The organism is Helicobacter vulpis, assembly GCF_003660395.1.
GTDB classification, from domain to species: domain Bacteria; phylum Campylobacterota; class Campylobacteria; order Campylobacterales; family Helicobacteraceae; genus Helicobacter; species Helicobacter vulpis.
This window is the reverse complement of sequence record NZ_QXQT01000004.1, coordinates 1-56,962: the sequence shown is the minus strand read 5'-3', so window position 1 is coordinate 56,962 and position 56,962 is coordinate 1. Positions and strand designations below refer to the sequence as shown.

Annotated in this window: 56 protein-coding genes, 1 tRNA gene and 2 pseudogenes; 21 read left to right on the top strand and 38 right to left on the bottom strand. The window is 48.3% G+C overall.

Annotation, left to right across the window (positions count from 1 at the left end; translation table 11 throughout):
* Window positions 1-97: 97 nt before the first annotated feature.
* A complete protein-coding gene (locus EAO38_RS02235; protein WP_121020699.1) occupies window positions 98-304 on the bottom strand; it encodes a phage tail tape measure protein in 207 nt (68 codons plus the stop codon).
* Window positions 305-897: 593 nt separating this feature from the next.
* Here EAO38_RS02235 and EAO38_RS09320 point away from each other — a divergent pair.
* From EAO38_RS09320 to EAO38_RS02205, 5 genes are all read left to right on the top strand, one after another.
* Window positions 898-1,023, top strand: coding sequence for a hypothetical protein (locus EAO38_RS09320; protein ID WP_268877809.1), 126 nt, complete (start codon window positions 898-900; stop codon window positions 1,021-1,023).
* 989 nt (window positions 1,024-2,012) lie between these two features.
* Complete coding sequence (locus EAO38_RS02220) at window positions 2,013-2,564, top strand: DUF507 family protein (RefSeq protein ID WP_121020693.1); 552 nt, start codon at window positions 2,013-2,015, stop codon at window positions 2,562-2,564.
* Window positions 2,564-3,682, top strand: coding sequence for a glutamine-hydrolyzing carbamoyl-phosphate synthase small subunit (gene carA / locus EAO38_RS02215; RefSeq protein ID WP_121020785.1), 1,119 nt, complete (start codon window positions 2,564-2,566; stop codon window positions 3,680-3,682). Before EAO38_RS02220 ends, carA begins: the two co-directional genes overlap by 1 nt.
* 16 nt (window positions 3,683-3,698) lie before the next feature.
* Entirely contained in the window at window positions 3,699-5,417 is a 1,719-nt protein-coding gene (locus EAO38_RS02210; protein ID WP_121020691.1) for a DUF262 domain-containing protein, read from the top strand.
* Complete coding sequence (locus EAO38_RS02205; protein ID WP_121020689.1) at window positions 5,417-7,600, top strand: DUF262 domain-containing protein; 2,184 nt, start codon at window positions 5,417-5,419, stop codon at window positions 7,598-7,600. The genes EAO38_RS02210 and EAO38_RS02205 overlap by 1 nt, the downstream gene beginning before the upstream one ends.
* 27 nt (window positions 7,601-7,627) lie before the next feature.
* On the opposite strand, the gene EAO38_RS02200 is transcribed toward EAO38_RS02205, so the two are convergent.
* The 7 genes from EAO38_RS02200 to EAO38_RS02170 form a co-directional block, all read right to left on the bottom strand.
* Entirely contained in the window at window positions 7,628-9,991 is a 2,364-nt protein-coding gene (locus EAO38_RS02200; protein WP_205588322.1) for a hydantoinase B/oxoprolinase family protein, read from the bottom strand.
* A 9-nt stretch (window positions 9,992-10,000) separates the two neighbouring features.
* Window positions 10,001-12,142: a hydantoinase/oxoprolinase family protein gene (locus EAO38_RS02195; protein WP_121020687.1), complete on the bottom strand. Its 2,142-nt coding sequence runs from the start codon at window positions 12,140-12,142 to the stop codon at window positions 10,001-10,003.
* A gap of 9 nt (window positions 12,143-12,151) precedes the next feature.
* The gene (locus EAO38_RS02190; protein WP_121020685.1) at window positions 12,152-12,571 is read right to left on the bottom strand and encodes an acetone carboxylase subunit gamma; all 420 of its coding nucleotides are present in this window, start codon (window positions 12,569-12,571) and stop codon (window positions 12,152-12,154) included.
* Between the two features lie 10 nt (window positions 12,572-12,581).
* A complete protein-coding gene (locus EAO38_RS02185) occupies window positions 12,582-14,492 on the bottom strand; it encodes a hydantoinase/oxoprolinase family protein (protein ID WP_121020683.1) in 1,911 nt (636 codons plus the stop codon).
* A gap of 61 nt (window positions 14,493-14,553) precedes the next feature.
* Window positions 14,554-15,162, bottom strand: a complete 609-nt coding sequence (locus EAO38_RS02180) for a 3-oxoacid CoA-transferase subunit B (protein ID WP_121020681.1) — start codon at window positions 15,160-15,162, stop codon at window positions 14,554-14,556.
* Between the two features lie 8 nt (window positions 15,163-15,170).
* The gene (locus EAO38_RS02175) at window positions 15,171-15,863 is read right to left on the bottom strand and encodes a CoA transferase subunit A (protein ID WP_120955633.1); all 693 of its coding nucleotides are present in this window, start codon (window positions 15,861-15,863) and stop codon (window positions 15,171-15,173) included.
* A gap of 14 nt (window positions 15,864-15,877) precedes the next feature.
* Window positions 15,878-17,062 (bottom strand): thiolase family protein, encoded by a 1,185-nt coding sequence (locus EAO38_RS02170; protein ID WP_121020679.1) that lies wholly within the window; start codon window positions 17,060-17,062, stop codon window positions 15,878-15,880.
* A gap of 209 nt (window positions 17,063-17,271) precedes the next feature.
* Here EAO38_RS02170 and eno point away from each other — a divergent pair, with 209 nt between their 5' ends.
* The 4 genes from eno to EAO38_RS02150 are packed head-to-tail and all read left to right on the top strand — an operon-like array spanning window position 17,272 to window position 21,756.
* Window positions 17,272-18,540, top strand: a complete 1,269-nt coding sequence (eno, locus tag EAO38_RS02165) for a phosphopyruvate hydratase (RefSeq protein ID WP_121020677.1) — start codon at window positions 17,272-17,274, stop codon at window positions 18,538-18,540.
* Complete coding sequence (locus tag EAO38_RS02160; protein WP_121020675.1) at window positions 18,537-19,025, top strand: shikimate kinase; 489 nt, start codon at window positions 18,537-18,539, stop codon at window positions 19,023-19,025. The genes eno and EAO38_RS02160 overlap by 4 nt, the downstream gene beginning before the upstream one ends.
* A gap of 28 nt (window positions 19,026-19,053) precedes the next feature.
* Window positions 19,054-20,541 (top strand): phosphate acetyltransferase, encoded by a 1,488-nt coding sequence (gene pta / locus EAO38_RS02155; protein WP_121020673.1) that lies wholly within the window; start codon window positions 19,054-19,056, stop codon window positions 20,539-20,541.
* A gap of 3 nt (window positions 20,542-20,544) precedes the next feature.
* Window positions 20,545-21,756, top strand: a complete 1,212-nt coding sequence (locus EAO38_RS02150) for an acetate kinase (protein WP_121020672.1) — start codon at window positions 20,545-20,547, stop codon at window positions 21,754-21,756.
* On the opposite strand, the gene EAO38_RS02145 is transcribed toward EAO38_RS02150, so the two are convergent.
* Genes EAO38_RS02145 through rpmE form a run of 9 tightly spaced genes read right to left on the bottom strand, consistent with a single transcriptional unit; the run spans window position 21,753 to window position 27,813 of the window.
* Window positions 21,753-22,124 (bottom strand): hypothetical protein, encoded by a 372-nt coding sequence (locus EAO38_RS02145; protein WP_121020670.1) that lies wholly within the window; start codon window positions 22,122-22,124, stop codon window positions 21,753-21,755. The genes EAO38_RS02150 and EAO38_RS02145 overlap by 4 nt on opposite strands.
* On the bottom strand, window positions 22,117-22,380 hold the full coding sequence (locus EAO38_RS02140) for an AtpZ/AtpI family protein (protein WP_121020668.1): 264 nt from the start codon (window positions 22,378-22,380) through the stop codon (window positions 22,117-22,119). The genes EAO38_RS02145 and EAO38_RS02140 overlap by 8 nt, the downstream gene beginning before the upstream one ends.
* Entirely contained in the window at window positions 22,370-23,686 is a 1,317-nt protein-coding gene (hemL, locus tag EAO38_RS02135) for a glutamate-1-semialdehyde 2,1-aminomutase (RefSeq protein WP_162982656.1), read from the bottom strand. Before hemL ends, EAO38_RS02140 begins: the two co-directional genes overlap by 11 nt.
* Entirely contained in the window at window positions 23,686-24,240 is a 555-nt protein-coding gene (locus tag EAO38_RS02130) for a YceI family protein (RefSeq protein WP_121020666.1), read from the bottom strand. The genes hemL and EAO38_RS02130 overlap by 1 nt, the downstream gene beginning before the upstream one ends.
* Window positions 24,241-24,292: 52 nt before the next feature.
* Entirely contained in the window at window positions 24,293-25,123 is an 831-nt protein-coding gene (locus EAO38_RS02125; RefSeq protein WP_121020663.1) for a hypothetical protein, read from the bottom strand.
* Between the two features lie 3 nt (window positions 25,124-25,126).
* The gene (locus EAO38_RS02120) at window positions 25,127-26,086 is read right to left on the bottom strand and encodes a hypothetical protein (RefSeq protein ID WP_121020661.1); all 960 of its coding nucleotides are present in this window, start codon (window positions 26,084-26,086) and stop codon (window positions 25,127-25,129) included.
* A complete protein-coding gene (locus EAO38_RS02115) occupies window positions 26,086-26,769 on the bottom strand; it encodes a TrmH family RNA methyltransferase (protein ID WP_121020659.1) in 684 nt (227 codons plus the stop codon). The genes EAO38_RS02120 and EAO38_RS02115 overlap by 1 nt, the downstream gene beginning before the upstream one ends.
* Complete coding sequence (gene rsmI, locus EAO38_RS02110) at window positions 26,766-27,608, bottom strand: 16S rRNA (cytidine(1402)-2'-O)-methyltransferase (RefSeq protein ID WP_121020657.1); 843 nt, start codon at window positions 27,606-27,608, stop codon at window positions 26,766-26,768. Before rsmI ends, EAO38_RS02115 begins: the two co-directional genes overlap by 4 nt.
* 1 nt (window position 27,609) lies before the next feature.
* Window positions 27,610-27,813 (bottom strand): 50S ribosomal protein L31, encoded by a 204-nt coding sequence (gene rpmE / locus EAO38_RS02105; RefSeq protein ID WP_121020655.1) that lies wholly within the window; start codon window positions 27,811-27,813, stop codon window positions 27,610-27,612.
* A 159-nt stretch (window positions 27,814-27,972) separates the two neighbouring features.
* Between rpmE and fur the strand changes: the two genes are divergently transcribed.
* Window positions 27,973-28,428 carry a ferric iron uptake transcriptional regulator gene (gene fur / locus EAO38_RS02100; RefSeq protein ID WP_121020653.1) on the top strand — a complete coding sequence of 152 codons (456 nt, stop codon included), beginning with the start codon at window positions 27,973-27,975 and terminating at the stop codon, window positions 28,426-28,428.
* Here fur and pseI read toward each other — a convergent pair.
* Genes pseI through flgH form a run of 5 tightly spaced genes read right to left on the bottom strand, consistent with a single transcriptional unit; the run spans window position 28,425 to window position 32,281 of the window.
* Window positions 28,425-29,432, bottom strand: coding sequence for a pseudaminic acid synthase (gene pseI / locus EAO38_RS02095; RefSeq protein ID WP_121020651.1), 1,008 nt, complete (start codon window positions 29,430-29,432; stop codon window positions 28,425-28,427). The two genes, fur and pseI, sit on opposite strands and share 4 nt — an antisense overlap.
* Window positions 29,433-29,440: 8 nt before the next feature.
* Window positions 29,441-29,968: a UDP-4-amino-4,6-dideoxy-N-acetyl-beta-L-altrosamine N-acetyltransferase gene (pseH, locus tag EAO38_RS02090; protein WP_407927406.1), complete on the bottom strand. Its 528-nt coding sequence runs from the start codon at window positions 29,966-29,968 to the stop codon at window positions 29,441-29,443.
* Window positions 29,969-30,002: 34 nt separating this feature from the next.
* On the bottom strand, window positions 30,003-30,902 hold the full coding sequence (locus tag EAO38_RS02085) for a hypothetical protein (RefSeq protein ID WP_121020647.1): 900 nt from the start codon (window positions 30,900-30,902) through the stop codon (window positions 30,003-30,005).
* A complete protein-coding gene (pseF, locus tag EAO38_RS02080; protein ID WP_121020645.1) occupies window positions 30,880-31,569 on the bottom strand; it encodes a pseudaminic acid cytidylyltransferase in 690 nt (229 codons plus the stop codon). Before pseF ends, EAO38_RS02085 begins: the two co-directional genes overlap by 23 nt.
* Before the next feature lie 7 nt (window positions 31,570-31,576).
* The gene (flgH, locus tag EAO38_RS02075) at window positions 31,577-32,281 is read right to left on the bottom strand and encodes a flagellar basal body L-ring protein FlgH (RefSeq protein ID WP_121020643.1); all 705 of its coding nucleotides are present in this window, start codon (window positions 32,279-32,281) and stop codon (window positions 31,577-31,579) included.
* Between the two features lie 77 nt (window positions 32,282-32,358).
* Between flgH and EAO38_RS02070 the strand changes: the two genes are divergently transcribed.
* Complete coding sequence (locus tag EAO38_RS02070; protein ID WP_121020641.1) at window positions 32,359-33,057, top strand: outer membrane protein; 699 nt, start codon at window positions 32,359-32,361, stop codon at window positions 33,055-33,057.
* On the opposite strand, the gene EAO38_RS02065 is transcribed toward EAO38_RS02070, so the two are convergent.
* Entirely contained in the window at window positions 33,054-33,605 is a 552-nt protein-coding gene (locus EAO38_RS02065; protein WP_121020639.1) for a phospholipase D-like domain-containing protein, read from the bottom strand. The two genes, EAO38_RS02070 and EAO38_RS02065, sit on opposite strands and share 4 nt — an antisense overlap.
* 86 nt (window positions 33,606-33,691) lie before the next feature.
* Between EAO38_RS02065 and EAO38_RS02060 the strand changes: the two genes are divergently transcribed.
* From EAO38_RS02060 to argS, 5 genes are read left to right on the top strand one after another with little or no spacing between them, the layout of a single operon-like run.
* Window positions 33,692-34,240: a hypothetical protein gene (locus EAO38_RS02060; protein WP_121020637.1), complete on the top strand. Its 549-nt coding sequence runs from the start codon at window positions 33,692-33,694 to the stop codon at window positions 34,238-34,240.
* Window positions 34,140-35,423, top strand: a complete 1,284-nt coding sequence (locus tag EAO38_RS02055; RefSeq protein WP_162982655.1) for a ribonuclease E domain-containing protein — start codon at window positions 34,140-34,142, stop codon at window positions 35,421-35,423. Before EAO38_RS02060 ends, EAO38_RS02055 begins: the two co-directional genes overlap by 101 nt.
* Before the next feature lie 3 nt (window positions 35,424-35,426).
* Window positions 35,427-36,047, top strand: a complete 621-nt coding sequence (gmk, locus tag EAO38_RS02050; protein ID WP_121020633.1) for a guanylate kinase — start codon at window positions 35,427-35,429, stop codon at window positions 36,045-36,047.
* A gap of 46 nt (window positions 36,048-36,093) precedes the next feature.
* Window positions 36,094-36,321, top strand: a complete 228-nt coding sequence (gene tatA / locus EAO38_RS02045) for a twin-arginine translocase TatA/TatE family subunit (protein WP_121020631.1) — start codon at window positions 36,094-36,096, stop codon at window positions 36,319-36,321.
* A gap of 3 nt (window positions 36,322-36,324) precedes the next feature.
* On the top strand, window positions 36,325-37,926 hold the full coding sequence (argS, locus tag EAO38_RS02040) for an arginine--tRNA ligase (RefSeq protein WP_121020629.1): 1,602 nt from the start codon (window positions 36,325-36,327) through the stop codon (window positions 37,924-37,926).
* A gap of 203 nt (window positions 37,927-38,129) precedes the next feature.
* Here argS and EAO38_RS02035 read toward each other — a convergent pair.
* The 3 genes from EAO38_RS02035 to glmM form a co-directional block, all read right to left on the bottom strand.
* Window positions 38,130-38,204: transfer RNA gene (locus tag EAO38_RS02035), tRNA-Val, on the bottom strand.
* Between the two features lie 7 nt (window positions 38,205-38,211).
* Window positions 38,212-38,682, bottom strand: coding sequence for a signal peptidase II (gene lspA, locus EAO38_RS02030; RefSeq protein ID WP_121020627.1), 471 nt, complete (start codon window positions 38,680-38,682; stop codon window positions 38,212-38,214).
* The gene (glmM, locus tag EAO38_RS02025) at window positions 38,679-40,013 is read right to left on the bottom strand and encodes a phosphoglucosamine mutase (protein ID WP_104752960.1); all 1,335 of its coding nucleotides are present in this window, start codon (window positions 40,011-40,013) and stop codon (window positions 38,679-38,681) included. Before glmM ends, lspA begins: the two co-directional genes overlap by 4 nt.
* Before the next feature lie 84 nt (window positions 40,014-40,097).
* On the opposite strand from glmM, the gene rpsT reads away from it, so the two are divergent.
* Together rpsT and prfA are read left to right on the top strand one after the other, a co-directional pair.
* A complete protein-coding gene (gene rpsT, locus EAO38_RS02020) occupies window positions 40,098-40,373 on the top strand; it encodes a 30S ribosomal protein S20 (protein WP_104752959.1) in 276 nt (91 codons plus the stop codon).
* Window positions 40,374-40,377: 4 nt separating this feature from the next.
* Window positions 40,378-41,439, top strand: a complete 1,062-nt coding sequence (gene prfA / locus EAO38_RS02015) for a peptide chain release factor 1 (protein WP_121020625.1) — start codon at window positions 40,378-40,380, stop codon at window positions 41,437-41,439.
* Between the two features lie 22 nt (window positions 41,440-41,461).
* Here prfA and flgG read toward each other — a convergent pair.
* The 9 genes and pseudogenes from flgG to gltX form a co-directional block, all read right to left on the bottom strand.
* Window positions 41,462-42,249, bottom strand: a pseudogene (flgG, locus tag EAO38_RS02010) (flagellar basal-body rod protein FlgG).
* Between the two features lie 55 nt (window positions 42,250-42,304).
* Entirely contained in the window at window positions 42,305-44,827 is a 2,523-nt protein-coding gene (locus EAO38_RS02005) for a TonB-dependent receptor family protein (RefSeq protein WP_121020622.1), read from the bottom strand.
* A 210-nt stretch (window positions 44,828-45,037) separates the two neighbouring features.
* Complete coding sequence (gene murA / locus EAO38_RS02000) at window positions 45,038-46,318, bottom strand: UDP-N-acetylglucosamine 1-carboxyvinyltransferase (protein ID WP_121020620.1); 1,281 nt, start codon at window positions 46,316-46,318, stop codon at window positions 45,038-45,040.
* An 8-nt stretch (window positions 46,319-46,326) separates the two neighbouring features.
* Window positions 46,327-46,725: a hypothetical protein gene (locus EAO38_RS01995; RefSeq protein WP_121020618.1), complete on the bottom strand. Its 399-nt coding sequence runs from the start codon at window positions 46,723-46,725 to the stop codon at window positions 46,327-46,329.
* Window positions 46,725-47,549 carry a UTP--glucose-1-phosphate uridylyltransferase GalU gene (galU, locus tag EAO38_RS01990; protein WP_121020616.1) on the bottom strand — a complete coding sequence of 275 codons (825 nt, stop codon included), beginning with the start codon at window positions 47,547-47,549 and terminating at the stop codon, window positions 46,725-46,727. The genes EAO38_RS01995 and galU overlap by 1 nt, the downstream gene beginning before the upstream one ends.
* Window positions 47,542-48,111, bottom strand: a pseudogene (locus EAO38_RS09105) (lytic transglycosylase domain-containing protein); the annotation flags it as partial. The gene galU and the pseudogene EAO38_RS09105, both read right to left, overlap by 8 nt.
* Complete coding sequence (locus EAO38_RS01985; protein ID WP_235852473.1) at window positions 48,069-49,190, bottom strand: hypothetical protein; 1,122 nt, start codon at window positions 49,188-49,190, stop codon at window positions 48,069-48,071. The pseudogene EAO38_RS09105 and the gene EAO38_RS01985, both read right to left, overlap by 43 nt.
* 2 nt (window positions 49,191-49,192) lie before the next feature.
* Window positions 49,193-49,486, bottom strand: coding sequence for a YggT family protein (locus tag EAO38_RS01980; RefSeq protein WP_121020614.1), 294 nt, complete (start codon window positions 49,484-49,486; stop codon window positions 49,193-49,195).
* Window positions 49,476-50,822: a glutamate--tRNA ligase gene (gltX, locus tag EAO38_RS01975; protein ID WP_121020612.1), complete on the bottom strand. Its 1,347-nt coding sequence runs from the start codon at window positions 50,820-50,822 to the stop codon at window positions 49,476-49,478. The genes EAO38_RS01980 and gltX overlap by 11 nt, the downstream gene beginning before the upstream one ends.
* Before the next feature lie 239 nt (window positions 50,823-51,061).
* Between gltX and EAO38_RS01970 the strand changes: the two genes are divergently transcribed.
* The 3 genes from EAO38_RS01970 (at window position 51,062) to EAO38_RS01960 (ending at window position 53,763) form a co-directional block, all read left to right on the top strand.
* Window positions 51,062-52,117 (top strand): HindVP family restriction endonuclease, encoded by a 1,056-nt coding sequence (locus EAO38_RS01970; RefSeq protein ID WP_121020610.1) that lies wholly within the window; start codon window positions 51,062-51,064, stop codon window positions 52,115-52,117.
* The gene (locus EAO38_RS01965; RefSeq protein WP_121020608.1) at window positions 52,114-53,088 is read left to right on the top strand and encodes a DNA cytosine methyltransferase; all 975 of its coding nucleotides are present in this window, start codon (window positions 52,114-52,116) and stop codon (window positions 53,086-53,088) included. Before EAO38_RS01970 ends, EAO38_RS01965 begins: the two co-directional genes overlap by 4 nt.
* A 105-nt stretch (window positions 53,089-53,193) precedes the next feature.
* The gene (locus tag EAO38_RS01960) at window positions 53,194-53,763 is read left to right on the top strand and encodes a hypothetical protein (RefSeq protein WP_121020606.1); all 570 of its coding nucleotides are present in this window, start codon (window positions 53,194-53,196) and stop codon (window positions 53,761-53,763) included.
* Between the two features lie 52 nt (window positions 53,764-53,815).
* Here EAO38_RS01960 and fusA read toward each other — a convergent pair whose 3' ends face one another.
* Genes fusA through rpsL form a run of 3 tightly spaced genes read right to left on the bottom strand, consistent with a single transcriptional unit; the run spans window position 53,816 to window position 56,774 of the window.
* Window positions 53,816-55,894 (bottom strand): elongation factor G, encoded by a 2,079-nt coding sequence (fusA, locus tag EAO38_RS01955; protein ID WP_121020604.1) that lies wholly within the window; start codon window positions 55,892-55,894, stop codon window positions 53,816-53,818.
* Between the two features lie 9 nt (window positions 55,895-55,903).
* Window positions 55,904-56,371, bottom strand: coding sequence for a 30S ribosomal protein S7 (gene rpsG / locus EAO38_RS01950; RefSeq protein WP_121020603.1), 468 nt, complete (start codon window positions 56,369-56,371; stop codon window positions 55,904-55,906).
* A gap of 10 nt (window positions 56,372-56,381) precedes the next feature.
* Complete coding sequence (gene rpsL, locus EAO38_RS01945; protein WP_013468810.1) at window positions 56,382-56,774, bottom strand: 30S ribosomal protein S12; 393 nt, start codon at window positions 56,772-56,774, stop codon at window positions 56,382-56,384.
* Between the last annotated feature and the right edge of the window lie 188 nt (window positions 56,775-56,962).

Below are 56,962 nucleotides of genomic sequence, written 5' to 3'. Positions count from 1 at the left end.
CCATCACTTTAGACATCTACGACTCTAAGGATAATTTCTTAGGGATAAAAAGTTTTAAGGCGTTGGAGGGCGTACCTTCAAAAGGCCCAAATGGTACTTAAATGCTTTGAATGTCGGCCATGCTCTTGCCCGTGTCCTCCGCGCTCATGTCAAAGGCTACGGACACTTTTGTTACCAATTCTGTGAAATCTGCGATGTTCTTAGAGCCCCCAATACCCATTTGCCCCGCGCTCTTTAGCGTCTTGTTCAAGTCCGCCGTGCTAGAGCCCAAAGAAACAGAGAGATCTAGGAGTTTATTTTTCAAATTTTTTGGATTTCTTGGAGGATTTTAACTTTTTCTAAAGAAGAGGTTGAGTACTCTCGGGTTAGGAAAAAGACGAGTATATTTGATGCGTGATAATAACCTTCCAAAAAAGAGAAAGCCTCCCAAACTAGGGAACAGGAAAGCGCGCTCCTCATCTAAGATGCTTTGCAAGCACGGGTTTCTAAGCACAGACGACGGAAATACAGCACTGCGGCTCAAAAACTCAGGCAAATTTACCAAGCCTTGAGCGATGAGAACAGCGAACTATACAAGGCAATCAAGGAAAAACATCTCAACAAAATTACGGCTGAGTCTTTTAAGCAACAGGCATTAGACTTAGAGCAGTGCAACTGTTTGGTGGTGATGAGTGAGCACGATGGGACGCAAGTGATACGCACAAACCGCTGTCACACCGCCCCTGCACGCCTTGCAATGAATTACAAGCTTCTATTTAGAAGCAAGCTCATTTCCACGCCTTGCCCCATATCCTGTGGAGAAACACCGCTTGATTATTCACCTTAACGGTGAAGAATTGTTCTGCGGAAGATTTACACAACGCCATCACCATTATACACAAGGCCTTCAAATACCCTATGGACACAAAGGAGAAAAATGAACTTAAAGATCGCTTTGATCTGCCTGAACTTCTTAGCTGGATTCGGGCTACAGAGATCGTGGGGGATTATACAGACTTTGTTGAGGGGGTTTTTCATTTCTAACCTTTGTGGTAAGTTTATAACTTTGCAAGCCACCAAGATAAACTCATTGGTAGCCGGGCATCATTAATGCCGATTTCTTAAGCCACAAACAAAGTCAAGACAAGACTCGACGGCGAGTTGTTTCTTAGATCTCTGTATATTGATAAAAGGGCTTTATGACCTTATAGATGGTATAACCTTTGTCAATAACATCTAAGACATTGTCGAGTCTAGATGACTTCTGTCGCTTAATAACACCACGCTTGCGTAACATTTTAGTTAGCTTTGATCAAGGCGATCTACGCTTGGTGTAGCGATACCCTTCTCGATGGTATCTCTTATAACGAGCTTTATATTCCATCTTATCCTCTTGTTAGATGTTTGGAAAGTCAAAGAACGCTTGCGACACTAGATATGTTGCAAGGAACCCATCATCGTAATTATATTAATCTTATATTTCATATTAAACATTGAAAGAGTTGGAGGTCAACTCAACAATCTAGCAAGCTAGGCTTCATCGTTTAACTTGCATGTATCAGGCACGCCGCCAGCGTTCACTCTGAGCCAGGATCAAACTCTCCATAAAGTTAAGTTTAAATCCCAAACTGGCTCTTGTGTTGTGGATTTCTCCACGCCACAAAATTAAGTTACTCTATTAGACAAGTTGTGTCAAAACTAGAGTCCTTAAAGCCAAAACAAAACAAAAACAAACTTGGCTACAAGACTCTCTTGCTTGGATGTCAAAGATCGTTGCGCTTGGAGTTTAAGCTCTTTTGAGTGCTTTAACTTTGGCAAAGCTGCATTATAGAGTAAGAAAGCTTAGGGGGGGCGACTTAAGGGGAATGTGAGTATTTTGGAGGCGCAAAAAATCTCAGTACGCTAAAAAAAGCCCCCCTCGTTCTTAAAATAAGAAAGACTTGCATGCATCAATATAGCGGAAGATACGTTACTTTAGTGATTTTTGAGTAAAAATCCATTAGAATCAACACCTAATTTTGAGGATGGCGCAGATGAGATTAAAACCTAACCATGTCGGCTACATGATTTCTAAAATAGCCCAAGATTTAGTGCGCTCACCCTTGCTGGAGTTAAAAGGGACGCTTGAGGAACTCACTCAGATCATCGAGCGCACATTGCAAGAGAATATTGCCCAAGAGGCGCGCCTAGATGAACGCGCCCGCGAACTTTTAGAGGATCATCTAGATGAAATTGAATTTATGCGTATTGATGAGAGGCATTTATTTTGGCAAATCAAAAAAAAATTAGCTATAAAGGCGGAATTTGTGCTGGGTTGGGAGGATCGTTGTAACGCCCTTTCGCACGCGATCTTAGAGGACATCTTGGAGGCCGATCTCATCATGTTCTCTGTCTCTGAAAACCGCATTCGCAATGTGATTTTCAGGTCTATGGACACGTATGCCAAACTCTATGAGAGCATTGAGCTAGAGGTGGCCGAGAAGATCAAACATTACAAACGTAAATTACCCGTAGGTAGCGATGCTTATGAGTTGGTATTCGAACGCATGTATGAAGAAGAATTGCGCCGCAAGGGCTTTTTGTGATGGCATCTATCCTATTTGAAAATGGAGTATTCCTAGAGGCACAAAGTTTTGGGGCTGAGGGGGTTGTTGTTGGGGAAGCGGTTTTTAACACAGCGATGAGCGGGTATGAGGAGATCATCAGCGATCCAAGTTACTACGGACAATTTGTGGTTTTTAGTGCCCCAGAGGTGGGCATCGTGGGTGTGAATAGACAGGATTACGAGTCTTCTAGCTGTTGCTTAGGGGTTTTGGTGCGCCACACCCCCACGCGTTATTCTAATTTTAGAGCCCAAGAGAGTCTAGGGGCGTGGTTACAAGCTAGGGGAGTACTTGGGATTTGCGGGGTGGATACGCGCGCACTGGTGGGGATGTTGCGCGATGAGGGGGCGATGCAGGCAGCCATCTCCAGTACTCCTGTGGAGAAAAGTGTACTGGCAAAAATTTTACACAACGCGCCCCCTTTGCGCGATATAAATGTCATTCCCATGGTTTCTAACAAGGCTACTCCTCCCACTCAAGGACGCTATAATTTTGACATCCTAGATTACCAGCCTTCAGAACGCGCCCAAGCCATTATCGGGGTGCTAGATTTTGGAGTCAAGCGCAGTATCTTACGCCACTTAAGCGCAGTGGGTCTAGGCGTGCGCCTCTATGGACATGAGAGTAAGGCTGGTGCGTTGTTGGAGGATTACAAGCGCGGGGAGATCAAGGGGGTCTTGCTCTCTAATGGGCCGGGCGATCCGCTCAAACTCAAGGAAGCGACTGTCCAGATCGCCCGTCTCGTTGAGGCGCGCGTTCCTTTATGTGGAATTTGTCTAGGCCACCAGCTTTTAAGTTTAGCGCATGGTTACTCCACTTATAAACTCAAATTTGGCCATCATGGGAGCAACCACCCCGTGCTAAACCATGCCACAGGGCGCATTGAGATCAGCGCACAAAACCATAATTATTGCGTGCCAGAGAGCATCACGCGTATTGCCACAATCACGCATACTAATCTCTTTGATGGCACGATTGAGGGCTTGGCCTACCACAATCACCCCATTCTCTCCGTGCAACACCACCCTGAGGCCGGGCCAGGGCCTAGCGATGGGAATTATATTTTCCAAGAATTCGCCCGTCTCGTGCTGGCAAATTAAGCTGTAAAGGATAACTATGCCAACAGGCAATACTGAGAATTTGCGCTCCATTGAACAGCTGGCTAATCTTAATTTTTTCGTCCCCAGTTACCAAAGAGGGTATCGCTGGACAGATCAGGAGGTGGGGGATTTATTGCAAGACATTAAGGATTTTAAGGATAACCCCAAGGGTGCAAAGTTTTATTGCTTGCAACCTGTAGTGGTGCAAAAAGAGGGAGATAGGTTTCGCGTGATCGATGGGCAACAACGCCTAACCACGATCTTTTTGATCATTGAGTTTTTAGAAGGCAGAAGCCACTTTAAAATCGCCTACCAAACCCGCCCGCAGAGCGCGGAGTTTTTAGAAAATATTGCTCATGAAAATCCCGATCAAAAAGATAATATTGATTTTTACCATTTTGTCAAGGCTTACCAAACCATCCAAAAGTTCTTTAAGGAAAAAGAACAAGATAAGCAAGCCTTCCTAAAAACTTTGCTCGATGAGTGTGTGGTGCTTTGGTATGAAACACAGGATGATGAAAATGAGGTTTTTAGACGACTCAATAGTGGTAAAATCCCTTTAATGGAAACAGAAATCATCAAAGCCTTATTTTTAAGTAAGGATTTAGGTGAGGATGTAAATACGCTTATAGAGAGATCACAAGCTTGGTATCATTGCGAAAAGACAACCCGCGCCGAGCAGGATTTCATCTACTGTGTTTTGAGCCCTGTCCATGAAAAAGACATCTTAAAAGATGGATTTTTGCGTGATGACATCCAGAGAATAGAAATTTATTTAAAAGCCATTGTTAAACCAACGGGCAAGGATCGCTATTTGTTGGAACATTTTTACCATATTTACCAAGAAAAAGGTCAAGAGGGCATAGAAGAGGAGTGGGATCGGCTCAAAGATGCTATAGCCACCCTTTCTGGCTTTGCGTCTAAAAACAAACCAGACCGGGAGATTTTCCATCATCTAGGGTTTTTGATATTGGAGGGAGCAGATATTTACGCAATCTATAAAACATGGCTAGAAGATAGCTATAACGATAGGTTTGCTGCATTTTTATTTGCAGAAGCGAAAAGGAGAGCCCGTGCATGTTTGCAAAAAAAGAAAGGCGAGATGAGGGAGATAGAAGATCTGCAATATTCTAGCGATAAGAGGAAATTGCAAACTCTGCTTGTACTCTTTAATTTAGCATACCTCATTGATCAGCAAATGGCGGAGTGTTTTAGATTTAACCGCTTTGTTTTGGAGAGATGGAGTTTAGAACACATTTACGCACAAAACTCCCAAAGCATTGCTAAGAACATTGCTCAAGAGCAAAAAGATGAGGTGGTTGCATGGCTTGAAGAGGTGAAAAAACATATAGAGGATGATTCAGAGCTCAAAAAAGAAATCCAAGGGACTTTAGAGCAACTTAAAAACACTTCTTTAAAAAATTTAGATTTAGAGGTCTTGTTTAAGCGCATTGATCAAAATTTTGAAGATGATGAGAATTTACACCGCATTTCTAACCTCACTCTGCTAGACAGACGCGCCAATAGCCAAATAGGCAATTTAATTTTCAGCCACAAGCGCGCAGAAATCCAAGAACTGCAGAAACAAGATAGATTAATCCCCATCACTACCCAAAGGGTCTTTAACAAAGAGTTTTCTAAGGAAAAAGACAACCCCAATGTCTTCACTAGAGCCGATCAAAAAGACTACTTGGAAGAAATTAAAAAATATCTTCACAAGTATTTGGAGGTCTAATGCAAGTCTTTTCTCTTAAAACATTTTTACAAACTTACAAGGCAGTCAAAGTTCCCATGTTGCAAAGAGACTACGCACAAGGGCGCAAGAGTCAAGAGAGCACCGCCAACGCCTTTTTAGAAGTTCTCTTTAACACCTTGCAAACAGGGCAAGACTTGCACCTAGATTTTATTTATGGCTATAAAGAACAGACTTGTTTTATCCCCATTGATGGGCAACAACGCTTAACCACGCTTTGGCTCTTGTATTTTTATTGCTGCAAGAGAGCCAATCAACTAAATGGGGTGCGCGCCTTGCTTGCCAAATTCACTTACGCTACCCGTCTTGGCTCTAAGGATTTTTGCCAAAACCTTATCAAGAAAGATTTCAAGCTTGATGACCAAACTCCCAGCCAAACCATTAAAAATATGGGAGGAATTATTGTAGGGAAAGACGATTCAGACAACGACCCCACCGTTAAGGCCATGTTGCGCATGCTAGATTTAATCCATGCGCAATATAAAGAATGCCCCAACATCACCCTAGAACACTTGGAGTGCATCACCTTTACTGTCTTTGACATGGAAGACTTTAAATTGGGCGAGGAACTGTACATTAAGATGAACGCCCGAGGCAGACAACTTAGTGCCTACGAAAACCTAAAAGCCTTTATGGAAGCCAAGCAAAATATACCAGCTAGCCTACTAGAAAGTATAGATAATAAATGGAGCGATTATTTTTTTGAGGGGAAGCCTAATAATTTAGACAATCGGGGCTTGTGTTTTTTGCATTACGCCAATGTCTTTTTCAGTTTGGAGAGCAAGAGCACTAGAGAAGACATCAGCGAAGCTATCAACCCCAATAAGCCCATCAATGCGTTTTACGCGCCCTTGCAAGAGTTGCAACACATCCAAACCTTAGATCACGCGATGGATTTGCTAGTAATCCATCATGCCCAGGATTTTTTCAATATCAACGCCGCGTTTTTCCATTTAAGGACAGAAGAAGGCAGGGTGGAGTATGGGATTTTAGAATATAAAAAGATCGCTTACTTCTTTGCTTTGTTGGCTTTAGCCAAGCACTGCCCAAAGCCTAGTCAAAAAGCCTTCCAAGATTATTGGCGGGTGTGTAAGCATTTCATTGAAAACCACCGCTTGGGCGACCCTACAAACCTTAAGAGTTTTGGGCAATTGTTCAGTTTTATCGCCCCCGGGGCGCAGGATATTTACCACTTTTTAGACCAAAACCCCACCCATAACTTCCACTCTGGCATTTACGCCCTTGAAGTGCGCAAAGCCCGCCTGATCTTACAAGATCGCCAAACTAAGCAAGGGTGGGAGGCAATCCTCAATGCAACCAGCGATCATGAATTTTTGCGTGGTTGGGTGGATTTTTTGCTTAACTTTAGCGATGCGCATTTTGATGAAAAAGCCACATTTAACAAAAACTCTAACTACAACTCTCCCAACCTAGAGAAGTTCCAACAATACGCCACGCTCACCATGCAAATTTATAATGAGGATTTTTTAGACCAACACTTCGCCCTATTCCAAAGGGCGTTTTTATGTGTGGGGAATTATAGCTTTTATTACACCAACTACTTTTATGGCAACAACCCCACCCAGCACTTTTTAGATCGCGAGGCAATCCATGATCTTTTAGAGGGAAGTTTCAATACGGGACTCCCCTACTTTAAAACATTCTTGGATAAATTGAGCGGAGCGGGGGACTTAGAAAAGAAAATGCGTAATTTTTGGAAGGACTACACCAACAGCAACGCATTTTTACAGAGGGGGTGGTGGGATCAGCTTTTGATCAAACAAAAAGGGTTATTTGAATTTGTGAATGCCAAAAAAGACATTGCCCCAAGAAGCCGTAGAATCGCTTTTGAATGGCGTGATAGCGTGATGATAAGGGTATTTCTTTGCAATGGGACAAAGCTTTTTTACAGCACGGCTCTTGATTTACTAGGCTTTGGCTTTTATCTCTATTGCCAAGAAAAAAATATTGCTGGGCTCAGTCCATACATTAATGACAATAAAGAGAAAAACTACCCCAAAAGCACCCACTTTAAAATCCATAACAAACGCGTTTGTGCAGATAGCCAAAATAAAACGATTCACATTGGTAAGGAGAGTTATCCTATCGATCTAAGCAATGTATTTAGTTCTTTTGATCGGGTGTTAAAAAACTTAGGGGTTTAGCCCCGCTTGAAGCGGGGTTAAACTGGGCTAAACCAACTTGGGTTTTACCCCCCCCTCGTACTTGATCTCTAATTCCTCTACGCGCTTTTCTAATTGCGCGATCTTGACCACATGGCGATTAGGCATCACCACTAGGGGGATGTCTTTAAGCTTGCCTTTAATGCGTTTGGGCCCGTGGTGATCCCACACGGTGGCGATCAACTCTTCTGGGTTCTCCTCACCCCAAGAGCCATAATAGTAAAGGTCTTTGGGTGGCTCGTCCTTGACATGCTTTTTGACAAACTCGTCATAGGGCAAGCCCCTTTTGAGGCGCGCTTTGCGCTCATCGGCGCGCAATTTGTTCGTGGCCTCCACATCCACCACAAAGGTTTCTTTATTCCAAACCACCTTATAGATGTTGGAGGCGACATGCTCAGAAATGCGCCCAATTTGCAAATCCTCCATGACCATCTCAGGGTCGCGCTCCAACACATCTCCATAGCCGCCCCCACAGCCTTGGGCGATCATATACAATTCGCCCTCTTGGGAGCGGTCAAATTGCAAGCCCATGTGGTAGGTGGTATAAACCCCGCCCTTAAAGGGGCGTTCATTCATCACCCGCTCCATAGACAGGTCAAACTCTTCGGGATTTTTCTTGATGATCTCAAAGATATTGATCCCCTTGACCATCGCTAAGGGGTAAGTCGCACACCCATAGCCCCCAAAGAGTCCGGGGACACTAGAAAACTTCGCCCCAGAGGTAACGGTCATAAAGCCCCATTCCGGCGTGTTGCGTGCGGCGACAATCATTTCATAGCCCATGCCCCCTCGGTACTTGCCAAAGCCTTGGTTGTCGCGCACCACGCGCTTGCTGACTAATTGCAAAAAGGGCACTTCCTCTTCCATCACCTCTTGTTCGCCAATGTCTGCCATCGCACAGAAAAGCGGGGCGACCGCGTCCTCGCCATCTCTAAAGGCTTTTGCCCCCCCGCCCATGCCATTCAAGTCCGCGCACAGATTGCCCACCTGTTCGCCATGTTGGGTTTCCCCGCCCCATAAAAAGTCGTTGATCTGGTTAAACCAAGGGGCTAGGACATTGGCGTACTTGGTGTGCATGGAGAATTGCAATTTAGCATAAGCGATTTGCAACGCGCTAAACGCCCTAAAAGAAGCTTGCAAGTTCTGCCCATTGGGCGCGTCATAAGAGCAATCCCCCCAAGTGCCTTCATCTGAGATGATCTCAATGGGAGAGAGCGCGCCCGTGGAGCGGGGCAAGTCGGGCCACCAGTGGTTTAAGATCGCTTGGGCGAAAAAGGCCTTGGTAGAAGCTAGGGGCGAATTGATGGCGCGGTTGATGATCTCTTTGCCCGAGCCCCTCAAATCCACGGTCATGTGATCGCCCTTGACTGTGATTTTACAAGCGAACTTGATCAAGATATTTTCTTTGAGCGTGGAGTCGACAAATTGCTCCACGGTCACCATGCCATCGGGCATAGCGGCAATGCGGCGGCGCACTTCATTTTCTACATCCTCCACGGTCATGCGAATCGCCCCCACAAAGGCGTCAATCCCGTACTCATCGATCATGCGATCCACAATGTCCATGACTCGGCGCACCGCCCCCATTTTGACCTTAATGTCAGCCAGCATCAGCTTTGGATCGCGCGTGGAGTGCTGTAAGAAAGTTAACAAGTCGCGGCGCAATTTGCCCCGCTCGACGATCTTCATCGGACTCCCGCGCAGACCATCATCAAAGGGGGTTTCTGAGCCTGAAGGCATCCCCCCGGGCTCACACGCCCCATTTTCGCCCTCGTGAATGGTCGCGCCCACCCAAGCGATGATCTCACCATTTCTAATCACCGGGGTGAGCATGGATTGATCCGTGTTGTGCACGCACCCAAAGCGCGCGTCATTGTGGAAGAAACCATCCCCGGGATGAATCCCCACGGTGGGTTCGTCCTTCCAATATTTCATGATATAGCGAATAGGATGGTGCAAGACAGCCGCAAAGGCGATCACCCCACGGTTGGACATGTAGCACACATCCCCGCTTGCTGTATAGACCGCTACGGACAAATCCGCCCATTTGGCCCCCGGGGCTGCCCCCATGCTCTCACACATCTCAAAGGCTTCATCGAGCGACCCGCTCAGTCGGCGGCGAATCCGATCGTAAAGCAAGGGATTGCCTCCTTTTTTAAGCACTTCTTCTTCTAGGGGCGTGCGCTTGGCAATGGAGTGGTGGCGCATGATTTTTGGATCAGGGCCTAAAAAGAGGGTGGTTTCGTTCATAAAATCATCCACCCATGCTTGTTCCTCCGCGCTCAATTCTTTTTTTGTATGGGAGTGGCTGTGGTGGCTGTGGGCATGGGGGTGTTTGTGGGCCTCTACATGGGTTCCTTTATTAGTTGGCATGGTGTCTCCTTATTTTGCGTTCACATTGTCTTTGAGCAACCAAACCGCCCCTTGTGGGGTGGGTTCGATGCGCCAGTTTTTCTCCACCAAATAGGTGGTGCTCTTAGTAGTGATGATGGCAGGCCCGTGGATCACATAGTCGGCTGTCAGCACGCTTTCATCATAGATGGGGGTTTCAATGGGCTCTTTTTCGTCTACATAGTGCACCTTGCGGTGGCTCTTAGCGCTAGGCACGGTGCGCTTGCGATCGGTGTAGAGTTCTTTAAAATGCACCACATCGGTTTCAATGAAGGTCGCCACGCGCACGGTTTGTACGCGCACGCCCGCCTCGGGGGCTTCTACCCCCTTGCCATAGCGTTTGGCATAGACATCTGAGAAGGTGCGAATCGCGCGCAAGACATCGCCCACATGGTTAAAGCGGTTGATGTCTAGCACCACAGAGGTCGTAACGCGTTGGTTGCCATAGCGCATATCCATCTCTAAGCGGTGTTGCACGCCAGAGATGTCATAACCCTGACGGCGCAAGTCCTCCTTGCCCCGTCTTTCTAACTCCTCAATGTATTCGTTCATGCGCTCGTATTCATCAAAGAGTTTGCGCTCAATGGGCTCGTAAAGCACGATATAACCGCTCCTCTCATGGATGTGCAAGGGTTTCATATTGCCCGCTCCCAAAGCGGAAAACACAGAGGCAAAGGGAGGGAACAAGATTTTAGAAATCCCCGCATGGTAGGCGATCCCACAGGCATGCAAGGGGCCATTGCCCCCATAAGCCACCATGGTAAACTCGTCTACATTGCCTCCATTCTTTCTAAGCTCCATTTCAATGCCAATGGCCATTTGCTCATCCACGGTGCGCTTGATGACCTTAGCCACCTCAATGACATCCAAATCCAGCGGGTCGCAAAGCTTGTCCTCAATGACAAATTTAGATCGCTTGGGATTGAGTTTGATCACCCCGTTGGCGTAGTTGTCAGGGTCAAGGTAGCCTAGCAACAAGTCCGCATCGGTTACTGTGGGGTTAAGCCCCCCACGATCGTAGCAAGCAGGGCCGGGGTCAGAGCCGGCACTCTCTGGGCCAATTTTAACCGCCTTATGGATGCGATCGTAGGTGGCAATCGATCCTCCCCCTGCCCCTAGAGTGTTGAGGTGAATCATGGGCAGAGTTACTAGCCAACGGCAAATCACGGGCTGGAAGTCGTAGTGCTTCACTCCCCCTTTGGGCAAAATCCCAATGTCAAAGGAAGTCCCGCCCATGTCCATACACACCACATTACCAATATCTGTGGTCTCTGAGAGGTGCTGGGAGGCGCTCACCCCACTCACTGGTCCGGAGTGGATGGTTTGCAAGCTATCGGTGGAGTTGCTCTGTGCCATCCCCCCGCTATTGTGAATCACCAGCATGGGCTTGCCATACCCGCTATCGCGCAGGTTGGAGCTCAGCTGGCTTAGGGCATGGAACATGATTTCATAGAGAAAGGCATCAATGATAGTGGTGTTGGCGCGCACATACTCACCCTTGCGCCCAGAGACCTGCGAGCTCAAAATCACCGGGATTGCGCCCAGTTCGTGAGCAGGGTACTCCTCTAAAATGGTTTCTAGCACGAGTTGCTCATGGCTGGGGTTCTCTGTGGCGTTGGTGAGCGCAACCACAATGGCTTGCGCGCCATTATCCACCAAATCGCGCACCTGCTTTCTGACATCTTCTTTTTGCAAAGGCACTAAAATTTCGCCCACGCTATCCACCCTCTCTTTGACAGAGCGCACCATGCGCCGTGGCACAATCGGATCGGGGCGTTGCGCATTGGGCATATTGCCCTGTTCGGTAACATCTAAGCCCTCCCCATAGCCCTTACCTCTTGATAGGTGGATGGTGTCCTCAAAGCCGTGCGTTACAATCGCACCCACGCGCGGACCCTTGCCCTCAATCAAGGCGTTCGTACCCAAAGTGGTCGCATAACGCACGCTATCCACTTCTTTGAGCACCTGTTCGCGGGTGAGCCCGGCCATTTTGCAGGCATTATCCAAGGCAGAGTTAAAGCCCAAAGAGAGGTTATGGTGGGTGGTCAAGGATTTGGATTCAATGTATTTTCCATCCCATGCAAAGAAACAATCCGTGAAAGTCCCGCCAATGTCTACAGAAATGCGTTTCATGCCAGCTCCTTACTTTTTATCAAACTTGGCGCGCAAATCGGCTTGGGCGTTCTCGCCGGGCCCATAATGCACAGAGGTTTCTGGGTTTTCTCCAATTTCTTTCCAACGCCTTTTGAGGTCGTCAATGTCCCAAAGCATGTCAATGGTGGGGGGGTAGTGGGGGGGGACATACTCGGTTTCAATTTGGGTCCCGCAGGTGGGGCAGTAGTATTCATAGATCCGGCAGAATTTGGGATCGGGAGAAAAGGTGTATTGGTAGCGTTTGGGGTCTAAGATGGGGGGGTGAATCTCCTCCGGGTTGCGATCGTAAATGAGAGTGCCTTTTTTGTAGGTGTCCCTAGCGCTGCCAAAATCATGCCCACAAATGCGGCATAGCCATCTCTCGCTATTGAGATCGATCATTAGGTATTCTGTCATGGGAACGCGCATGCTTTACTCCTTAAGCGTTGTCTTCTAAAATCAAATCGCCATTGTCTGTGACGAACAGACTCCAGCCCTCTGGTACCCTAGCGGTGAAAAAAGGGCCCTCCACAATGGCCGGGCCCTCCATGTGCGCGCCGGTTTTTTGCTCTAGCAACATCACCACTGGATTGTGGTGTGGTCCATTCTCCTCGATCACCTCGCGACTGCTGCTCACTCTAGCCGGGGTGGTGTGTCTGGGTAGGCTGGCGCGCAAACTGGGATGTGAGAGTTCGTAACGCACATGGTAGGCTAAAATGCGCTTTTGATCCTTGTTGATCTGAGCGGTGTCCTCCAAGTGGGTTACATGGTTTTCAGAACCATCGGCGTTCTCCACAATCACCTTCCACTCATGCTTGCACTCGCTCCAATTATAGCCCTCTTGATACATGTGCCGTCTTGCTTGCTCATGCATTTGGGCTTGAATCGTCTCAATTTCAGACTTGTTCAAACCGGTGATGTCGCGCTCAAAAGTTTGCGCCACATCTGAAAAGCTGATTCCATAAGCAGAGAACACTGCGGCGAGTTTGGGTACGATCACGCGCTTGATCCCCGCTTTGCGCGCGGCCAAACACGCGCTCATAGGTCCCCCGCCTCCAAAGGCAGCTAGCACCGTGTCTTTTTGCACATGTTCTTTTAGACATGCGGCCAAATGCTCCCCATAGGCCTCTTCTAGAGCAAACAAGGCTTTTTCCAAGCTCAGGCCCAAAGGTTTGGCGATCTTCTCGGTGATGGCTTGAATGGCGCGTTGTTTATCTAGTTTTTGTTGCCCATTCAAATAGGTATCCGGATCGATGACACCCAAAGCCACATTCACATCCGTCATAGTCGCCTCGCTCCCCCCAAAGCCAAAGCAGGCTGGCCCGGGTGCGGCCCCCACGCTATCTGGACCCACAGTGATAGCCCCCTTGTCATCTATGCGCAAGATCGAACCCCCGCCCACGCCAAAAGATTTCACATCGCTGAGTTCAAAGGAGATCTGAATCCCCTCCACAGACCCGCGCCGCTCGGTTTTAATCCTATAGGCCTCCACCTCGCCCACATCTGAGGTGGTACCCCCCACATCCACCATCAAGACATGCTTAAAGCCATAGGCCTTAGCTAGGGCTTTTGTGCCCTCAATCCCCCCCCTAGGGCCCGAAGAGTAGGTTTTGAGCGCGACAGATTTGGCCACTCGCGAAGAAGCCCCATCATTGCGGTAAATGAGTAAGGGGTTTTTCACTTTATGGGCTTTGAGGCGGTGTTCTGCAGAGTATAAAAAACGCTCCATAGTCGGGTGTAAAAAGCTATTGAGCAAGGCCGACCAAATGCGGCGTACCCGACTGGTGTCGTTGGTAAATTCCCAAGAAAAGAGCACGGGCACAGAGCCTAGCAAATGCCTAGGGAATTGCAATAAAAAGACATGTTTAAATTCTTTTTCTAAATTCTTATCCTTGATGGCCACAACAAGCCGTTCTGCACCCTTATTGGTCAAAGTATTGACCGCGCTCACCAATTCACTCTCCATTTTATGGGGGTCGTGGATATTGTGCAAGAGCGCCAAACGGGTACCCACAAGGCTTTCAAATAAATCTTGCTGGTGGGGGGTTTTGGTGAGTTTGACCTGCAAATGCTCATCATCGGTGATGAGTCCTAGTTTGGGCCCCTTTCTTTCTACTAAAGCGTTTGTACCCTGTGTAGAAGAATAGCGGATAAGCTCGGTGGTGTGTAGCAATTTGGTAAACCCGTCCTTGCCATAAATCTCCTCGCTTGCCTTGGTGATACCCTTAAAAAAGCATTCTGACAAGTCCACAGGGGTGGTGAGAGTTTTGGTATAGCTCACCTCTGAGCCGCTCACCACGCAAATATCTGTCAGCGTGCCACCATTGTCCAAATTGACCAAGTATTTCAAGATAGCTCCTTTTGTTGGGGTTTGATCAAATCCATAAGGCTTCACCTGTGCGCCACCTCCTTTAAGGCAGGGGTGCGCTCTGCACACCCGGAGCCAACTCTATGGGGATAAACTTCCCTTCCTTAATGGCAAACACCCCTAAATTGGTGATCACCTTAGAGACGCATTTAGGCCCTGTTAGGGGCAATGAGCACTCTTTAACTAACTTACAATTGCCTTTTTTATCGGTGTGTTGCATCAGCACAATCACTTTTTTCGCGCTCGCCACCAGATCCATCGCCCCGCCCATGCCTTTAACCAGTTTGCCCGGCACCATCCAGCTAGCCAAGTCCCCTTGTGCAGAAACCTCCATCGCCCCTAGAATGGTCAAGTCAATGTGCTGACCCCTAATCATCGCAAAGCTCTCGGCCGAGCTAAAATAGCTCGCCCCCACGCCCTGTGTGATCGTCTGTTTGCCCGCGTTGATCAAATCCGCATCAACTTGTTCTTGCGTAGGAAAAGGCCCCATGCCAAGCATCCCATTTTCACTTTGCAACATCACGCGGATATTCTTAGGGATGAAATCAGCCACCAAAGTAGGGATCCCAATGCCCAGATTGATAGAATACCCGTCCTTAATGTCCTCTACCGCTTTTTGCGCCATCTGCTCGCGACTCCAGCCTGCTTCCATGTTCGCTCCTATGCTTTTTTGAGGGTGAGTTGTTCGATACGCTTTTCAAAGTTCCCCTTGAAAATGCGATCCACATACACCCCGGGGACATGGATGAAATTGGGATCTAGCGCGCCCATTTCTACAATCTCTTCTACCTCTACCACGCTCACTTTGGCCGCTTTGGCCATCATAGGGTTAAAATTCATGGCGGTTTTATTGAAGATGAGATTGCCATACGAATCCGCCTTTTGGGCTTTGATGAAGGCGAAATCCGCTTTGAGCGCGGTTTCTAAAATATAAGTGCGCCCGTTAAACTCTTTATGCTCCTTACCCTCAGCGATGATGGTGCCCACCCCGGTGGGGGTATAAAAGCCCGGGATGCCCGCCCCCCCCGCTCTAATGCGCTCGGCCAAAGTGCCTTGGGGATTAAATTCTACTTCTACTTCGCCGGCCAAGAATTGTTGCTCAAAGGTGGCGTTTTCGCCCACATAACTAGCGATCATCTTTTTGATCTGCTTGTTTTTGACCAACAGACCCAGCCCAAAATCATCCACCCCGGGGTTATTAGAAATGCAGGTGATGTCTTTCACCCCGCTTTTGCTGAGGGCTAAAATGGCGTTTTCTGGAATGCCACACAGCCCAAAGCCCCCAAACATGATGGTCATGCCATCTTGCACGCCCGCAATGGCCTCCTCAATACTGCCCACTACCTTATTCATGCATTTCCCTTCTTTTAAAGTCGCTCAATGAGCATGGCCACCGCCTCGCCCCCGCCCACGCACAGACACGCCACGCCCAAGTGTTTGTCATGGGTATGGAGGGCATGCACTAAAGTAGTCAGAATACGCGCCCCACTAGCCCCAATAGGATGGCCCAAAGCGATTGCCCCGCCATGCACATTGACCTGTGCGTCCTTGAGCCCTAGCTCTCTTTGGGTTAAAATCCCCACCACTGCAAAGGCCTCGCTGATCTCATAGAGATCAATGTCGCTAGCTTGTTTGTGGTTTTTCTCTAAAAGCTTTTGAATGGCTGGGGCGGGGGCGATGGGGAAGAGATGGGGATCATGGCTAAATGAATTGTAATCTACAATCTTGGCTAAGGGTTTGGCAGAAGTGTCTTTGGCTAGCTCTTGGCTAGCAATGACTAGCATGCTCGCCCCATCGCTAATCTTGCTCGCATTAAAGGCGGTGATGGTGCCCTCCTTATCAAAGGCTGGTTTGAGTTTTAACCCCTTGGCAAAATCCACCTTGCCTGGCTCCTCATCTAGGCTCACCAGCACCTCCCCCTTTTTGCCCTTAACGCTAATGGGCACGATTTCAGAATCAAAAGCCTTAGTTTCAAGCGCCTTAAGGGCTTTTTCATAGCTATGCTTGGCAAAAGCGTCTTGCTCTTCACGACTCAAGCGGTGGTTTTTAGCGCACCCTTCGGCAAAATCCCCCATTAAGGCGTGTTGGTAGGCATCTAACAAACCATCTTTAAACAAGCTATCTTCTAACTTAGCATCCCCCATTTTAAAGCCCCCCCTGCTGCTCATGAGCAAATGGGGAGCCAAACTCATGTTTTCAATCCCCCCCACTAAAGCCACTTGAGCCCGCCCTAGGGCGATGCTATCTGCGCCCAACATCACCGCTCTTAGACCCGACCCGCAGGCTTCGTTGATCAAAAAGCAACCCACAGATTTGGGCAAATTGGCGTTCAGGGCGACCTGTCTAGCAGGGGCTTGCTTGAGCCCGGCACTGATCACATTGCCCACAATGCAGGTATCTACCAAGCTAGGATCAAATCCGCTAGCCTTCAGGGCTTGTGCGCCCACCACACTCCCCAAAGTTGTGGCCGGCACGCTAGACAAACTCCCATTAAATGAGCCAATAGGACTGCGTTTAGCCCCGTAAATGTAAACTTCTGTTTCTGTTGCCATTTTATCCTCTTGAACGATTTGGGTTATTCTCTTGCACCATAACAAGGTTTTAGTAAATAAATCTCTAAATGCCTCAAATAAGTGTGGCGCAACTTACATTTAGTAACACTAGCGCATAAAACACGCATTTTGGGATTCTAACCCTTTGATCCCCCAAATTATAACAATACTTTGCTAAAATCCCATCCACATTACTTAAGGAAAATGAGATGCATATCGCACAAATTTCTGCCAGCCAAGTCCTAGATAGCCGGGCTCAACCCACCCTAAAGGCTAAGGTAGTGCTCAGTGATGGGAGTGTGGGCGTAGCCATTGTCCCTAGTGGGGCTAGTACGGGTAAGAGAGAGGCGCTAGAATTGAGAGATGGGGACTCTTCTAGGTTTTTGGGCAAGGGGGTGTTGCAGGCGTGCAATTTTGTCAACCAACATATCCATGCGGCCTTGCAGAACAAAGACCCCTACGATCAAGCCGGGGCGGACGCGCACATGCTAGCTCTAGACAACACGCCCAATTACGCGCATTTGGGTGCGAATGCGGTTTTAGGCGTGTCTATGGCTTTGGCGCGCGCTAGCGCGCAATCCTTGCGCCTGCCCCTTTATCGTTACTTAGGGGGTTTGAACGCGCGTATTCTGCCCGTGCCCATGCTCAATGTGATCAATGGGGGTGCGCATGCTAATAATGGCCTGGATTTCCAAGAGTACATGATTATGCCTCTAGGGTTTGAGAATTTCTCTGAAGCCCTGCGCGCGGGGGTGGAAGTCTATCACTATCTCAAGGCGATGCTATCTGAGGCGGACTATAGCGTGGGTGTGGGCGATGAGGGAGGGTTTGCGCCCCATTTTAAGAACAATACAGAACCCTTAGAGTGGCTGCTTAAAGCCATTGAAAAAGCTGGTTACAAGGCGGGTGAGCAGATCGCGCTGGCTCTAGACATCGCCAGTAGCGAACTTTTAAACCCACAGGGGCGTTACACGCTCAATAGCGAAGACAAAGAATTGGAAAGTGAAGAGCTCATAGAACATTACAGCGTGCTGTGCCGCCAATACCCCATTGTCTCCATTGAAGACGCGTTAGGCGAGGAAGATTATGAGGGGTGGGCGCAGCTCACTAGCACTTTAGGGCATAAAATTCAGTTGGTGGGCGATGATCTCTTTGTTACTAATAAAACCCTTTTAGAACAGGGTATTGCGCGCAAGTTGGCCAATGCGATTCTTATCAAGCCCAACCAAATTGGCACCCTTTCCCAGACATTAGAGGCGATCCAACTTGCGCAACGTGCCGGTTATGCTTGTGTGATGAGTCATCGCAGTGGCGAGAGTGAAGATAGTTTTATCGCCGATTTCGCCGTGGGGCTTAACACAGCCCAAATTAAGACGGGCGCACCGGCTAGAGGGGAACGCACTGTGAAATACAACCGCTTGTTAGAGATCGCTCAAGAAATACAAGGAGAGTATTTGGGCAATAAAGTCTTTGGATGACAGTGTGGCTCATCGGATTTATGGGGAGCGGGAAGAGTTGCATAGGGGAGTTGTTGGCTACGCGTTTGGGCTATGATTTTGTGGATAGTGATGTGCGCATTAGCCAAGAAGTGGGCTTGAGTGTGGACGCTATTTTCTCACTCTATGGTAGCGCGCATTTTAGAAATTTGGAAGCCCAATGCATCGCGGGCTTAGACACACGCTCTCATTGTGTAGTGGCCACAGGGGGGGGTATGCCTATTTACAACGCGCTGGGGGCAGGCGTGGTGTGCTATTTGCAGGCAGATTTTGAAGTCTTGCACGCACGTCTATTACAAGATGATCTAAGCCGCCCCCTTTTTAAAAGCAAGGAGGCCCTTTATAGACTCTACGTAGAACGCGCCCCTTTATACGCGCACCTAGCCCAATACACCATCAACGCCAACCAACCCCCCCCCCAAGTGGTTGCGCAAATTTTAAAGGTCTTGGACCAAGATAAGTTATAATAACACCACTTTACTACAAAGGATGATCATGGGTCGTGGGATGTTGCTCATCGCGCCAAGTGGTGCGCTGGAGGAAAAGAGCTTGGCCTGTCTGCAGACGATGTTTGAAGCGCAAGAGAAAAGTGTTAAAATTGCACAAGCCACTTTGGGGCTGGAAGTGCCTAAGCTCATCGCCTTGTTAGAAAAGGGGGATTTTAGGCTTTGGCTAGAGACTTACGAGCGTTGCTTAACCCAGCAGGATTATTTATTATTGCGCGCTAGCGCACTGGAGAGCTTGCAGGCCTTAGACCCTAACATCGCGCTCAGACTCGCGCAACATTTGAATATAGTGGTGATCAACGCCGTGCAGGGGGGCGCACACGCGTGTGCGTTGGCGCGCTCTAGCCTTATGCAGGCTGGACTTGTCAATCCTGTAAGTTTTGCATATGGGTATGCCAAGAGTGAAACCGGGCATGTTGTCTTGGACTTGGACGCATTGCCCCAAGATGTCAGCCCGGCGTTGCAAGCGATCCAGCAAGCCAAAAGCACGCTCTTAAGCCCGGTACGTTTTCAAGCGGGTTTACTCAGGCGCGCTAAAAGCGCGCTTAAAACTATCGTTTTGCCAGAGAGTCAGGATGCTAGAATCTTGCAAGCTGCCCACGCGATCCTCCAAACCCAAGCAGCTAAGATTATCTTGCTGGGTCAGCCCGCTAAGATTGCCCAAGACGCTAAAGATTTAGGACTTGACTTACAGGGATGTACAATCTTAGACCCTAGCGCGTCCCCATATACAGATAGCTTTGCCAATACCCTTTATGCCTTGCGCCAGAGCAAAGGACTTAGTTTGCAAGAAGCCCAAGAATTAGTAAGGACCCCTACTTACTTTGGGACCATGCTGGTGTATAGTGGGCATGCTGATGGTATGGTCTCTGGGGCAACCCACACCACCGCAGACACCGTGCGCCCCGCTTTGCAAACCATCAAACTCCATACGGGCGTAAGTTTAGTCTCCAGCGTGTTTTTCATGTGTTTGGATACGCGCGTGTTGGTCTTTGCTGATTGTGCGATCAACCCTAATCCTAGTGCTGAAGAGCTCGCCCATATTGCTCTGAGTTCTGCGCGCACGGCCAAGAGTTTTGGTATCGATCCCAAAATTGCCATGCTCTCCTACTCTACAGGTACTTCTGGCAAGGGGGTAGATGTGGATAAGGTACGTGAAGCTTTAGAGATTGCGCGGCATTTGGATGAAAACATATGTATTGATGGACCCTTGCAATTTGATGCGGCTATCGATGCCAAGACAGGGGCTAAGAAAATGCCCGGAAGTCCAGTGGCTGGACAAGCTAATGTCTTTATTTTTCCAGATTTGGACGCAGGCAATATCGCCTATAAAGCCGTGCAACGTACCGCTAAAACTCTCGCCATCGGCCCTGTGCTTCAGGGGCTTAAAAAACCGGTCAATGATTTAAGTCGGGGTTGTTTGGTAGAAGATGTGATCAACACGATTATCATCACCGCTATTCAAGCGCAGGAGTAGAACATGCACATTCTCGTGTTAAATTTAGGGAGTTCGTCTATTAAATTCCAACTGTTCCATATGGAGAAAAAAAGCGTATTGGCTAAAGGCATTGTCGAACAGATCGGTGGGGAATGTTCGCAAGCCCAGATCTACACCCATTTAGGGCATGCGCAGATCACCAAAGAGTGTATGCAAATCCCTACCTATGATGCAGGCTTGCAATACATAGAAGACACCTTGGCCCATTTGGAAGTGTTAAAGAGTTTGGGGCATGTAGATGGGGTGGGACATCGCGTGGTGCATGGAGGAGATTTATTCATTGAACCCACCTTGATTGATGATGGTGTTATTGGGCATATTGAAAAACTCGCTTTCCTAGCCCCCCTACACAATCCTGCACATTTAAGGGGAATCAAAGCCCTTAAGAAACGCGCTCCTCACATTCCTCAAGTGGCCGTCTTTGATACCGCGTTCCACCAGACAATCCCCCCTCATGCCTTTACCTATGCCCTGCCCCATGAGCTCTATGAAACTTATAAATTGCGCCGTTATGGCTTCCATGGTACTTCACACCATTTTGTAGCGATGGAGGCAGCCAAGTTTTTAGACATCCCCTATGACCAGTTCAACGCGATCTCTTTACATTTAGGGAATGGGGCTAGCGTGTGCGCCATTGAAAAAGGCAGGAGCATAGACACATCTATGGGATTGACCCCTTTGGAGGGCCTGATCATGGGGACTCGCTCGGGTGATTTAGACCCAGCCTTGTTAGGTTATATCATGCAAATTCAGGACAAGAGCTTGCAAGAAGTCAACGATGTCCTGAATAAAGAAAGTGGGTTAAAGGGCTTATGTGGAAAAAGCGATATGCGCAGTGTGGAAGCGCTGATCGAGCAGGGCGATGAAAAAGCTAAACTCGCCTTTGACATGTATGCCTATCGTATCCGTAAATACATTGGGTCTTACCTACTTACCCTAGGTAGAATTGACGCGCTGATCTTTACAGGCGGTGTGGGAGAGAATTGCGCGCGCCTGCGCAAAGCGGTTTGTGTTAATCTAGAAAACTTTGGCATGGTACTCAATGTGCAGCTCAATGAGAACTTGCCCAAGGGTGTGGTGAATCTAAGTCAGCCCAATACAGCGGTACAAATCTTACGCGTGCCCACCAATGAAGAGTGGGCGATCGCCAACCAGACTTCCAAGATCGTCTACAAACTCCACCAAAACGTCTAGAGTTTTTTGAAAAAAGAGATGCCTAGCGCGCTCCCCAAGCACACCCCCAGCCCCAAGAGATAGGGGAGAGGGACAAATAGTCTAAAGTGCATGAGTGCCAAAAGCGCGCCCAAAAATAGCGCATAAGCTCCCATCTTCTTCCAGCTTAAACCCAACTCCACGCCCAAGACAAATTTAGATGGGGTTTTTTGGCTGGGGTTTTGCAGGACATTTTTGAGTTTTTGATACCCCATCATCAAGATGAGTAAAAAACCTATGAAAGCGACTTCAAAATTCAGCAAGCCCAAAACACCCCAGCCATAAGCCACTCCACTCGCCCCCCCCACATTGCACAAGAGCACGAACAGCGCGCATTTCAAACTACACATCGCGATCTTTGTACTTGGGGTCATTGGCCAACGCGTCTAGGTCTTTTTTAGCCCGCTTATACGCTTTATAGACATTGAGGATCGCCCCCCCCACTCCCCAAAAAACCCCCAGCCAAAACAACCATGCGATGCCAGTTAGATGCTTGAGTCCATAGCCAATCCCAATTCCGATGAACACCGCGACCACAATAGAGATCCCTAAGCTTAAAACGCTTGCCCCCTCTACAATCCGCTTGAATTTAGGTTCAGATGCCATGCGCCATTTCAGAAAAACTCTCTTGGGCTTTTTGCACGCACGCATCGATGATATTTTCATGCATGGGCGTGCAAATAAAGCCGCTCTCAAAAGCAGAGGGCGCAAGATACACCCCTTTTTGGAGCATTTTTTGATGAAAAGTGGCATAGAGATCGCTCTTAGAAGATTTAGCATCCTCAAAATCGCACACCTCTTGTTCGCTAAAGAAAAAGCCAAACATGCTTCCGCGCACGCAAGTTTGCAGGGCAATGTGGTGCGATGTAGCCGCACGCGCAAGCCCCTCTGTGAAACGCAAAGCGAGCGCTTCTAGTCTAGAGTAAAGTTTAGGGTCTTGGGCAATTTTTTCCAACGCCACAATGCCCGCAGCCACAGCCACTGGATTGCCACTTAGAGTACCCGCCTGATAAACTCCACCCATAGGGGCTAATAATTCCATGATCTCAGCTTTGCCCCCAAAACACGCTAAAGGCAAGCCCCCCCCAATCACCTTCCCAAAGGTAACCAAATCTGGCACCAAATGGTGGTAGCTCTGTGAACCGCTCGCTGAAGCCCTAAAACCGCTCATCACTTCATCAAAAATGAGCACGGCTTGGTGTTGCTGGCATAGGACATGGAGTTCTTGTAAAAACTCCAATTGGGCGGGTACTAAGCCCATATTCCCCGCGATAGGTTCGATGATGACACAGGCGACATTATTGCTGGCTTGAAAACACGCCTTTAGCGAGTCGATGTCATTGTAACGCGCCACTAAAGTGTGTTGGCTGATATTTTTAGGCACACCCAAAGAGCTAGGCACGCCAAAAGTGGCACACCCACTCCCGGCCCCCACCAACAAAGAATCGCTATGTCCATGGTAGCACCCCTCAAACTTGATAATGTCCTCTTTTTGGCTAAAGGCCCTAGCTAGGCGGATCGCGCTCATGGTCGCCTCTGTGCCGCTATTCACCAAGCGCACCTTTTCTACCCCCTCGTAACTGAGCACGATTTTTTTAGCCAGAGTGGTTTCTAATTCTGTGGGCGCGCCAAAACTCAACCCCCTTTGCAAAACTTCAATCACGCGCTCTTGAATTTGCCCATCAGCATGCCCGAAAAGCAAGGGTCCCCAGCTTTGGACAAAATCTACATAGGAATTGCCATCGACATCATAAAGAGAATAGCCCTCCCCCTTAAAGATAAAGGGAGGTGTACCCCCCACACTTTGAAACGCCCTAACGGGAGAATTCACCCCCCCTACAATCACCTGCTTAGCTTCATTAAAATCGTTAATGCTGTGTAGCAGGGCGTGCCCCAGCTGTTTTTTTGCCATCAGTCTTTAAGACCTGCTTTGAAAGTGATTTTGACCTGCGACCAAGTTAATTTTTCATGTTGGGCTTCACATGCCTTGGCGAGCTTTTGTAGCGCGTCTTTGAGCCCAAATTCTAGCACATCCAAAACCCCCGTAGCCACCAACTCATTATTTTCTATGGTGTAACTCATGGGTACTTTCACACTCCTGCCATTCATGCGTACACTGGCCAGAATTGTACCCTGATTTTCGCCCGCCACAACATTCCTAAAAGTTACCTTTAGGTTCTTGTCTTTAAAGAGGTCAAAAAAGGCTTCCTTGACATTTTTACTTTTGAGTTCATCGTGCAAATCGACATGCGACACATCGATGGTAGCGCTGGCCTTGTCCAGCATGTGCGCCACGCTGGAGGTGTCCTTATTAAAGCGGTAGTTGACCCCAGCAAAAGTGCCCTCAACCCCCGCCTTCTTGGGAGTTTTAAACGCCGTAAAACTCATGCTTAGCTTGCCCGTGTCGATGGTCGTGGCATGCGCAAGACAAGAAACCAAGAACGCGCCTAGAACAACTTTTTTCATAAAAACTCCCTTGATGTGATTTTAGGGTACTATGATAACATAAAGCCCCTTGTTAACGCTTTAGAGGTTCTAACAGCACCTTGATACCCGCCTTGAGAATCAGGGGGTTTTTCATGTCGCTAACTTTAATGAAGCGCACTCGATTGGGAATATCTACGCTGATTTGGGAGGTAGGAGTGGTACTATGGGTGAAGTCCAGCATGCGTAAGGATTCATCAAAAAAGCTAATTTGGGGATGCCATGTGTTTGTATTGGCCACAATGTGCAAGCGTCCGCTATAGCCCATGTCTAACCAATACTCCCCGCTGATTTCCTTAAGCGCTAGGTAATTGCCCGAGGGGATGATGGTCGCACTATTGGCAATTTTAGGGGTGCGCACTCCAAAATAATACACCCAATCTTGCAAACTATGGCGTTCTAAATCTGTAAACACAAAACCCTTTTTGGCAAATAGCGAAGCAATGAGAGTGGGGTCTAGGGCGTATTCGGTTTTGAGTGCGAAGATCGCTTTGCTCCATGTGTCCTTGTAATCCACTTCTAAGACCATGAAATACGCATAGCCCATGGACGCAAGCACGCTTTGAGCAGTTTTGAGCAGAAGTAGGGGGGTGGTCTTTGCTTGAAAACTCACCTGCAACACACTGGGTTTGCCAAATTTCAAGGGCAAGAGCCCATTTTCTTTTAGGGTGTCCACCACCTTTCTAGCGCGCAACTCCCCCTGCGTGTAAAAGCTATCGCGCTTGGCAAATACCCGTGTGATGAAATTTTTATTCGTCTGATAAAATCTTTCCCCAGTTAGGTTTTTAATCTTGTCTTCTAGAGCATCGCCTGCTAAAAACCCTTGCCAGCTCAACCACAACACTAGGCATGCCAGTGCTTTCAAAATCTACTTGCTCCGTTCTTGATAATGAGCATAACTGATACGGCGCAAGCCATTTTTAGGAGTGTATAAAAGTCTTAAAGGCTTTTCTTGATGGAAATCAGAAACCTGTCCATTGGCCTCTAGAGACACTTTCCCATGCCCAAAGGCTAAAAGCCACTTATGCCCCTTAGTTTCTAAGATCAAAGGATCCTTAATAGTAACTTGACTCTTTTTCTTATTGCTCAGATCGATGGTTTCCATCCAAATTTCCTCTTTGGGGGTGATCACAATCACTTTAGACTTATCAAGAGGAATCTCCTGCTTAGAATCCTCTGAAGTAGAGGACTCTTGGGCTTGAGGGTTTGCCTGTAGCTTGTTCTCTTGGGTTGGAGGGCTTTCTAAAGAAGGGATTTGTTGGTCAGCCGGGGAAGCAACTTGTGTGCTAGATTGTGTTGGAGGGGGGGTGGGCTGTGCTTGCGCAGGGGTGTTTGGTTTGGGCGCGTTGCTTTCTAAAGGAGTGCTTGGAGGCGGGGGAGTGATCTGCTGGGCTGCTTTTTGTGGAGAAGCGTATCTGCTGTAATAGACATATCCCCCAGCCCCTATCAACAAGATCAGGGGCAAAACCCATGCCCATTTAGAAGTTTTCTTAGGCTGGAAGGAGGCGAGTGCTTCAGGATCTGAGCGCGGGGTGTTGACAAAGGGCGATTCTTCGGGAGTACTGCCCTTGTCCTCTAGGGAGGGCTTGACAAAAAGACTCTTGTCGTACTCCATAAGCCATTGGCCTAGGTTAAGACCATATTCCTTTTCTAAAATCTGAATAAAGCCCACCGCGTGCACGCGTTGTAGGTCCTCAAAACGTTTTTCTAAAATCGCGTTGATCTTAGGGTTGGCGATCTTAGTGGTTTGGGCAATTTCAGTAACCCCTTTTTCTTTTAAGATCGCCAAATTCTTGTCTAATTCTGCCAGCTTTGCCTGTTCGTCCATTATTGTGTCCTATCCATCATAATTGCTCCGGCCACACTCACATTGAGTGATCCGATATTGCCATGCATGCCAATGCACACAACCTGATCCATTTTGCGCAAGATTTTGGGGGCTAGCCCCGCTCCCTCGCTCCCTAAAAAAATGGCCAAAGGAGGCTCAAAAGCCACTTGACGCACATCATGCCCCTGTGTGTGCGCCCCATAACAACGCATTCCTGCGCTTTTGAGTTCCTGTATTGCGTCCAATACACGCGCGTACACGCAAAAGGGCACTTCATAGAGCGCACCCATGCTTGTGCGCGCCAAACCTTCATAAGGCAGGGGTGTGTCCATCACCACCCCCTCAAAGCCTAAACACGCCACACTGCGAAACAACGCCCCTACATTCCCCACATCACTTAAGCCACACAGCACCAAGAGTTTATTAGAGCACTTGAGTGTGGCTAAAGAAGTGCTCTTAGGGGGGCACACTTTGGCTAAAAACCCCTGATGGTTACCTCCCCTTGCCATCGCTTGGGCTTTTTGGGTGTCCACACGCATGATGGGGCGATCGTATTTACTAGCATGGGCACACAAGCGCGCAAAGAGCACTTTGTCCACTTGTTTAGCCAAGTACCATTCCAGTATCATACTGGGATGGTACGCCAAGAGGTGCAAGAGCACCTGTTTTCCAAAAACAATCATGCCCGCATGCCCGAGGCATAAAGAAGCTTGGAGGATACTCCCTTGAGTTTGGCCAGCAACTTAGCCTTGATCTTGGGGGGCAAGTCCATGTCTGCGATCTCTTGATAAGACAAAACAGACTGAGAGCGAGGGCGCAAAGCACACACCAGCACCCACTCACCCCGCAAGACTGTAGGGGGCAGGGCCTTGAACTTTTCATACACCTCCAGAATCTTACCGCAGTGGTGTTGTTCATGGAGCTTTGTCATCTCTTTGATCGCAAAGATCAGATCATCAGGGACCATCAAGGCCAAGTCGCCCAAAGTGTCTAACAGACGCTTAGGGCTCTCATAAATCACGCATGCTATTTCTGTTTGCAAGGCCGCAACACTGGCAATGAGTTTGGCGATCTTGGCGCGCCGATCTGCACTCTTAGGAGGCAAAAACCCCACAAAATGGAAAGCTTTAATGTCAAAACCACTCGCGCTGTAAGCACTCACACAGGCACTAGCACCGGGCAGGACCTCGTAATCAATGCCATGCTCTTGAGCAAAGCGCACCAGTCTAGCCCCCGGGTCGCTCACACAGGGCATCCCTGCATCGCTCAAATAACCCACATGCTGGTTTGTAAAAAACCCATGCCCCACTTGGGCCAAAAAACCCTCTTGGTTATGGGAATGCAAAGAATGCAGGGGCTTGGAAGGCATTTTAAGAATACCCCCTTGGGAAAGCAAGAAGAATAAACGCTTCGTAACGCGCACATCCTCACATAGCAATGTATCGCAACTTGCCAAAGTATCGAGGGTGCGCAAAGTAATGTCCCTAAGATTGCCTATGGGAGTGGGGAGCAGACTTAGCAAATTACTGCATTTTGTATTTTTGTCGGAATCTCTCCACGCGCCCTGTGGTGTCGGCGATCTTGTCGCTCCCGGTATAAAAAGGGTGGCAAAAGCTAGAAATGTCAATGCGCAATTCGCTCTTTGTGCTCAACACTTCAATTTGTTTACCACTGGTAACACAAGTAACCTTACAGGGGATATAATCCGGGTGGATTCCCTTTTTCATGCTAACTCTCCACAAAGTTTTTCGGGATTGTAGCCAAATTTTGTAAAAATAAGCAAATCTCAAATACATGGGCTTGTTTATTCATGTTTAAGAAATGATGTTACCATAGAGAGTGATTCGTAATTTAATACATTTGGATTAGCAAGTTAAGGAGTGTTCATGCGCCGCTTAGAAACCCTAGAGTCTATTTTAGAGCGTTTGCGAGTCTCAATTAGAAAAAATGGTCTGAAAAATTCCAAACAACGTGAAGAAGTTGTGAGCGTTCTTTACAAGAGCGGGACACATTTAAGTCCTGAAGAAATCACCCAAAGTATCCGTTTGAGCGACAAGAATACGAGTATTTCCTCTGTCTACCGTATTCTAAATTTTTTGGAAAAAGAACGCTTTATTTATACCCTAGAGACTAATAAAAATGGCCGCCGCTACGAAATTGCTGCCAAAGAACATCACGATCATATTATCTGCCTGCAATGCGGTGAGATTATTGAGTTTGTAGACCCTCAAATTGAGGAGCGTCAAATGGAGGTGGCTAAACAGTTTCAAGCCAAGTTAGTAAGCCATGACATGAAAATGTTTGTGGTGTGCGCCAAGTGCTTGGCACAAGGGCGCGATTAGGGTTTTACATCTTGGAGGGCGAGGGGATGGGCGTATTCTAAATCTCTGGTGGCTTTCTTGCCCAAGACTTGGGGGAGGAGTTTTGGGGGCAATCCTGCGTTGGGGCGCAAAGCTTGGAGGTGTGCTTTGGTGAGCACTTCGCCCTTTTTAAGGGCTTTGGTGATAAACAAGCTTCTGGCAAATTGGCGCCCCTGGGTGGAGGTGCGCGCCCCCTCTTTTGGACCCAAAGCCAAATGGGTGTCGCGCACTTGGGCGATCATTTGGGCAAATTCCTTAGCGTCCATGCTAAAGGCGTTGTCCACACTCTGAATGCTTTTATCCAAAATAAAATGTTTTTCAATCATGCTCGCTTTGAGCGTTGTGGCGATGATCGCGCTTAAAGCACCCAAGGTGTGATCGCTCAAGCCATAGGCGACTCCATAGCGTCTGCCCAAATTGGGCATGGCGGCTAAGTTGGCCTCTTGTAGGGGAGCTGGATAGGCGCTGGTGCAGTGTAACAGAGTGATTTGGGAGTTATTGGCTTGGTAACAAGCTTGCAGAGCGTCTAGGATTTCTGTATGCGTGGCGATCCCTGTAGAGAGGATCACGGGTTTTTGCGTACTGGCCACTTGGGCGATGAGTTCTAAATGCGTGATCTCAAAGCTAGCGATTTTATACCTAGGGCAATTTAACTTTTCTAGGAGTTCTAAGCCCTTGAGGCTAAAGACCGAGCTAAACAGCTCCAAACCCAAACTCTTAGCGCAAGCAAAGAGTTCGCCATGCCATTCTAAGGGCATGCACGCGCGTTCGTAGAGCTGGTACAAACTCTGTTGATCCCATAGAGTGCCTTCAATGATGAAGGGGGGTTTGTGGACATTCAGAGTGAGGCAATCGGGGGTGTAGGTTTGGAGCTTGGCCGCATCAGCCCCGATAGCCTTAATGCATGCGAGGGATTTAAGCGCGATCTCTAGGGATTTGGCATGGTTAGCACTCAGCTCGGCGACAATGAAAGGGAGACTCATCATAACTCTTTCTAGGCATTATAGCTAAAGGGAGAAAACTTGACAAATAGCCATACATCGTGATAACGCCCATCGCGATAGATAAAATCGCGCAAAAAACCCTCCTTGCGATAGGCGTGGCGTTGATAAAAGTGCAGGGCCCGAGTATTGCTGCTGAGTACTTCTAGATGCAGGGCGTGTAGGCGCAGTTTATAGAACGCGATGAATTCTAAAGCGTCTAGAATCTGCGCCCCCACATGTTCTAAATACGGGTTCTTGTAAATCCCCAGAAACGCGTGGCGGTGGATGGGATGTACCCGCGTCAAAGACCCCACCCCCAAGAGCGCGTCTTCTTGCTTAAACAAATAATAAGCGCTGCTAGGATGGGTTTTGAGTTGCTCAATAAATTGTAAATGCGCTTCTAAACTGATTTGTTCATTGAGCATCCACGCGCTGGTATCTGGATGGTTGCGAAAAGATAGAATTTCTAGGCGTTCTGCCTGTGTGGTGTGGGTAAAATGGCAGGCGTGCAAGGGTTTGGCATCGGCTTTAAGGGTGATGGGAGGGATGTCAAAGCTACACCATAGAGGGTTATTAGTATCCAAGTAAGATCGCCTGCAAGGTGGATTGGAGAGCAGAACCGATGTTGAGATCGCGTTGTACTGCTTGCATGCGCGCGCGCGTGGCCAAATTGAGTTGGGCTAAATCTGCTAAAAGCGTGTCTAGACTGGTGGGCAAACAAGCCTGCGCGTTGCTCAAGGCTGTGAATTGGTGTGTTTGATTAGGGGCGATGGGCAGAGTTAGTGTGGGCGTTAATGCCAACATGGCTTCATAAAGCATACCCCCCGCCCCCAAGAGTGCGATGTCGCTAGCATGGATCAAAGCGGCGATCTCTTGTAAATCCAAATGGGTGTGCACGCGCGCGCGCGTTTTAGGAAAGGCTAGCGCTAACTCTGGGGGCGCGATCACATGCACGCTCAAGGAGCTTTGCTGGAGAATTTCTAAGGCGTGTTGGTAGAATCTAAGGCTTTGAGCGCTCCCCCCAAAAGACATCAATAAAGTGGTGGGTTTGGGTTTGAGGGGTTTGTGATCCACTTTAAACGCCTTTTCAAAGGGCATAAAGGCACAACCTAAAAACATGCGCGCATGGGGTTGGGGGTAGAGTTGTTGTGCCTTGTAAGCGGGGTTGATAATGACACTCTCAGGGGGCATGCGGGCATGCGGGCTGTCTTCTAGCACTATTAAGCCCCGGGCGTGTGCGTGGGCATGGTGATAAAAATCTAAAGGGGCCAAATAGCTATCTACAATGAGAAAATCATGAGTTGTTATCTTTAATGCCTGCAACCAATCTAGGGCTTGGTTAGCTAGAGGGTGGGGGGCTAGCACTTGCGCCTCTATGTGCAAATTCGCCAAATGGTTTTGGAGTTTTAGGGCGCGTCTTAAATGTCCTAATCCGCTTGTGGGCGTGGCATCAGCTAGGATTTTGACAACCATGCAAGAGTTGGTACTTGAGTTTGGCAAGTTCTAAATCGTCCAAGGTGTCTATGTCTTGGGCGTGTAAATGGGGCACAACCACGGGGTAGGAATGGGGAGCTAGAAGGGGTTCAAGCTTGGCAAAATGCCGGGCCTCTCCCATGTAAAATAGCCCAGTGTCATGGTAGAGAGAGGGGAGGTCTTGAGAGCGCTCTTGTAGGTGCTGGGGAAAAAGGGGGGTGATATGGGGGGTGAGGCTAAAGGATCGATAGGGCGAGGAGGCGTAGGGGGCTAGGGCTAGGGCGTATTTGTAATGGGGGTATTGTTGGAGAGCGTGGCGCGCGTCCTGCAAGTAACACGCTTGCAGGAGTATGCTAGTGGCATAGAGAACGCAAATGGGGGTCTCAAGGGGGATTTGCAACGCCTCAATGGCATGCGCGGCCACTTCTAGAGTGGGCGTGAAATCATCAGCCAGAGAGGCTGGGCGCAAAAAGGGGATGTGCGCCCCGTGATCTTGGGCGATTTGGGCAATTTGGGGGCTGTCTGTGGAAACAAGCACTTGTGTAAAAAGTGCAGAGTTGAGAGCGCCCTCTATAACATGGGCGATCAAGGGCTTGCCTAAAAAGGGATAGATATTTTTTTGAGGGATGCGCTTGCTGCCCGCGCGCGCTAAAATCAAAGCCAGCATGCGCGCTCTAGTAAGGAAACTGGGACTCTAAAACATCGTTGGCAAACTTTTTCTTATTGCTCGCACTGAGCGCACCGATGTTGGTATAAGAAATCTTGGCGTTGGCGATGTATTTGGATTGCACGGTATTTTCACGCGTGATGTCAAAGGGGCGCACCACCCCGCTCAATTCAATAACTTGTTTTTCCCCATCTACGAGAATCTCTTTATACCCATGGATAAAGTAATTCCCATTTTCTAGCACTTTGACAATGCGCGCAGTGAGGGTAAGCTTGAGGTCTTCATTTTTTTTCTGCGCCCCCCCGCCCTTGAAGCTATTGTTGGTAGTGGATTGGGTGAGGCTGTAATTATTGCGATCGTCTAAAAACTGCGCCTCGCTTCTCTTGTTGAGGTCGGTACCATTGTAGGTGAGTCTGGGCGCGCTAGAAGTACCATTAGAAGTACTCTTATAGTCCTTAGAGGTGCTGTAATTCGCGCTAGAAGCCTCAGAAATCTCCACGGTAACCAAATCATTGGGTTTCATCGCGCGCCTGTCTGCAAACAGGGGGCGTTCTCCCTGCCCAAAGAGGCTACCAGGTTTGGCAATCTCAGGGATAAACTCCTTGGAGGGCATCTCCTCTACATAGTCTGGAGGGTCAAATTTGATCCCGGGCTCTACGGCCCCAAGAACACTCACCCATGCCATGAGCCACACCCACTTAAGCTTGCGCATGACACTCCTTAGAAGTTTTTTACCCCTAATTATACTATAATAGAGGTCTTGCAGTCATTAACATTTGAGGAAAGAGAATGCAGAAACGACTTGTGTTGCCGTGTGTCTTAGGGGCGATGATGGGGATGGGGGGTTTGCAGGCTGAAGAGAAACCCAATTGGATGAAGGGCCTGATTGTGGGGACGAGCTATCAAACTGGGGCGATCAATATTCTCACCCGTTCTTATGGCGTGCGCGATGATAGAAATGCGGGGGCTAATGGATTGGGCTTTTTAATAGGCTATAATGGGTATTTTAGAGACGATCAGATGTTTGGGGCGCGCTATTACGCCTTTTTGGACTGGCAGGGTTTTGGCGCGCATTACAAGAGGAGCCCCTATGGAGGGGGGGGGTATTATGGGGGTAGCAATATGATCACCTATGGCGCGGCCGCAGATGTCTTTTACAATTTCTTCCAGGGGGCGTTTTATCGCGATGATATTTCGCTGGACTTAGGGGCGTATGTGGGCATGGCCATTGCGGGCAGTTCGTGGTATTTAGGCGATCAGGGACAAAATAAGATGGGTATCCCACCATGGGGGGATAATAGCGTGAGTGTGAGCGCGTTCCAGTTTCTATTCAATGTAGGGATTAGGGCGCTGGTGGTGGGCGAACACGGTATCGACCTTGGCTTTAAAATCCCTACTATCAACAACCGCTACTACTCTGGCAACAATTTCAGCGTCGAATTACGCCGTACATTTGCCTTTTACATCGGGTACAATTACCACTTCTAGCGATAGGGTTTGCAGGTTCTGAGCATCTTCTTGTAGTAGCTCTGTGCCTTTTGGATCAGGCTAGAGTCGTCTTCTTTTAACAACAATTCGTAGCTGTTTTCAAAGGCGTTTCTACTCCAGTTAGCTGAACCTAGAAAGATCCATTTATCATCAATGAGGGCGAGTTTCTGGTGCATAATGCCATGATGGGCAGTTTGAAAATGCCTAGCCATCTTAGCTGGTGTACCTTGCAATAAACAAGTGTCAATCCCCTGGTACTTAGATAAATAGGCGATGGTGGAGTGCTTGCCATGGGAGTTGCTAGAATAATCATAAATGATATTGACCTTGACTCCACGCGCAGCCGCATCTTTGAGTGCTTTGGCGATCTTTTGGTGGGTGAAGCTGTAGATGGCAATATTGATGGTACTTTTAGCGGCATTGATGCCTGAGATCAGACTATTGAGCGCCTCATTTTTTTCATAGGGGAGCATGTAAAGTGTGGAGTTTGCATGCAATATGCCCGCTAGGGCGCAGGGTAAAAACAGAGTTTTCCAAGTGATCCTCATGATATTCCTTCGTATTTTAGTTAAGCAAAATAGGGTGAACTTGTATTATAATGCGAAGTTTAGGTAGTTTAGCTTAAGGAGTGGCGTTGAAAATCCTGTTGGTCAATCAGAATAAGATGGTTGAAAAGTTATTTGAAAACATCGCTAAGAAGTTGGCTTTGGAGTTGGTGGTGCAAGAGCATGTAGAAGAGACCCTTTCTAAACTCCAAGAAGATCCGGAGTGTTTCTTTTTTGCCGATGACACCGTTGTGGACGAAGAAGGCTACCAGCTTCTTGCGCCCCTATTGGAAGGGGCTAAGATGAGCGCATTTGTGCACCGCAAGAGTGTCGCCCCCTTTGGCTCTTTCACGCACTATATCCAAAAGCCCTTTTTACCCACCGATGTGTTGCACATTTTAGAAAAGACGATGGAGTCCTTGCATATCCCCTCCGCTCCTCCTCCACAAGAAGCTCCCCCCCCACAAGAACCCGTGAGTTTAGAGGACACTAGCCTAGATGCGAATTTGAACCAATTAGAAGAATTAGAGGGCTTGTTTGACACGCCCCCGGCAGAGACTCCACAAGACCCCCCCCCAAGACGTACAAGAAGTGCCTGTGCAAGACGAAGAACCCCCCCTAGAAGAACAGGCCCCTGAAGAATCCCAAGTGCAAACTCCCCAGACCGACACCACCGACCAGGCCACGGTTACGGATTTCTCTTTAGAAGATTTATTGCCCGTAGATCACAGTAATGACGAGGAAGAAGAGGAGGGGCAAGCCCCTCAAGATTTAGCTCTTTCTACAGAGGATTCCCCTGAAATAGAACCCCCAACAGAACCCCAAGCGCAGACCTCTGATCTAGAACCCCCTGCTCCACCCGCACAAGAGAGTACTTTGCAAGAGGAGTTACCCTTAGAAAGCGCGCCGGCCAAGGAGGTGTCGGCTCTAGAGCAAACAGAACCCAACGTGCCAGAAGTAGAGCCCCAAGACATCGAGCACATTGAGGACATCCCCGAGCCAGTCATGGCAAGTGTGATGGAGGAACCCCTAGAGACGCAGGAGCAAGCTAGCACACCCAGCCCACAAACTCCATCAGAAAGCGCGCTAGAGGACGCGCCTGCACCAGAGATCGAATCTGTGGCCACCCTGGATGGGGCGGAACCTGTAGAAGATGAGCAGGCTTCTCCCACACAAGAGCCCCAGCAAGCACAAGCACATTTGGAAGAGGAAGAACCCCTAAACGCTCAAGACCCTCTGATTCAAGACACAGAAGCCACATTGGAGGCTACAGACACGCAAGAGGATTCGCAAGCAACAGATCCCTTGCAAGCCCATGAGGAGATGCCTGCTTTAGAGGCAGAACCCACCCTTAGCGATGCGATCACAGAGGACGCTCTAGAAACCCTAGATAGTACAAAGGACACCCCCACAGAGGATACTTCAGAGCAAGAAGAAGCCACTCTTCAAGAACTCCCGGCTGTGGCGCAGACGCAAGATAACCTTACAGAACAATCTGCAGAAATCCCCACACAAAATCAAGAGGAAGCCCAAGAAACTCCACAGGAAATCGCTCCGGATTTGGATGATTGCGCCCAAGAAGTGGTCCACGAGGAAACCCAAGAATCCCCTCAAGAAATTACACAGGCAGAGCAGGCCACTCCAGTTGCGTTAAGCAAACCTGATATGGAGTCAGTAGAGTCTGCACAACCCGCGCCATCTACAGAGAGTGCCCCGGCTGTCTTAACTTTGGATTTACAAGCCCTGCTCAAAGATTTGCCCATTGATTCCAAGGTGTTGGAGAATAAAGTATTGCGTATTCAAATTGTGGACAAAGTCTAAGGTGTGGACGCTTATAGGATTTTGATCTTAACCGGGCCTAGTGGCGCGGGTAAGAGCACCCTAGTTAGGCACTTGATGGCGCATTTTGAGGATCTTTATTTTTCCATTTCTACCACCACGCGCCCCCCGCGCGCCGGGGAGGTCTCAGGAAAGCACTACCATTTTGTAAACCAAGAAACATTTTTAGAGGGAATCGCTCGACAAGAATTCTTGGAGTGGGCACGCGTGCACGATCACTACTATGGCACTTCTCTAGTGCCCGTGCAAGAAGCCCTAAAGGCCGATCGGCTTGTCCTGTTTGATATTGATGTGCAAGGCCATAAGAGTGTGAAGCAGATATACCCTAAAGCCACTTCTATTTTTATCACCACAAAAAACGCGCGGGTTTTGCAAGAGCGCCTAGAACAACGCGCTACAGACAGCCAAGAAGTGATCGCCCAAAGGCTAGCAAACGCTTATGCCGAATTGCAAGCGGTGGATCAATTTGATTATGTACTCATCAATGATGACTTAGCACAGGCCCAAGAGGGCATTTTATGGGTGGCTAAGACCCTGAGTTATAAACAGCAAATGTTCCCTAAAGAGCGCTTGTGCATGGCTTGGGGGAAGGGGTTCAAGTTTTAAGCGCATCTGTAGTAACATGCGCGCTATCAAACCCTAAAGGATGAACATGGGCGGTTTTACAAGCGTGTGGCACTGGTTGATCGTGCTTTTTGTCATCGTGCTGTTATTTGGGGCTAAGAAAATCCCTGAGTTGGCCAAGGGGCTGGGCAGTGGCATCAAGAACTTTAAAAAGGCGATCAAGGAGGACGAGGAGGAGAGCAAGCCTCAAGATCCCAAAATAGTACAAGCCCAAACCCCGCCCCCAAACACCCCTTCTCCTGAACACAAGGCTTAGGGCGTGTATGCGCGCATTAAGGGGGTGTTAGAACGCCTGCTTGGCACGCAGATTGTCTTAGAGCACCCAAAAGATAAGAATTTAGGCCACTATGCGAGTGTGGTGGCGTTTTCTCTAGCCAAGACGCGCAAAAAAGCCCCCAAAGCGCTTGCGCTAGAACTTGTCGCATTTTTAAAACAGCAAAGCGAGTGCGACACGCTTTTTGCCTCCATTGATGCGCTCAATGGTTATATCAATTTCACGCTCAGGGATACTTTTTTAAACACGCTTTGCAACGAGGCCTTGGCATTGGGGCGCAATTTTGGAAAAGGTGTTTCAGAAAAGAGCCTATATGTGGAATTTGTGAGCGCTAATCCCACCGGTCCCCTGCATATCGGGCATGCTAGGGGAGCGATTTTTGGGGATAGTCTATGTCGTTTGGGGCGTTTTTTGGGTCTAAACACCCATGCGGAGTATTATGTCAACGACATGGGGGCTCAAATTAGAATGCTCGGGTTGTCCGTCTTATTGCGTATCCAGGCCATGCAGGGGGTACCGGTGCATTTCCCAGAAAACGCCTATAAGGGCACCTATATCACAGAATTAGCCCAAAGCGCGCTAGAGCATTTTGGCACTCTACAAGCAGATGAAGAGACGCTTATCACGCAATTGGGGGATTTTGCTAAGGAATTGATGTTAGCAGAGATTGAGCAAACTCTAGCAGAACTAGGGGTGCATATGGACGCGTATGTGAGCGAAAAGGCGATGTTTCACGCACAAGAAGCCGTCTTTGCACGCTTGCAGAAAGCCCACGGAGTGTATGAAAATGAGGGGAAGATGTGGCTAGCTTCCAGTGTACATGGCGATGAAAAGGATCGCGTGCTGAAGAAGAGCGATGGGAGCTTCACTTACATCGCAGGGGACATCACTTATCACGATTATAAATTCGCCCAGCACTACGACCACTACATCAATATCTTTGGGGCCGATCACCACGGCTATGTGGCGCGGGTGCGCGCTGCTTTAGAGTTTTTGGGCTATGAATCTGCGCGCCTAGAAGTGCTTTTAGCACAGATGGTAGCGCTTTTACAACATGGCAAACCCTATAAAATGAGCAAACGGGCAGGAAAATTTGTGCTCTTAAGAGATGTGTTACAGGACATCGGCAAGGACGCTCTGCGCTTTGTGTTTCTCTCAAAAAAGCTAGACACGCATCTAGAGTTTGATGTGGCCAGTTTGCAAAATCAGGACAGCTCTAACCCCATTTTCTACATCCATTATGCCAACGCGCGCATCCACACCTTATTGCACAAATTTTTACAAAAGGGCGACGCGCAGGCTATTCTCTCAAGTACCCTTGAAAACATCCCTCCCCAAGCCCTGCACCTCTTGTTTAACGCGCTCAATTTGCCCAAAGTACTTTGGAGCGCTTTTGTGGATCGAGAATTACAAAAGATCTGCGAATATCTCAAAAATCTAGCTGGGGATTTCCATAGCTTTTACAACGCCCATAAAATCCTAGACACGCCCGAGGAACTCAAATACCTCAAGCTCTGCCAAATGGTCAGTTTGAGTTTGACAATCGGGTTAGACATTCTAGGGATTGAAGCCAAGACAAAGATGTAAAATGCGGGACGGGGAAGGAGGGGGAGGTTACCCCGCCCCGCGATCGCCATTATAGTAGAAGTTTTAGATATTTTAGCTTAAATGGGTCGTTTTTTATAAAAAATTTCCAATGGGGCCTTATGTACATTGCCATTTGTGAAGTCCCAACACTGGAGAATAAAACAACGGTTTAAACGGATGGGTTTTTGTAAAATTATGCAAGATGGTGGTCCCGACTGGACTTGAACCAGCGACCCCTACCATGTCAAGGTAGTGCTCTACCACTGAGCTACGCGACCAAAAGCCCTATTTTAATTTGCGCTTGCTTAAACTTTGTTTGAGCGCGTCTAGCAAGAGCAAACCCACGCCTACATCAATGAGCACATCGGCTAGATTGAACACGGCAAAGTCAAATTTGTAATGCCAATAGACATAATCCACCACATGCCCATGCATAAAGCGATCGAGCAAATTAGAGCTCCCAGCTCCCAAAATCAACCCAAAGGGGAGATAAGTCTGCATAAAAAACGCCCGTTGGGACAAGAGCATGATCGCCATCCCTATAATTAAGAGGGCTTGCAAATACTTGAGCCAAGGTCCTAAGAATTCTAGCATAGAAAAAGCCACGCCCTTATTGTAGGCAAGCACAATAGAGATCACGGGTCCCTCCGCTCTAAAACCCTGCAAAATCCACTGCTTGATGGCTTGATCGCAGAGTATTGCTAGTAACCCCACCCCCACAAACCAAGATAGCGCGCGCTTAAAAGGACCGCTCAAAGCAACTGCTCTTGTAAAAAAGCTTTGAGCTCCTTTGCTTTATTTTCTAACAGGGTGCGCTCCTTGCCTTCTAGCAGAATGCGCAAGAGATTTTCTGTACCCGAGTAGCGAATGAGATGACGGATATGGGCTTTTTCTAAGGCTTGGAGTTTTTGCTCAAACCCGGGCAATTTGTCTAAGGGCTTTTTCTCTTTCACGCGCACATTTTCTAGCACTTGGGGGTAGAGATTAAAAGGGTTGAGCACCTTGCTACTAGGTTGTTTGCTCTCTACCACCATCGCAGCCACCTGCAACGCGCCCATAATCCCATCTCCGGTTTTAGCATAGTCCCCAAAGATGAGATGCCCGCTCTGCTCTGCCCCAAAATTCAAACCATGCTGTTGCATCGCCGCGCTCACGCATTTATCCCCCACATCGCAAAACACCACCCCGATATGGTGTTGTTTAAGATACTCTTCTAAGGAGAGATTACTCATGGTGGTCGCCACAATGCTCGCGTTACTGAGGGTGTTGCGCTTGTGGTTGTAGAGGGCTAGCGCGCCAATGAGCTTGTCCCCGGGCACCACCACGCCCAAATGATCCACCACCACTAGCCGATCCGCATCCCCATCTAGGGCAATGCCCAAATCTGCGCGGTAGCGCCTCACCTCTTGGCTGAGTTCAAGCGGATAGAGCGCGCCGCATTGGGCGTTGATATTGCTCCCATTGGGTTCATCATTGATCACAATTACATCTGCGCCCAGCTCGCTAAAGACCACAGGGGCGACCTTGTAACCCGCCCCATTGGCAGTATCTATCACCACGCGCATGCCCTGCAAATTGAGATGTTTAGGGAAGGAGTTTTTCAAATGCACGATGTAGCGCCCGATCACATCATCAATGCGTTTAGCGCTCCCAATATCTAACCCAGATTGGCAACTCTGCTCCACGCGCTTGCTATCTGCAAAGATTTTTTCAATCTGTAACTCGCTCTCCCTTTGGAGCTTGTAGCCAAAGCGATCAAAAAATTTGATCCCATTGTCTTCAAAAGGGTTATGACTGGCACTAATCATCACCCCCGCATCACAGCGCATGTTCTCGGTTAAAAAGGCGATGGCGGGCGTGGGCATAGGACCGATTTGAATCACATCATAGCCTACAGAGGTGAGCGCGCTCACTAGGGCGTTTTCAATCATGTAACCGCTGCGGCGCGTGTCCTTGCCCACTAAGATTTTATTGCTAATGGCGTGTTTGCGAAAATAGAGCCCGGCAGCGATGCCCAGTTGCATCACAAACATGGGTGTGATCTCCACGCCCGCCCTGCCCCTGACTCCATCCGTGCCAAAAATCATGCGCGCCCCAAAGAAATTTAGTTCTCTTTAATTAAGATAAAGCTACAATTCTAACACATTATTTTTGATAAAAGGATTAAGTGTATGGCAAACCATAGGTCGGCGCAAAAACGCATCCGTCAAACCATTAAGCGCACCGAGCGCAACCGCTTTTATAAAACCCGCTTGAAAAATATTGTCAAAGCGGTGCGCGAAGCGGTGGCGCATAACGATCTGCCCAAAGCCCAAGAATCCCTTAAAGTGGCAAATAAAGAATTGCATAAATTCGTGAGTAAGGGCGTTTTAAAGAAAAACACCGCCTCTAGGAAGGTGTCGCGTTTGAACGCGAGTGTGAAAAAGATCGCTCTAGCCAACGCTTAAAATCGTGCTCTCTGCTAAACTAAAAGAAGTCGTGGCGCGCTATGACGCGCTCGCTCACTCCCTCACCCAACCCGAAATTTTAAACGATGTCAAACGCCTCACTGAGTTGAGTAAAGAGCAAGCCGGCTTAGAGGAGCTCGCCACACAGGCAAAAGAGTATTTGGGTGTGTTGGACTCTATTCAAGAAAACAAAGCCTTATTAGAGGATAAGGAGTTGGGCGAATTGGCTAAAGAAGAGCTCAAACTCTTAGAAGAGCAAAGCAAAGCCCTAGAAGAGCGCATTAAGATTTTGCTCATCCCTAAAGACCCTAATGACAATAAAAACATCTACTTAGAATTGCGCGCGGGCACGGGGGGCGATGAGGCGGGGATCTTTGTGGGCGATCTCTTTAAAGCCTACTGCCGTTATGCGGATTTGAAGCGTTGGAAGGTGGAGATTGTCAGCTCTAGTGAGAATAGCGTAGGGGGCTACAAGGAGATGATCGCGCTCATCAAGGGGCAGGGGGTGTATTCACGGCTCAAATTTGAAGCGGGTACGCACCGCGTGCAACGCGTGCCCGAGACCGAATCACAGGGGCGTATCCACACCTCAGCCATCACTGTGGCGATCATGCCCGAAGCAGACGATGTGGAGATCAACATTAATCCGAGTGATTTGCGCATTGAGGTCTTTAGAGCGGGCGGGCATGGGGGGCAGTGCGTGAACACCACCGACTCGGCGGTGCGGATCACGCATGTACCCAGTGGGATCAGCGTTTCTATGCAAGATGAGAAATCCCAGCACAAAAACAAGGACAAAGCCCTAAAGATTTTAAAAGCCCGCTTGTATGAAAAACAAATTGAGGAGCAACAACAAGCCCACTCAGAGGAGCGCAAAATGCAGGTGGGCAGCGGGGATCGCAGCGAGCGGATTCGCACTTACAACTACCCACAAAACCGCTTGAGCGATCACCGCATTAATTTAACTCTCTATAGCCTAGAGGAGATCATGCTCTCAGGCAACCTAGACCCCGTGATCGAGCCCTTGATCGCGCATGCCCAAGCGACTGTGAGTGCAGAAATTTAGCTATGAATGCGTGCCAAGACCCCTAGCGTTTCAAGCTATTGACCGTCTGGAGCATGTTATCTGCCGTTTGAATCGTTTTAGAATTGGCTTCATAGGCGCGTTGGGCGGTGATTAAGTCGGTCATCTCTTCTACCAAGCGCACATTGCTCAATTCTAGAAAACCTTGGCGTAATTGCCCATAGCCATCGCTATTAGGATTGCCCACAATGGCCGGACCACTGGCTGATGTAACGGCTAGTAGATTATCCCCTAAGGCATGCAGCCGGCCGGGTTAATGAAATTAGCCAAAGTGATCTGTCCGATCACATTAGAAGTACTTGCATTGCCCTGAGTTACGCTCACCGTGCCATCTACCCCGATGCTAATTTGGGTGGTGTCTTGAGGGAAGGTGATCTGGGGGATGAGCAAGTAGCCTTCAGTGGTCACCATATTGCCCTGATCGTCGATCTTGAAATTGCCCGCACGGGTGTAGGCAGTAGAGCCATCGGGGAGCTGGATTTGAAAAAAGCCCTTGCCGGTGATGGCGATGTCTAGGTTATTTTCAGTTTCCTTAGGGCTACCCTGAGAAAACATCTTAGTAACACTAGAGGTACGCACCCCTAAGCCCACTTCAATGCCATTGGGGGATTTGGTGGTGTCTGAGGTAGAAGTACCCGCATACTGCAACGCTTGGTAAAAGAGATCGTTAAAATCGGCGCGTTGCTTCTTAAAGCCCACGGTATTGACATTGGCGATATTGTTAGAAGTGGTGTCAATATGGGTTTGTTGCCCGAGCATTCCGGTCGTCGCACTGTAAAGAGATCGCAACATGGCTGGCCTTTTTGTTGAAATGGCTTATTTTAGCCTAAATTCCCCCCTCAAAGTCTTAAAAATCGTAGTTAAGATAGGCTGTAACCGAGCGTCCGGGGCCAGATTGCAAGCCCGCAGGGCTAGAACCAATCCCGGTGAAGAAATACTTCATGTCAAAGATGTTGTTGACCTGCAAACTGCCCATGATCTTATGTCTGCCATTTTGCCAAAAGATTTGAGAGACTTCTATATTCCATACCCAATACCAGGGCAAGAGCCCTTCATGTTGGGTCATACACCACGCCGCACACTGATAGCCGGTACTGAGCACACTTTGGTAGTTATTTCCCCCGCTATAGTACTGCTTGCCATAGTAACCCCCGGCTGCGCTATTGCTGATCCCGCTATAAGCGCGGCTATAAAAATAGCTAGAAAGCCCAAAAGTGGTTTTGGCATAAGTGTAGCGCGCGTCTAAGATGAATTGATAGGGGCTCACAAAGGGGAAGTGTTTGTTATAGCTAGTCCCGGGCAAGACATCGCCATTGAGATCCGTCAAAGGGCCACGGCTGGTTACGCGCGTGTCAATGTAGTTAAAGGCGGCATGAAATTGCAAGCCCTGAATGGGGCGATAATACATCTCTAGCTCCACGCCTTGAGAATAGCCATTCACCGGGCGCACATTGCCCTTCATCGGGCCGCTGGTATAGACAGAATACTGACCTGTTGCAAAATCGCGCGCCCAAATTCTAAAATAATCGGCGTTGAAGCTGAACTTGCTCTTGTAGGTGTAGCGCATCCCCACCTCCACCTCATCAAAGTGCTGGGTGAAGTACTCCGCCCCACCATAGCTCAAGACATCCAATTGTGGGGGGACATAGGAGCGTTGGTAGTTGAAGTAGGTGAGCAAGGTGTGCGCGTTGTTTTGCACGGGGATAATGCCGATGTTGGTAGAGGGCATCCAATTGTTCATGTGCTTGATCTTTTTCAAGTCTTGCTCAGGGATGGCATACCAATTAGAGGCGTTTTCATTGTTGTACTGCACTAGGGCGTAGCGCAACCCGGGTACCACGAAGAAACGCCCTCCCCAAGTTTCAATGCGATCGCTCAGATACACCGCCGTGTAATTGTTTTTCCAGTTGTTCCAGTTCTTGTAGAGCCCATGCTTGATATGAGGTTTCCAACCGCTCATCACATTAGCCCCCGCACACAAAAAGCCCGCCCCCTCTCCGCTGGTTTTAGTCGCGCATTCATTGGTGTTCATGTATTGACGCTGGAGAAAGGTAGTGGTCATGAAGCGCAAACCCATGATGAAGGTCTGTTTAACTTTGCCGGTATTGACGACTAAATTAACCTTGGGTTCAAAGGCATTATTGATAGAGCGCACGGGGTTTTCTACCTCTGCCCAGCCATTGTAATTGGTGGCGTAGTAGGGTACGGCTAAGTTATAGCCACTGGGTAACCCCTGGGCCGCACAGCTTGCCGCGCTGTAGCAAGTAACCATGTTGGCGCTGTTGTAGCTAGAGCTCACTTGAAAATCCCTAGTCATGAACTGCCCGTAATAGGTGAAGCTAAAAGTCCCCCCCACTTTGTCTAAATCCCCAAAGCGGTTTTCATACACGATGCCAAAACGCTGGGAGCGCCCGCCCTTAGAATTTAAGGGGCGTTGGTTAGCAAAGCGGTTTTGCTTATAATCCTGCTCGCTGAGCGATCCAGGTTGAGCGATGTTGAATTTGTAGTACTGGTAATAGGCCTTGATCCCATTGTTTTCATTGATGTCATAGACTCCATCGAGCCAGTAGTTTTGGATATTGGTAGGGCTATTGTCCCTAAAGCCCTGCCCGTTCACCCAGTTTGCCTGTGCCTGTACCCCAAAGTGCTTGTTAATCATCCCCCCACTTCTCACATAGGTGTTAAAAAGCGTGTTATTGCCCAGGGACTTGAGAAAAGAAGAATCCCCAGTATGCGTACTAGCAAAACCCGCATTCCTAGCTTTAGCCCAAAAGGTAGTCCGTTCCGCGGCTTGGTTTTCCCAGTGCTTGGGGATGGGCTTGGTGATGATATTGACAATCCCCCCATAGGTGTTAGGTCCATATTGTACACTGCCCCCGCCCTTGATCACATCGATGCGATCCACCGCTTGAAAGGTTACCGGGAAGATATCTAACTCAATGTGCGAATAGGGAGCCATATATACAGGAACGCCATTGACCAGCATGAGAGTCGCATCGCTATGCCCTGAGCCCCCAGCCCCAAAACCTCGAATCTGAATAGTGGGCATGGCCCCCACACCTGTGGCGTTCCTAACCTGCATGCCGGGCACATTCTGCAAGGCTTCTTCAATGCTTTGGTTAGCACCTTGAGTGAGCTGTTTGTTGGAGATCACAGTACGGCTACCGGTGTATTTTTTGACTTCTTGATCCTGCCAACTTTTAGGCGCGGTGATCCCGCTATAACCCAAATTAACCTGACCAGAATAATCTGTCCTGTCTTTTTGCCCCGCTGTGGAAACCTTGCCCAAGGTGTAGGTCTTCTCTTTGGCGAGCAAAGTGTTTCCACACACTAAACTCGCTCCCAAAGCCAAGAGTAACTTCTTATCCATAGCAAACCCTTTACACCAAAAAAATGAAAAGGCCAAAAGCTAGCTGTGTGTATCTCATTAAAATAACACTCTTAAGCTTTTACGATTTTAGCTTGACAATCTTATTTTTTACTTAATAATCTTATTTTTATATTACTTTTATGGTTTAATTTATGATTAAAATATTAACAGGAGAAGTATCACCCCTTTTTACCACGCGCACGGACGCGTTCAGGATTTCAAGCGTTTGATCTTCGCCCCTACAGCGCGCATCTTGGATTCTAAATCTTCATAGCCTCGATCCAAGTGGTAGATGCGATGGATTTTAGTCTTGCCTCTAGCTACCAGCCCGGCCAATACCAACGCAGACGAGGCCCTTAAATCCGTAGCCATCACATCAGCCCCGATCAACATGCCCCCTCCCTTAATGCGCGCTAACGCTCCTTTTAAGCTAATTTGCGCGCCCATGCGTTGCAATTCACTCACATGCATGAAACGGTTTTCAAACAAGCGCTCTTCAATTAAACTCCCTCCATTACACTGGGTGGCCAGTGCCATGAATTGGGCCTGTAAATCTGTGGGAAAACCGGGGTATTCGGTAGTGATGATCTCAAAAGGCGCACGGGTGGGAGCTGGGAAGATGTCAATGGTGTGTTGGTTGGGGGCCAATTCTTGGATGTCTAATTTGAAGCCAATCTCGCTAAGCTTGCCCAAGATCGCTTCTAGGTGATGGGCGTTGGCATGCATGAAACGCATGGGGGAGTTGGTGATCGCAGCAGCGCACAGATACGTCCCACACTCAATGCGATCGGGAATAATTTCTATGGGTTTAAAACTTAAACTTTCTTGTTGTGTACCCTGAATACAAATTTCGCCACTCCCCACCCCGCGTATTTCCACCCCTGCGCTCTGCAAAAATGTGCAGAGTTGCACCACTTCGGGCTCTTTGGCCGCATTGATAATTTTACTCTCTCCCTTAGCCAGCGCAGCTGCCATCACGATATTTTCTGTACCCGTAACGCTGATCTTATCAAAGACCACATCGCAACCCTTCAGCCCGCCCTTAGCCTTAGCCATAATATAGCCATGCTCGATGCGAATCTGTGCCCCCATTTTCTCTAAGGCTTTCAAATGTAAGTCTACCGGACGCGCTCCAATGGCACATCCCCCGGGCAAACTCACTTTACACTTCCCAAAACGCGCTAGCAGTGGCCCTAGCACTAAAATAGAAGCGCGCATTTTACGCACGATGTCATAAGGGGCTTCTAGGTGGGAGATGTGGCTAGCGTCCAAAGTAAGGGTATGGGGGTCTTCCCAAAGCATCTGCACGCCCAAGTGGTCTAAAAGGGCTGCCATTGCGCGCACATCGGCCACTGCAGGCAGGTTTGCGATACGGGTGTGCGCCCCACCCAGCAAAGAACAGGCTAAAATGGGCAGGGCGGCGTTTTTGGCCCCCGAGATCGCCACGCTGCCGCCCAGAGGCTCTTGCCCCTTAATTTCCAAATAGTCCATACAATTCCTTAGTCTTTTTTCTTATGCTTGAGAGCAAGGCCTATCGTGTTAGAAATAGACTTAGCCAGTTTGGGATTGGCGTTTTCTAAGTCATGTCCAAATTTGATCGTGCGATCGATGTCAAAGTATTCACTCCCAGCGATGTCTTCAACAAAGCCCAGCCAATCCCCCTCTTTGACATTTTTAGGCAATGCGTTGTAATGGCGCAGGAACGTCTCTACAAGCACTTCAAAATCCCCCCTAGTTTTCAACATTTTAAAATTACTGATGAGTTCGCTCAAAGAAGGGGGTTGAGCACGGGGGGGTGGGGGTTGGAAGTAGGTATAAACCAAGCCGATGATAAAAACAGGGAAGGCTAGAAAAAAACCCGCGCTCCAATAAATCGCATAAAACCACAGGTCGTCCATTAGCCCCTCACTAATTGGTAAAAATCATTGGTGGCTTGCACAAAGCCGTCCATACTCCCGCAATCATAGCGTCTTCCTTGAAACCTGTAAGCCAAAACCTGTTTGCGTTGGGATTGTTTTAAGAGCGCATCTGTAATTTGAATCTCTTGGTTTTTACCCGGCCGGGTGTTTTGGAGCACGTCAAAAATATCGGGAGTCAGAATATAACGCCCAATGATGGCCAAATTGCTAGGGGCTTCCTGCGCTTTAGGTTTTTCCACCATGTCCATTACTTGGTAGACCCCATTGGCGATCTCTTGCCCCTTGATCACCCCATATTTATGCACCTCTTCTAGGGGGACTTCTTCGATGGCGACAATGCAACATTGGTACTTGGCATAGAGTGCCACCATCTGGCTCAACACGCCTAGCCCTTGGGGGTTGATGCATAAATCGTCTGCCAAGACCACGCAAAAGGCTTCATTCCCAATCAAAGTTTGGGCGGTGTGGATGGCATGCCCTAGCCCTTTCATTTCATGTTGGCGGGTGTAGGAAAACTTACAGGCTTGCATGATGGCACGGATGCTTTTAAGATATTCTTCTTTGTTTGTACCATTGATTTGGTGTTCTAATTCATAGCTAATATCAAAGTGATCTTCAATGGCGCGCTTGCCCCTCCCAGTAACAATGGCCATGGTGTCGCACCCTGCTTCTAGGGCCTCTTCCACGCCATATTGAATCAAGGGCTTATTCACAATGGGCAACATCTCTTTGGGCATCGCCTTGGTGGCGGGCAAAAAACGCGTGCCATAACCTGCAGCAGGAAACAGACATTTTTTAATCATGGTTGTCCTTGTCTTGAAGTGTGTCTTGAAAAAAAGCATTGAGATCAAGAGGTTTGGCATGGGGAGCAAAAATGCGCTGGTAGATGATGTAATTGGCCATGACTTTCTGCCCGTAGAGGCGGGTCTCTTCATAAGGGATCAACTCCATACTTAGCCATGGCTCAAATTTGCCGGGTCTAAAAAAGTGTCTTTGGGTTAAGAGCCGTCTAAAAAACCCCGGCCCGGCATTGTAGCAATAGGCTACAAAAAGAGGGTGCTTGAATTCAGCCTTAAGATAATTTAGGTAGTAATTGCCAAAGGGCAAAGCGATCTTGGGGTTGAACATGTCAGTAAGTTGAGTGGGGCCCGCTCCCATTTTTTGGGCAAAATTAGGCACATTGAAGGGCATAATCTGCATTAAACCCAGCGCATACGATCGCGAGATCAACGCGGGCAAAAGCAGGCTTTCTTGGCGGGCGATGGCGTAGGCTAAGGCCCTCTCCTGCAAGGAAGTCCAAGAGATGATGTGTTCATAGGGGGCTAAGAAATAATGTTTTTCTGGGTGATCGCGCCCAGAAAGTAGGCCAAATGGGGGAGGGTCTGGGGGGTTTTCAAGCTCTCTAATCTTTGATCGCGCGCGGGCCCTTGGGGCATCGCTAGGGTCTTGTCTCTGAAAATTTGCCATGCAAAGGGATCGGTAATGTCAAAGGGGGGTTTCTTGTGGCGCGCGTGTAAGGTCGTGATGAGTTGGTAAGTGGGAGTTTTGTGTAGGCTGAAGTTGGCATAGAGACTAAAGAGATTGGGGTTATCACTCTGACTCAAGCTCTCTAAAATGGCGGGGTCTTGACTGATTAGATACTGCCAAAAAAGGGCTTTGTCTTTGAGAAAAGGGGTGTTGGCCAGATAAGCAGCGCGCTTGAAGTAATCCAGTGCTCTGTCTTCTTTATTTTGCAATACAGCGTTGATCCCGAGTATAAAAAAGGTCTTGTCATCCGTGTTGGTGATGTGGGCTTTGGCTAGGGATTCTTTAAAATGCAAAAAACGCGCGTCCATCACAATGCGTTGGATAATTTGGTTGAGTTTGGGATCATTTTTGTTTATGAAAGATTCGAGCCATTCAGGGTTGATGTGGTGGTCTAAGAGTTGGAGGCGTTGTTTATAGGGCAGGGCATTGTAGATGAACACCAAAGTGGAGACACTGCTCTCAAACAGGGCTTTTAAAATATCATGGTGGAGTAAAATCCCAATGGAAGTGTCGAGCTTAGGGTAGTCTTTGGCAAGCTTGCCTTGCATGAGTTCTAGGAGCGTGCGGTGCAATCGATCTTGAGCACTGGCAAAGATTTTAGAAACACTCAAGCCCAGCGCGATACAGCGCGCGTCTTTTAGAGCAAGCTCTTGAAGAGGGAGAGTGCTGCACAGATTAGTTATGCCAAGCCCTAAGGCCTTTTTAGCGCGCATGGCTTCTTGGATCGCCACACTCTTATAAGTTACTAGATTATAAGCTGCCTTGGCCTCTGAAGTGGTGGTACTCTCTTGCTTGAGAAACATCCAGATGTAAAAGTCGCGCGCGATGCCCGGGGGTTTGTTTTTGAGAAAATCCAAATTAAGGGGTTTACCTCCCAATAAACAACACGCGCAACACAAACACAAAAGTCTAAACACACTTACCCCTGCGCGTAGAGAAACAAGAGTTTTACCAAAGTCATGTCTACAAATTGCAAGAAAACGAGCAGGGCAAGGGGCGAGAGATCGATCCCATTGAAGACCAAAAAGGGCAGCCACGATCGCACCTTAGCAAAGAGGGGTTCGGTGAGGCGGTAGAGGATTTGTACTAGCGCATTTGTAGGGTCTGGCCTGACGAAACTTAGAATCATAGCGATGACGACCACCCAAGTATAAAGGGTGATCAAGCTGTGTAAAATTGTGGCCAGCGCGCCTAAAATGGTACTAAGAACCATGCACATCCTTTAGGACCAAAATTTCAGAGGCAAAGGCGCGCACAAAGGGGTAGAGCAAACTCAGCTCTAAGCCATGGGCTTGCCCAGTAAAGAGGATACGCAGGGGTTTGAAAAAATCCTTGCCCTTGAGCTGACTAGCCTGCATGGCGGCCTGCTTGAAGTGGGTGAAATCTTCTAATTGCCCCAAATTTAGAGTTTGCAAAGCGCGGTATAAGTGGTAGCAATGATCATAGAAATTCTCTCCTTCATAGTCCTGCCTAATGTCTTTAGGGCTGAACATGGCCTTTAGCTTGCCTTGTAATTCTTGTAAGGTGCTGGAGTCTTCTAAAAAAAGTTGGGCTAACTTGGCCTTGCTTGGGTGATCTAGCTTTAAAAGGGTTTGGAGTTCTTCAAGGGTTAGCTTTGATAGGTGTTTGTGGTTGAGGTGGCGCAGGTAGGCTAGATCAAAGCGTGCGTTCGCGCCACTTAACTTGGCTAGGTTAAACCATGCACAACTCTCCTCAAGATCAAAGACATCCTTAGGGGGGCTATAGCCAAGAGAGATGAGATAATTTGCCACGCTCTGGGGCAAAAAGCCCTGTTGCAAAAGCCAAGAAACACTAGAAGCCGCATCGCGTTTGCTCATCTTTTTACCCGTTTCGTGGTTGAGAATGAGGGGTAAATGCGCGTAGGTGATCTGATGATATGCAACCCCTAGCACTTGTGCTAGGGCTTTTTGGATAAGGATTTGTTTAGGGGTGTTGCTGACATGATCTTCGCCCCGAATGATATAGCTAATCTTGTAGGTGAAATCATCGCATGCGCAGGCAAAATTATAGGTGGGGGTCTTATCCGCACGCAAGATCACAAAACTATCTAATTCATGGGGCTCAAAATGGATCACGCCCTTAATTTGATCGGTGAAGTCTAGTGCCTGTGTGCTGCCTCTTAAACGCACTACGGGATGGGGGTTGCTTTGTTGTTGTAAGAATGCCCAAGCGTCATGGTAGCGAAAGGGGCGTTTTTCCTGCAGGGCGCGTTGCTTTTGCTCCTCTAAGAACTCTAGGGTGCAGTGGCAATAAAAGGCCAAGCCTTGATCTAAGAGTTTTTGAGCGTACTCTATGTGTGTGGCCACATTCGCGCTTTGATAGACTAGCTGATCCCACGAAATGCCCATAGTACTCAAGAGTTCTAAAATTTCTTGGTCCTTATGGGGGATATTACGTGCCGTGTCTGTGTCCTCAATACGCACCATCAAGGGGCGTTGGAGTTGCTTGGCCACGATGAAATTGAGCAAAGCAGCGCGCAAATTCCCAATATGCATATCCCCAGTGGGCGAAGGCGCAAAACGAAGCATTAAAAAGCCTTTTTTGCGTAGAATTATAGCCACTCTTGTTTATTACAAACTTCAGAAAGCAAACGCGCTTGATATTTTGCTGGTATTTATGCGACACTAAGAGATTGAGGCCGCCAACTTCTGATAGAATTGCTCGCATAGAACTTGAAACACGAGGTGCAACATACAAGAATCCCTAAGCAAGTCAGAGCAAAAGATCAAAGACATTAAGCGGATGAGACTAATGGGTATATGTATTCATGGTTACCAAAGTTAAGCCTGCCTTATTTGGACTGCAAAATTCTAATCGGGATTTTTCTAAAAAACAAGCATGGGGCAAGAATCAATTCAATACCGCCTTTCCTGTATCGCTGTGTTGCTATTTTGAACACCACAACATCAATGCCATTTACTTAAAAATTGCAAAAGGCGCATTCGCCCACGCAGAAATAGAAATCGCACAGCTACTAGGCAAAAGCACCCAAGATACCGACACCTATTTTGCATTTGAAACCCCTTTTTTGCCTTATCAAAAATACATCGTGGGCAAATTGCCTAGAATAGACATGGTGGTGCAAAATCTCACCGATAATAGCCAAAGTTGTGGGTTAGAAATCAAACTCACCGCACTTCCCGACAACAGCACTTGTGGTTTAACAGAAGAAGACTATGGGTGCGAGCTTGTGGTGCGTCCAGACACCATTGTATATCTTGCCTGTAGCCTTGCGCATGCCTTGCAGGATACGAACTTTTTATGCAATCTTATAGATTTTGGGATCAAAGATTGGAGTCAAGAAGCGCAAGTCTTGCCCCACATCTCTAATATGCTTGCCTTTTTAAGGGATATTTACAACGCTGTAGAACACACGCAAACGCCTTTTTTGCTCCAGCCCATTTGGAAAACTCTAGCCCGGCACGCAAAATTAGCACAACACTGCCTAGATATTTTTGTGTGGAGCAATGCAGGTTTTCTGCATTTTTTAACAGAAATTGCAGGCGGTGAAAACCCTTTAAAAATCAACCGACAACAAAGAACAATCATATGGCTTTACAAAATGCTATACTCACTGTCCATGTCTCAAAAATTTGATCCCAAATCCATCATCGATCGCTTGTCCTACAACACCAAAAACGATAAAGCTTTTGCCTCTTCAGGCAATGTTACAAATCCTTATATGCGTTGCCAAAGATTGCTAAGACCCACCATCACCAAAGAGGCAATTAAAGAGATTATTTTAGGTGGGGGGCAAAATTATTTAAGCCCTGAGCGTAGATTTGATGCGGTGCTTTTCCATTCCCCGGAGCTTTTTTCATGACTTGTGTGGATTTGTTTTGTGGCTGTGGGGGCATGTCGCTTGGCTTTCAGCTTGCCGGGTTTAAAATGTTAAAAGCTTTTGATCATTGGGAATGTGCTTTAAAAGTCTATCGGCAGAACTTCGCCCATGAAGCCCTAAATGTGGATTTATCTAATCCAAGCCTTGTGATCCCCCTATTGCTAGAGTTAAAACCCCAGATCATCATCGGTGGCCCACCTTGTCAAGATTTTTCAAGTGCGGGCAAAAGGGATATGGGCAGTAGGGCGCACTTAACCCATAGCTATACCGACATTGTTTGCGCCACAAAACCGCAATGGTTTGTGATGGAAAATGTCGCGCCCATTAGAAAGAGCGCTATTTTGGATATTTGTATCCACAAATTCAAACAAGCGGGCTATGGTTTAACTTCTGTGATTTTAGACGCGGCTTATTGCCAAGTGCCGCAATCTCGGGTGCGCTTTTTTCTCATCGGTCGCTTGAATGGAGGGCATAACGCCTTGCTACACACATTAAAACAAGGACTCACCAAGAACCCCATGTCTATTAGGGATTATTTGGGAGAGACGCTAGGCATACAGCATTATTACAGACACCCTAGAAGTTATCAAAGGCGTGCGGTCTTTAGCATTGATGAGCCTAGCCCCACGATTCGGGGCGTGAATAGACCCATCCCTAAACATTACCAACTTAAAACCTACGATCCTAGCGGTGTGGATTTGCGCGCCCTGCGCCCCTTAAGCACCCTAGAGAGAAGTTATCTACAAACCTTCCCTAAAAACTTCATTTTTAAGGGCACTAAAACAGACCTAGAACAGATGATTGGCAACGCCGTCCCCATCAATTTAGCCAAATACATCGGGCAGGCAATCATGGAGTGTAAAACAGATACAGGAGAGCAAAACCCTCAAGCTTTCCTCTTAGCTGACAAACCCCTACACAGACAACAAGGCATGCAAGCCTCGCTTTTCTAGTCCAACCCCCAATTTCTGCTATAATCCCGCTTATGCAAAAATTTAAGAAAATTCTGCCTAACCACCCTTCTAGAATTGCCCTTAAAACACTTAAAAGCCTAAGCTATGAAAATAGAGTTTAAACAAGAACAAGTGTGCGCAAACCCCTTGCACGCCATCGCCACGAGCATGCTATTTGTGCTTCTCTCAGCACTTGGGTTGTCTTTTGTACAACCCCCCAAGGTCAAGATCATGTTTGGGGACATCTTCACACCTGTTTGGATTTGGTATTATGGGCATGTGGCTAGTCTGATCTTGGGGAGTTGGCCTAAAAAGCCCCTTGCAATCGGGGTGGCTTGGGCTCTTGTGATCCTCTCCTTGTTTCTTTTTAGAGTCTATGGCTATACGCATATTTATTACTTCAAGGTCTATTTACCCCCCCTAGCGATCACGACACTATGGGCGTGTTTTTGTGTGAGATGGACGCATTGGATGTTGGGAATCTTTCTAGTGTGGTATGTGAGTTTTATACTTTACATAGACCCTAGCAATATCCATAATCCCCAAGTCCTGGTGGTGTTTTTCTATTTGTGTCTGTGGTATGGTTTTTGGTTTGTCGCTCTGCGCCACGCACCTCTAGCTCTCGTGCTAGCTTTTGCCTCATTAGGGCTTGTTCTCTTGGGGTTGCCCGTCTGAAGAAAATTGCACCGGGCGCACAAAACCCCAAAACCACGCCAAAGGGATGGATTCACCCCTTGCGTTTTTCTACGATTTCCTTAGCGATATTGCTGGGCACTTCGCCATAATGGTCAAACTCCATAGAGTAGGTCCCGCGCCCCTGCGTAGCAGAGCGCAAGTCAGTGGAGTAACCAAACATTTCCACTAAGGGTACAAAGGCGTTCACAATTTTAAGCCCTAAGCGATCCTCCATCGCGTTAATTTGCCCCCTGCGGCGATTCAAATCCCCGATCACATCGCCCATATATTCTTCGGGCACTTCAACCTCCACCTTCATCATGGGTTCTAAGAGTACGGGGTTGGCCGCCCTACAGGCCTCTTTAAAGGCCATGGAGCCGGCAATTTTAAAGGCCATCTCTGAAGAATCCACCTCGTGATAACTCCCATCATACAAAGTAACCTTAAAATCCACCACCGGATAGCCCGCCAACACCCCGCTTTGCATCGCCTCTTGGATGCCCTTATCCACTGCCGGGATATACTCTTTGGGGATCACCCCCCCACTGATTTGATTGACAAATTCATAGCCACTCCCGGGCTCTTTGGGCTCAAGCTTGATAAAGACATGCCCGTACTGCCCGCGCCCTCCCGATTGTTTGGCGTATTTGTGCTCTTTTTGCACCTCGCTTCTAATGGTTTCTCTAAAGGCAACTTGGGGTTGGCCCACCTCTGCTTCCACTTTAAACTCCCTTTTGAGGCGATCGACGATGATCTCCAAGTGCAATTCACCCATGCCCCCAATCAAAGTCTGCCCGGTCTCCTCTTGAGTCATCACTCTAAAGCTGGGATCTTCTTCGGCGAGTTTGCCCAAGGCCACGCCCATTTTTTCTTGATCGGCCTTAGTTTTGGGCTCAACAGCGATGTGAATCACAGGTTCGGGGAACTCCATGCGCTCCAACACCACAGGGCTTTTTTCATGGCAAAGCGTGTCGCCTGTCAGGGTGTCCTTGAGCCCCACAAAGGCGCAAATTTCACCGGCATAAACCTCCTTGATGTCCTCGCGCTTGTTGGAGTGCATTTTGAGCAAACGCCCCACGCGTTCTTTCTTGTCCTTCGTGGAGTTGTAAATATAGCTCCCCGATTCGAGTTTCCCTCGATACACCCGCACAAAGGTGAGCTGCCCCACAAAGGGATCGGTCATGATTTTAAAGGCCAAGCCGGCAAAATCCCCCTCATCACTGGATTGTACCTTGATTTCTTCATCGCTTTTGGGATCCACGCCTTTAATGTCTGCCACTTCTGTAGGGGCGGGGAGGTAGTCAATGACCGCGTCCAACAAGGTTTGCACCCCCTTATTCTTGAAGGACGAACCACAGAGCATAGGAATCAAGGCCATATTCAAGCACCCCGCTTTAATCCCATGCTTGATCTCTTCCACACTCAAGGCCTCTCCACCCAAATACTTTTCCATCAAGGCCTCATCTTGTTCGGCCACCGCCTCTAAGAGTTTGTCGCGGTACTCTTGGGCTTTGGCTTGCAGGTCGCCAGGGATGTCTTGCACATCGTATTTGGCACCCATCGCCTCGTTATTCCACACAATGGCCTTCATAGCGACCAAATCGATCACTCCTTGAAAAGTGTCTTCTGCGCCAATGGGGATATTGATGGGTACAGGGTTGGCTTTCAAGCGTTCTTTAATTTGATTCTCCACGCTGTAGAAATTCGCCCCAATGCGATCCATTTTGTTCACAAAGACGATGCGGGGCACGCCGTATTTATTCGCCTGCCGCCACACGGTTTCACTCTGGGGTTGCACCCCCCCTACCGAGCAAAACACCGCCACCGCGCCATCTAGAACGCGCATGGATCGCTCCACTTCAATGGTAAAATCCACATGCCCGGGGGTGTCAATCAAGTTGATTTGGTGATCTTGCCAAAAACAAGTCGTGGCAGCAGAGGTGATGGTGATCCCTCTTTCTTTTTCTTGCTCCATCCAATCCATTGTGGCCGCGCCGTCATGCACCTCGCCAATCTTATGGCTAACCCCTGTGTAGAACAAAATGCGCTCAGAGGTGGTGGTTTTGCCCGCGTCAATGTGGGCGGCAATCCCGATATTTCTAATTCTCTCTAAAGGAGTTTTGCGTGCCATAACCCCCCCTTACCAGCGGTAGTGGGCAAAGGCTTTATTGGCCTCTGCCATTTTGTGGATTTCTTCTTTTTTTCTAAAAGCAGCCCCCTTGTCGCTGGCCGCGTCCAATAATTCGTTGGCCAGTTTGTCAATCATCATGCGCTCATTGCGTTTGCGGGTGGCTTCTAAAATCCAGCGGATGGACAGGGATTGTTGGCGGGCTGGGCGCACTTCTACGGGCACTTGGTAGGTCGCCCCGCCCACCCGTCTAGAGCGCACCTCTAGCAAGGGTTTGACATTCTCTAGGGCTTTCTCAAAGACTTCAATGCCCTTTTCTCCGCTTTTTTCCTCAATCTTGTTAAGCGCGGCATAGATGATCTTTTCAGCCACGCTACGCTTCCCATCATACATCATCTTGTTGATGAACTTGGTGATCACCTTGCTATTGTAGACCGGATCGCCCAAAACCTCGCGAATTGGCGCGCGTTTTCTTCTCATATTTTACCCTTTATTTTTTCTTTTCAGCCCCAGCTTTGGCCTTTTTAGCCCCGTATTTGCTGCGAGAAACCGATCGCTTATTCACCCCTGCGGTGTCCAACGCCCCGCGCACAATGTGGTATTTCACCCCGGGCAAGTCCTTAACCCTTCCCCCGCGCACAAGCACGATGGAGTGTTCTTGCAAGTTATGCCCCTCTCCGGGGATATAGCTGATGACCTCAAACTTGCTTGTCAAACGCACTTTGGCGACTTTTCTAAGAGCGGAGTTGGGTTTTTTGGGGGTGGTGGTGTAAACCCGGGTGCAAACCCCCCTTCTTTGGGGGCATTCCACCAAGGCCGGAGACTTGGTTTTCTTGAGGATTTTCTTCCTTTCCTTGCGAATCAACTGGTTGATGGTTGGCACTGCTTCCCTTTTTAATAAGTTCGAAAACGCCCATTGTATACTAAAAAAGCTTGATTTTAGCTTCACTGGTAATAGAAGTATGCAAGAGACCAGCGCGCTAGCTCATAGTGATGTGATCCCACCCCCCAAACCCACAGAGCCCAAATTCAGCCCCCGCTACCAACTCAAAAGAACATGGAGGATCTAAT

Bases quoted from the DNA above. Each gene is read 5' to 3' on its own strand.
- EAO38_RS09320 (WP_268877809.1), top strand. From the start codon at position 898: ATGGACACAAAGGAGAAAAATGAACTTAAAGATCGCTTTGATCTGCCT.
- EAO38_RS02220 (WP_121020693.1), top strand. From the start codon at position 2,013: ATGAGATTAAAACCTAACCATGTCGGCTACATGATTTCTAAAATAGCC.
- carA (WP_121020785.1), top strand. From the start codon at position 2,564: ATGGCATCTATCCTATTTGAAAATGGAGTATTCCTAGAGGCACAAAGT.
- EAO38_RS02210 (WP_121020691.1), top strand. From the start codon at position 3,699: ATGCCAACAGGCAATACTGAGAATTTGCGCTCCATTGAACAGCTGGCT.
- EAO38_RS02205 (WP_121020689.1), top strand. From the start codon at position 5,417: ATGCAAGTCTTTTCTCTTAAAACATTTTTACAAACTTACAAGGCAGTC.
- EAO38_RS02200 (WP_205588322.1), bottom strand. From the start codon at position 9,991: ATGCCAACTAATAAAGGAACCCATGTAGAGGCCCACAAACACCCCCAT.
- EAO38_RS02195 (WP_121020687.1), bottom strand. From the start codon at position 12,142: ATGAAACGCATTTCTGTAGACATTGGCGGGACTTTCACGGATTGTTTC.
- EAO38_RS02190 (WP_121020685.1), bottom strand. From the start codon at position 12,571: ATGCGCGTTCCCATGACAGAATACCTAATGATCGATCTCAATAGCGAG.
- EAO38_RS02180 (WP_121020681.1), bottom strand. From the start codon at position 15,162: ATGGAAGCAGGCTGGAGTCGCGAGCAGATGGCGCAAAAAGCGGTAGAG.
- EAO38_RS02175 (WP_120955633.1), bottom strand. From the start codon at position 15,863: ATGAATAAGGTAGTGGGCAGTATTGAGGAGGCCATTGCGGGCGTGCAA.
- EAO38_RS02170 (WP_121020679.1), bottom strand. From the start codon at position 17,062: ATGGCAACAGAAACAGAAGTTTACATTTACGGGGCTAAACGCAGTCCT.
- eno (WP_121020677.1), top strand. From the start codon at position 17,272: ATGCATATCGCACAAATTTCTGCCAGCCAAGTCCTAGATAGCCGGGCT.
- EAO38_RS02160 (WP_121020675.1), top strand. From the start codon at position 18,537: ATGACAGTGTGGCTCATCGGATTTATGGGGAGCGGGAAGAGTTGCATA.
- pta (WP_121020673.1), top strand. From the start codon at position 19,054: ATGGGTCGTGGGATGTTGCTCATCGCGCCAAGTGGTGCGCTGGAGGAA.
- EAO38_RS02150 (WP_121020672.1), top strand. From the start codon at position 20,545: ATGCACATTCTCGTGTTAAATTTAGGGAGTTCGTCTATTAAATTCCAA.
- EAO38_RS02145 (WP_121020670.1), bottom strand. From the start codon at position 22,124: ATGTGTAGTTTGAAATGCGCGCTGTTCGTGCTCTTGTGCAATGTGGGG.
- EAO38_RS02140 (WP_121020668.1), bottom strand. From the start codon at position 22,380: ATGGCATCTGAACCTAAATTCAAGCGGATTGTAGAGGGGGCAAGCGTT.
- hemL (WP_162982656.1), bottom strand. From the start codon at position 23,686: ATGGCAAAAAAACAGCTGGGGCACGCCCTGCTACACAGCATTAACGAT.
- EAO38_RS02130 (WP_121020666.1), bottom strand. From the start codon at position 24,240: ATGAAAAAAGTTGTTCTAGGCGCGTTCTTGGTTTCTTGTCTTGCGCAT.
- EAO38_RS02120 (WP_121020661.1), bottom strand. From the start codon at position 26,086: ATGGACGAACAGGCAAAGCTGGCAGAATTAGACAAGAATTTGGCGATC.
- EAO38_RS02115 (WP_121020659.1), bottom strand. From the start codon at position 26,769: ATGATTGTTTTTGGAAAACAGGTGCTCTTGCACCTCTTGGCGTACCAT.
- rpmE (WP_121020655.1), bottom strand. From the start codon at position 27,813: ATGAAAAAGGGAATCCACCCGGATTATATCCCCTGTAAGGTTACTTGT.
- fur (WP_121020653.1), top strand. From the start codon at position 27,973: ATGCGCCGCTTAGAAACCCTAGAGTCTATTTTAGAGCGTTTGCGAGTC.
- pseI (WP_121020651.1), bottom strand. From the start codon at position 29,432: ATGATGAGTCTCCCTTTCATTGTCGCCGAGCTGAGTGCTAACCATGCC.
- EAO38_RS02085 (WP_121020647.1), bottom strand. From the start codon at position 30,902: ATGGTTGTCAAAATCCTAGCTGATGCCACGCCCACAAGCGGATTAGGA.
- pseF (WP_121020645.1), bottom strand. From the start codon at position 31,569: ATGCTGGCTTTGATTTTAGCGCGCGCGGGCAGCAAGCGCATCCCTCAA.
- flgH (WP_121020643.1), bottom strand. From the start codon at position 32,281: ATGCGCAAGCTTAAGTGGGTGTGGCTCATGGCATGGGTGAGTGTTCTT.
- EAO38_RS02070 (WP_121020641.1), top strand. From the start codon at position 32,359: ATGCAGAAACGACTTGTGTTGCCGTGTGTCTTAGGGGCGATGATGGGG.
- EAO38_RS02065 (WP_121020639.1), bottom strand. From the start codon at position 33,605: ATGAGGATCACTTGGAAAACTCTGTTTTTACCCTGCGCCCTAGCGGGC.
- tatA (WP_121020631.1), top strand. From the start codon at position 36,094: ATGGGCGGTTTTACAAGCGTGTGGCACTGGTTGATCGTGCTTTTTGTC.
- glmM (WP_104752960.1), bottom strand. From the start codon at position 40,013: ATGATTTTTGGCACGGATGGAGTCAGGGGCAGGGCGGGCGTGGAGATC.
- rpsT (WP_104752959.1), top strand. From the start codon at position 40,098: ATGGCAAACCATAGGTCGGCGCAAAAACGCATCCGTCAAACCATTAAG.
- EAO38_RS02005 (WP_121020622.1), bottom strand. From the start codon at position 44,827: ATGGATAAGAAGTTACTCTTGGCTTTGGGAGCGAGTTTAGTGTGTGGA.
- murA (WP_121020620.1), bottom strand. From the start codon at position 46,318: ATGGACTATTTGGAAATTAAGGGGCAAGAGCCTCTGGGCGGCAGCGTG.
- EAO38_RS01995 (WP_121020618.1), bottom strand. From the start codon at position 46,725: ATGGACGACCTGTGGTTTTATGCGATTTATTGGAGCGCGGGTTTTTTT.
- galU (WP_121020616.1), bottom strand. From the start codon at position 47,549: ATGATTAAAAAATGTCTGTTTCCTGCTGCAGGTTATGGCACGCGTTTT.
- EAO38_RS01980 (WP_121020614.1), bottom strand. From the start codon at position 49,486: ATGGTTCTTAGTACCATTTTAGGCGCGCTGGCCACAATTTTACACAGC.
- gltX (WP_121020612.1), bottom strand. From the start codon at position 50,822: ATGCTTCGTTTTGCGCCTTCGCCCACTGGGGATATGCATATTGGGAAT.
- EAO38_RS01970 (WP_121020610.1), top strand. From the start codon at position 51,062: ATGGTTACCAAAGTTAAGCCTGCCTTATTTGGACTGCAAAATTCTAAT.
- EAO38_RS01965 (WP_121020608.1), top strand. From the start codon at position 52,114: ATGACTTGTGTGGATTTGTTTTGTGGCTGTGGGGGCATGTCGCTTGGC.
- EAO38_RS01960 (WP_121020606.1), top strand. From the start codon at position 53,194: ATGAAAATAGAGTTTAAACAAGAACAAGTGTGCGCAAACCCCTTGCAC.
- fusA (WP_121020604.1), bottom strand. From the start codon at position 55,894: ATGGCACGCAAAACTCCTTTAGAGAGAATTAGAAATATCGGGATTGCC.
- rpsG (WP_121020603.1), bottom strand. From the start codon at position 56,371: ATGAGAAGAAAACGCGCGCCAATTCGCGAGGTTTTGGGCGATCCGGTC.